Genomic DNA, 57,671 nt, shown 5'->3' with positions numbered 1-57,671 from the left:
GCACATAAACCTCAAAAAAGAATTATTAACTTTGCTTTAAGTAATTCATTTGGATTTGGAGGAACTAATGGGAGTCTTTTATTTAAAAAAGTTTAATTTTTCTTTAAATTTTTATTTAAAAAATAAAATAGATAAAAAATTATATATTTGTTACTTTATAAAAGTAAGATTATGAAAAATAATTGTGGATATTTTATTGTTATAGAAGGATTGGAGGGATCTGGAAAATCTACTATATTACGTTTAATTAAAAAATATTTAATTTTAAAAAATTTTATATTTAGAATTTTAACCGTAAGAGATCCAGGTGGAACTTTTTTAGGAGAAAGTATAAGAAAAATTATAACAAATAAAAATATAAATTTTTTAAGTTTTAAAGCAGAATTACTTTTATTTTATGCTGCAAGAGTTCAATTATTTGAACAAGTAATTCAACCAGCATTAAAAAAAAATATTTGTGTATTAAGTGATAGATTTGAATTATCAACATTTGCATATCAATATGGTGGAAGAAAAATAAATAAAGAGTTTATTATTAAACTTTCTGATTTTTGTTTAAATAAATTTAAACCAGATTTAACATTTTTCCTAGATATTAGTCCAAGAGAATGTTTTAATAGAATATTAAAAAGAAATAAGATTGATAGGTTTGAAAAAGAATCATTTCATTTTTTTCAATGTGTATACGATACTTATCATGAATTCATTAACTCTATAAAAGATATAATCTGTATTAATGTTTATAAAAAATCTTTGAGTGAAATATTAAACGTAATTATATTAAAATTAAATAACTTAATTTTTAATGATAAATCTAAATAATTTAAACATTCCTTATTATAATAAGGATATTTGGAACAATTTTAGGACCTTATTTTTTAAAAAAAAAATACCAAATACAATACTATTTATTAGCATATCTAATATAGAAAAAATAAATTTTATTTATTGTTTAATATCTTTAATGCTTTGTTCTAACCATTCATTGCTATGTAATAATTGTTATAATTGTAAGTTAATAAAAAGAAAACAACATCCCGATATATATACATTAAATAATCATAAAGAATTAATTACTATTGATCATATTAGGATGTTACAAAAATTTGCTTTTATATATCCATATATAAATAAATATAAATTTATAGTAATAGAATACATTGAAACTATCAATATCTATGCAAAAAATGCTTTATTAAAATTACTTGAAGAACCTCCTAGTTATCTTTATATTATCTTGAGCTCAGAAATAGTAGGAATAATACCAAATACTATTTTAAGTAGATGCTATAAATACAGATTGAATTTTCCGATTTTATTGCGATATAACTATTTAGATTTAAATTTTTGGAATAATAATATTAGTTATGAAAAAAGAAATATATTAACTAAAGTTAATATATTTATTGACGACTTACAAAACTTGATTAAAAATAAATTATATATTTGTAATTTTTTATCTAAATGGTCGAAATATAATTTTTATGATGTAATATGGATGATTTATCTTGTTAATGTACAAATGATATGTTACCATTTTAAAGGTATAAACGATAAAAAGTGGGATAAATTAATTAATTTATCAGAACAATTTTCCATTGATTTTTTATTTAAGCAACTTGATAGAATATATAATTTGATGATTAAGTACCATAATACTTATGGTGTAAATACTAATTTTTTTTTAGAGTATATTATATTAAGTTATGTTAATAATTACTGAATTAATTTATGTTAGTAGATTCTCATTGTCATCTTCATTTAATTGATTTTAATCATACAAATAAAGACATAGACTGTATTATAAATGATGCATATAAAAATAATGTGAAACACATACTATGTGTTTCTACAGATTTAAATGATTATATAACTTTAACTAAATTATCTGATTTATATAAAAATGTGAGTATTTCTACAGGTTTACATCCTAATAAAAATAAATATGACATATCTTCTTTAAAAGAATTTTCTTATGATTCTCGATGCATTGCTATAGGAGAAACTGGATTAGATTTTAACTCAAAAACACTAGATAACAATAAAATAAAACAAAAAGAATTATTTAAATGTCACATAAAAATTGCAAAAAGAGTTAAAAAACCTTTAATAATACATACTAGAAATGCAGCATTAGAAACATTAGAAATAATGAATAATGAAAATGCAGAAAATATAGGTGGTGTAATACATTGTTTTAATGAAAGCTATCAAATAGCAAAATATTTTCTAGACATGAATTTTTATCTTTCTTTTTCTGGAATTATTACTTTTAAAAATGCTGAATATTTAAGAGAGGTAGTAAAAAAAATACCTATTAATAGAATTTTAATTGAAACAGATTCTCCATATCTTGCCCCAGAACCATATAGAGGAAAACAAAATTATCCTGCTTTTTTAAAGTATATTGCTATAGTTTTAGGAGAAATTAAAAATAAAAATTTTAAAGAAATTTCAAAAAAAACTACAGAAAATTTTCTTAATTGTTTTAATTCTATTAACAAAGATATATAAAAATTTTATTTTTATTTAATCTTTAAATGTGTATAAATATTGAAATAATTCAGAATCTATAGTTTAAATTAAATTTTATAAAAGAATAATTACATAATAAATGTATCTTAATTCAATTAAATTAACGTTTAATATATAAAATAATAATAAATTTTGCAGTATTTACGGAGAGACAGGGATTCGAACCCTGGAAAAAGTGTTAAAATTCTTTTTGACGATTTTCAAGACCGTTGCTTTAATCCACTCAGCCATCTCTCCAAAAAATAAAATTAATCGTTTAACATATAAGAAATTATGTATTATAATGTAAAAAAAATAATAATTCTAGTTGCCATATTATATAATATCAATATTTTTCTTATTTATACTATTAAAATATAAAGTAAAAATTATTCTTAAAATATTATTTTACATATAAATATATTTATTAAAACAAAAATGATTTTTATCATTATATTAAAACTCAATTGTTAAATTACATATTTAATATGGTATTGATATTTTTAAAATATAAATTTATAAAAACAAATTTTTAACTAAAGTTTTATAGTTTAAATAAATATTTGCTGCCATAATTAGCAACATACTTTTATATATAAAAAGAATTTATTTTGAGATAAAATATAATATTAATTAAATAACATTAATTAATAGAAATTAATTTAATATAATTAATAACTAAAAATAACTAATTATTTTTATGAGGAATTTAATGAAAAATAAATGTTTAACTGGTTTAAAAGATATCAAAGTTGGAAAATCTGCGATTTCCAATATTGATACTGAAAATTGTGATTTATGTTATAGAAGTTATTCCATCAAGGAAATGGTAAAATATGCTAATTTTGAAGAAATTGCTTATCTTTTATTATATAATCATTTACCTAATGAAATAGAATTAAAAGAATATAATTTTAAATTAATAAAGTTTAGAATATTACCAAACGTATTAAAAAATATTTTAGAAAAAATACCAATAAATACTAACCCTATGGATGTATTACATATAGGTTGTATGTTTATGTCTGTTTTAGAGCCAGAAACAGATTTTATACAACAAAATGATATTATTGATAGATTATTAGCTATATTCCCTAGTATTTTATGCTATTGGTATAATTTTCATTATAAAAGAAAAAAAATATCTGAAAATATTAATAAATTCACTTTAAGTGAATATTTTTTATCATCACTGTTTGATAGTGAATCTGATCCTTTGATATATAAAGCTTTTGATATATCTTTAATTTTATATGCAGAACATGAATTTAATGCTTCTACTTTTGCATCTCGTGTTACAGCATCAACTTTATCTGATATTTATTCTGCTATTTCAACTGGAATAGGTACTTTACGTGGAATCTTACATGGAGGAGCTAATGAAATGGCAATAAAACTATTGTTACATTTGAAAAATGTAAAAGACATTAAAAAAGAATTAAAAATTATGCTTTCTAAAAAAATGAAAATTATGGGATTTGGTCATCGTGTATATAAAACATATGATCCAAGATCTAATATTATAAAAAAATGGGCGTATAAATTATGTAATTTTAGAAATAATGAACAATTATTTGATATAGCTGAAACAGTTGAAAATATAATGATAAATGAGAAAAAACTATTTCCTAATGTAGATTTTTATAGTGCATTATTATATTATTTCTGCAATATTCCTATATTTTTGTTTACTCCTATTTTTGTAATGTCGAGAATATCAGGATGGGGCGCTCATATTTTTGAACAAAGAAAAAATAATAATTTAATAAGACCAAAAGCAGAATATATTGGTCCTAAACTAAAAAAATTTATTAAAATAAATGAACGATAATAAATAAAATAAATAAATTTATAATTTATTACATTAAAAATTGTAATTTTTAATACTATTGATTTTTAATCAATATTTAATTTATATAGGAAAATCATGATATCTCTTGCAAAAGAAATAACCCTAATTAATATAGAAGACGAATTAAAAAAATCCTATCTAGATTACGCAATGAGTGTAATTATAGGAAGAGCTTTGCCTAATATATATGATGGTTTGAAACCTGTCCATAGAAGAATTCTTTTTGCCATGAAAGAATTAAATAATGACTGGGATAAACCATATAAAAAATCAGCAAGAATTGTCGGAGATGTTATTGGAAAATATCATCCACACGGAGATATGGCAGTATATGATGCAATTGTTCGCATGGCTCAACCATTTTCTATGAGATATATGCTTATTGATGGACAAGGAAATTTTGGTTCAGTTGATGGAGATCTTGCCGCTGCTATGAGATACACTGAAATAAGAATGTCAAAATTCTCCCATTATTTATTAAATGATTTAGAAAAAGATACAGTAGATTTTGTACCTAATTATGATGAATCAGAATTTGTTCCATCGGTTTTACCAACAAAAATTCCTAATCTATTAGTTAATGGTTCATCTGGAATTGCAGTAGGAATGGCTACCAATATACCACCGCATAATTTAATAGAAGTAGTAAATGGATGTATAGCAGTGATCAACAATCCTGAAATCAGTATTGACAATCTTATTAAGATTATACCAGGACCTGATTTTCCTACATCAGCTATTATCAATGGGAAAGAAGGTATATTGAATGCTTACCGTACAGGAAGAGGAAAAATTTTAATCAGAGCTAGAACAGAAATAGAAATCAATAATCAAGGAAATAAATCAATTATTGTTACAGAATTACCTTATCAGGTTAACAAATCTAAAATCATTGAAAAAATTTCTGAACTTATTAAGGAAAAACGTATTGATGGAATTTCTGGATTAAGAGATGAATCTAATAAACAAGGTATGAGAATAGTTATAGAATTAAAAAAAGGTGAAAAACCTGAGATTATATTAAATAATTTATATTCTTATACTCAAATGCAAAATGTTTTTGGAATCAATATGGTTGCATTAGTAAATAATCGACCTTGTCTAGTGAATTTAAAACAAATTATTGAAGAATTTCTTAAACATAGAAAAGAAATTATAATAAGAAGAACTATTTTTGATTTAAATAAAACAAAATATAGAGCTCATATTTTAACAGGATTAAGTGTTTCATTAGAAAATATTAATGATATTATTGATTTAATAAAAAAATCACAAACTTCTGAAGAAGCTAAAAAGAATTTATTAAACAGATCATGGAATGTAAAAATTTTAAATAATTTATTTAAAAAATCAAAAGAATATATTTTTGACATTAGTAATTTTAAAATAAACACAAATTCTTTATTAAATAATAATAAATACAAATTTTCTTCTAAACAAACAGAATCTATATTAAAATTAACTTTACAACGTTTAACAAAACTTGAACAAAAAAATATTATTAATGAACTTGAATCATTGTTAACAAAAATTAAAAATTTTTTATCTATATTGAATGATTCTGACTTAGTAAATAAAATTATTTATCAAGAATTAGTAGAAATAAAAAATGAATTTGGAGATTTAAGAAAAACAGAAATTATATCTTCTCAAGAAGAATTAAATTATGAAGATTTAATAACAAAAGAAGATATTGTGGTTACCTTATCACATCAAGGATATGTAAAATATCAACCATTATCTATATATCAATCTCAAAAAAGAGGTGGAAAAGGGAAATTAGCAACTAATGTAAAAGAAGAAGATTTTATAGAAAGGTTGTTAATAGCTAAGACTCATGATAATTTACTTTGTTTTTCTAATTATGGAAAATTATATTGGTTAAAAGCCTATCAATTACCATTATCAAGTAGAGTTTCTAGAGGAAAACCAATAAATAATATATTGCCATTAGATCAAAATGAAGTAATTAATGCTATATTACCAGTTCAAAAATATAAAAAAGGTTATTTCATTTTTATGGTTACTAAATTATCTATAGTTAAAAAAGTACCTATAGAGGCATTTAGTAGACCAAGATCATCTGGTATTATAGCGATTGATTTAAGTCATGGAGATCGTCTCGTTGGAGTAGATATCACTGATAATAATAGAGATATTATGCTATTTAGTGACGTAGGAAAAGTAGTACGTTTTAATGAAAATTTAATTAGACCAACTGGAAGAACAGCTAAAGGAGTAAAAGGAATAAAATTAAAAGAAAAACAATCTGTCATTTCTTTAGTTGTTCTTAAAAAAGAAGGTACAATACTTACAGCCACTGAAAATGGATATGGAAAGCGTACTAATATAGAAGAATACCCAAAATCAGGAAGAAGTAGTCAAGGAGTAATTTCTATTAGAGTTAATCAGCGAAATGGAAAAGTTGTAAGATCTCTTCAAGTTAAAGAAAATGATGAAATTATGCTAATTACTAATAAGGGAACTCTTGTAAGATTTAAAGTTAATGAAATTTCAATCATAGGAAGAAATACTCAAGGTGTAAGATTAATAAATCTTAGTTCAGGGGAATATCTGGTAGGGATGCAACGTATAGAAGAAATTCAATAATATTAATAATTATTATAACTTTAATATGATTAATAATAGTATTAGATATTATAATTTTGGTGCTGGACCGTCTATGATTCCTTTATCTATTCTGAAAGAAGTTAAAAAAGAATTTTTAAATTGGAAAGGATTAGGAATTTCAATTATAGAAATTGGGCATAAAACTTATGAATATATTAAGTTGATGGAAGAAAATCAAAAAATTTTACGATTAATTTTAAATATTCCAGATAATTATCATATTTTATTTTTAAGTGGAAATGCAAGAACACATTTTGCCATGATACCAATAAATTTTTTATCAGAAAACGAAAAAGCTGGATATTGGATATCTGGATTATGGTCTTTATTAGCTTATAAAGAAGCTTATAAAATAAAAAAAGCTTACTGTATTGCAAATAATAGTAAAACAGGTTTTTTTTATAATTTACCTTATGAAAAATGGAATATTAAAAAAGATACAAAATATTTATATTTTACTAGTAATGAAACTATAAATGGAATACGTTTTTATCCAGATATAAATAAAATTCCATATAAAATACCTTTAATTTCTGATATGACCTCAAGCTTATTAACAGAACCTATTGATATTAAAAATTATGATTTAATTTTTGCAGGAGGTCAAAAAAACATATCTAATTCTGGATTAGTTATTGTTATTTTAAATAAAAAAATCCTTAATATTATCTCAAATAAGTTTATACCGACTATGTTAGATTATAGGATTCATGTTAAAGAAAATTCTATTTATTCCACTCCTCCAATTTTTAATTGTTATTTAGCTTTAAAAACATTTAAATGGATACAAAAACGAGGAGGAATTTCTAATTTATATAGAATTAATAAAAAAAAATCAAAAAAACTTTATGAATTTATAGACTCTTCTGATTTTTATTATTGTAAAATAAAAAAAAATGTTCGTTCTTTAGTCAATATATGTTTTTATTTACGTAATACAAATCTTGAAAAAACTTTTATTGAAGAAGCAAAAAAAAATGGTTTTTTATATATAAAAGGACATTATACGGTTGGAGGTATACGTGTAAGTTTATACAATTCTATGCCATTAAGTGGCGTAAAAAAACTAATTGAATTTATGCAAAAATTTTCTAAACAATATAAAACATAATAAATATTATCAAATTTAAATAATTAAGTACAAAATAATTTTATTAAAAACTTAATTATTAAATTTAGTTTTTTTAATTTTGTAAATTTTATCTTATAAAATACATAAAACAAATATTTTATATATTTAACAAAATGATACCTATTATCACGTTAGATGGACCCAGTAGTACTGGTAAAGGAACTATATGTAATAAATTAGCTAATTATTTGAAATGGAATAAATTAGAAAGTGGAAATTTCTATAGATTTCTAGTCTACTTTGCCAAAAAAAAAAATATTAATTTAGACAATACAAATGAATTAATAAAATTTTCACTTTATACAATAGAAAAAATTCAAAAAAAATCTTACAATTTTTGGAAAATTTTGTTTAAAAATAAAAATATTTTAAATATTATAAAAGAGGAACAATATGCAAAGTATGCTTCTAAATTAGGATCTAATATATTTATCAGAAAAGCTTTAATTAATAGTCAAAGAGCTTTTGCTATTAATCCTGGATTAGTAACAGATGGACGTGATATGGGAACAGTTATTTTCCCCAAAGCAATTTTAAAAATATATTTATATGCTTCTATTGAAGTTAGAAGCTACCGTAGATTTTTACAATTAAAAAATCAAAATAAAAAAGTTAATTTTTACAAAATATTTTATGATTTAAAAATACGTGATCTAAGAGATACTTACAGATTATTTTCACCAATGAAACCAGCAAAAGATGCAATATTAATTGATACAACAGAACTAACTGTTGTACAAGTATTTAAAAATATATTAAAATTAATTAATAACATTAAATTACATGATTATTTTTTTTAAAAAATAATTATTTTACTAAAGGTTTAATATAATATGGAAGAAACTTTTAAAGAATTATTTGAAAAATGTATAAATAAAATAAAATTTTCTCCTGGATCAATTATTCCTGCTAAAGTTATTAATATTAACAATAATTATGTTACATTAAATGCTGGTTTAAAATCTGAAGGAATTATTTCGATAGAAGAATTTAAAGATAAAGAAGGAAAATTAGAAATAAATATAGGAGATACTGTTGAAGTATCATTAGATTCAATAGAAGACGGATATGGAGAAACTCTATTATCTAGAGAAAAAGCAAAAAGAAAAAGAGATTGGGAAAAACTATCTACATGTTACGAAAAAAATGAAAATGTAATTGGTTTAATATCCAATAAAGTAAAAGGTGGTTTTACCGTGGAAATTGGTAATATAAAAGCATTTTTACCTGGATCTTTAGTAGATATAAGACCAATTCGTGATTCTTCTCATCTAGAAGGAACAGAAGTTAAGTTCAAAGTTATAAAAATGGATTTTAAACGTAATAATATTGTTGTTTCTAGAAAAGCAGTAATAGAAGAAGAAAATAATATTGATAAAAAAGTTTTTCTCAATTCCTTACATGAAGGTCAAATATTAAATGGAGTAGTTAAAAATCTAACTGATTATGGAGCATTTATTGATTTAGGTGGAATTGATGGTTTACTCCATATAACAGATATATCTTGGAAACGTATTAAAAGTCCTAATGAATTATTAACTATAGGGCAAGAGATTAAAGTAATAATATTACATTTCGATAATAAAAAAAATAGAGTTTCTTTAGGAATGAAACAATTAACAAAAGATCCATGGATAAATTTAATTAATCGTTATCCAATTGGGAAAAAAGTCCAAGGAAAAGTAACGAATATAACTGATTATGGTTGTTTCGTAGAAATTGAAGAAGGAATAGAAGGATTAGTACATATGTCAGAAATGGATTGGACCAATAAAAATATACATCCAAATAAAATATTATCTTTGGGTGATAATATAAATATTATGATATTAGAAATTGATCAAAAAAGAAGAAGAATTTCATTAGGAATGAAACAATGTACAAAAAATCCTTGGAAAGAATTTTCTAAATCTAATAAAAAAGGTGATAAAGTAAGTGGAAAAATTCGTTCTATTACCGAATTTGGTATATTTGTTGGATTACAAGGAGGAATAGATGGTCTAATTCATTTATCTGATATTACTTCAAATACTGATGTCGAAGAAGAAATAAAAAAATTTAAAAAAGGTCAAAACATTGAAGCATTAATTTTGTCAATTGATATTGATCGTGAAAGAATTTCATTAGGATTAAAACAATTAACCAATAATTGTTTTTCAAAATACATAGAAGAACATCCTAAAGGGTGTATAGTTAGTGGAAAATTATTGGATATAAATGACAAAAAAATACTGATTAAATTAACTGATAATGTTAGAGGTATTGTTGATACATCAGATTTTATTGATTTATATAAAGATTTAAATATTGAAAATTTAATAAAAAATAAAAATGAATTTTTAAAAAAAATTCAAAAACTAGAATTACAAATTATAAATTTTGATAAAAAAAACCTTTATGTAATACTTTCTACAAAAATAGATAAAAAAAATCATCATAAAAAAATAGAATCTACAAAGAAATATTCATGTAATTCTAATGTTTCTCCTGTAACCTTAGGAGATTTAATAAAAGAAAAATTATATATAAAAAATAATAATAAAAAACAAGATTAAAAAATCTTAATTAACACTTATATATTATTAATTAAATAAAAATTTTTAATTATTAAAGTTTTTTATTTTTTTTAAAATATTTATTTAATTAACGTTAAAATATGTTAGAAAAAAAATTGTATGAACTAAATAAAAAAATTTCTTCATGTACAAATTGTTTATTACATAAAACCCGTTTTAAAACAGTATTTTATAGAGGTAATATTAAAGCAAAATTAATGATAATAGGAGAAGCACCAGGATATTATGAAGACAAAAAAGGAATACCATTTATAGGTAAATCTGGACAATTATTGGATAAAATCCTATTTAACATTGGATTAAAGAATATATATATAACTAATGTTATAAAATGTAGACCTCCTAATAATAGAGAACCTACATTTGAAGAATTAATAAAATGTAGTTCTTATTTAGAAGAACAAATTAAATTAATAAATCCTATATTTATGGTAGCATTAGGAAGAATTTCCGGAAAATTTTTACTCAAACAAACATCAATAGTTTTAAATAGAAATAGAAATAAAATTTTTTTTTATAAAAAAATTCCTTTTATGATTACTTACCATCCATCTTATTTATTACGACATCCTAGTAATATAAAATTCTTTTATAGTGATTTTTATCATGTCAAATCTTATTTAAAGAAATATAAATATTAATTTTATTAATTTGAATAATATAACAAATGGAAAAATTTTTTAACTATTTAAGATTAATGAGATTTCAGTATCCTACAGGATTTTTTTTACTTTGGTGGCCAGTATTATGGTCTTTATGGATTGCAAATAAAGGAAATCCAAAAAATATACTGATATTAATTTTATTTATAGAAACAATTATAATACGTTCTGTAGGATGTGTTATAAATGATATCATTGATAAAGAAATTGATTTAAAAACGTATCGTACACGAAATAGAATATTGGCATCTAATAAAATTCACACAAGAGAAGCTTTAATTTTAGTATGTATTTTATTATTAATATCTTTTTTTATTCTTTTAATTTTTTTAAAAAACTGTCTGTATTATGCATTAATATCATTAATACTCATAATTATATATCCATTCTGTAAACGATTTATAAATTTTCCACAAATAATCCTAGGGTTAACTTTTTCAATGAGTATACCAATAACTTTTGTTGCATCAAAAGTGTCAATTCTTAATATTCAAGTATTAATATTATTTATATTAACATTCTTATGGATTATATCTTGTGATATACAATATGCATTATCTGACTATGAAGATGATGTACTTAACAATACAAAATCGATCACAATTTTGTTAAAAAAAAATTATAAAATATATATAATTTTTGTTCAAATTATATTTCACACCATGTGGTTATTATTTTTAAAAAAAATAACATATACATCTATTTTTTTATTATTTTGGAGTATTTCTACTTATATTTTGATATATCAAAAAAAGCTTCTTAACCATAAAGACAAAAAATCTTGTTTAAAAACTTTTTCATTAAATTCTTGGTATGGATTTTTTATATGGTTGTCCTTTTATTTAAATAAATTTACTTAAAAATAATCAATAGATTTCTTTTCAAAAATCTCAGATGAAGCCATAATTGTTTCTGACAGTGTAGGATGAGGATGTATAGTTAAAGATATATCAGAGACATCACATCCCATTTCAATAGCTAATGTTATTTCTGAAATTAATTCTTCTGAATTATATCCTATAATTCCTCCTCCTAAAATACGATTAGTTTTAGTACAAAATATTAATTTTGTTAATCCTTCTGTTTTATTAAGAGTTAATGCTCTTCCATTAACTTTCCATGGAAAGTTAGCAACTTCATAAGAAATATTTTCTTTCTTTGCCTGTTTTTCAGTTAATCCAACCCATGAAATTTCTGGATTAGTATATGCAACACTTGGAATACAATATGGATCAAAATAATGCTTAAGACCTGAAATAACCTCTGCAGCAATTTTTCCCTCAGCAATTGCTTTATGCGCAAGCATTGGCTTTCCAACAACATCTCCTATAGCAAAAATATTAGAAACATTAGTTCTCATTTGGTTATCTGTTATGATAAATCCATCATCATCTGTTTGAATATTAATCTTTTCAATTTTTAAAGTATTAGTATTAGGCTTTCTTCCAACAGCAATTAATATTTGATCAAAATATAAAATATTTTCTTCGTTAGAAGTTTTGTTTTGTAAAAAAACACATATACCTTCTTTTTTGGGTTCTATAGAGATTATATTAGAATTTAATATAAATTTTATTTTTCTATTTTTTACCATATCATTCTGTAAAATAGATGACAAATCAACATCAGACTCCGGAATTATACAATTTGAACAATCAACAATTGTTACTTCAACTCCGAAAGATGAATAAATAGTCGCCATTTCTAAACCAATAACTCCTCCTCCCACAATAAGTAAATTTCCACATATGTTAGGCAAATTCAAGGATTGCGTTGAATTAAATATGCGAGAATCTTTAGGAATATTAGATAAATTTAATGGATAACTTCCTGTTGCGATAACTGCATATTGAAATTCAATAGCTACATTTTCATTATTATATTTATTTTGAACAATTATATTATTAGGTGTAACAAATTCTGCTAATCCATTAAATATCTGGATATTTCTTTTTTTTGCTAAAGATTTTATTCCATTTCTCAATTTATTTATGACATCATTTTTATGAGACAAAATTTGTTCTATATTTATTTTGGGTTTTTCAAAAACAATTCCCATTTTTCTTGTGTTATTTGCTTGAAAAATAATATTAGATATATTTAATAATATTTTTGATGGAATACAACCAACATTTAAACAAGTACCTCCCAAATCAGAAAATTTTTCTACTAAAATAACTTTTTTACCAAGATCTGCTGATCTAAATGCAGAAGTATAACCACCAGGCCCTCCACCAATAACTACCACTTCTGTATTAACTACATTCATTTTATTCCTCTTATAAACTATTTTATTATTTTAATTTAAAATCACAACAATATATTTCTTATATCTTTTAAAGATTTTATTATAAAATTAGAAAATTTTGCTGCCTCTACACCATCAATTACTCTATGATCATAAGAAAAAGATAATGGTAACATTAATTTTGGAACTAAAACACCATTTTCGTAAATAGGTATTAATTGTGCTTTAGATATTCCCAATATAGCTACCTCAGGACTATTAATAATAGGAGTAAAAAATCCTTCACTTTCAATTCCTAAATTAGAAACAGTAAAACACCCACCTTCCATATCTTTTGGTAACAATTTTTTACTATGTGCCTTTTTACTCAAGTTATTTATTTTTAATGCTATTTCTGTAATAGAAAGTTTATTTACATTTTTAATTACAGGAACTACCAATCCATTTTTAGTATTAATTACTATACCAATATTATAATAATATTTATATATTATTTTTTTATCTACATTATTAAATGAACTGTTAAATTGTGGATAAATTTTTAAAGCTATTGAAAGAATTTTGATTACAAAAGAAAGAATGGTAATTCTTTTTGACACTGTTTCTTCAACATTAATATACTTATTTTTTCTAAAAAAATCTAATTCAGTAACATCAGCTTTTTCAAAATGGGTAACATGAGGAATATTTTTCCAAGATTCATTTAATTTATTTCCAGATAGTTGTTTAATTTTATTTAAACTTTTTATTTCTAATTTTCCAAATTTATCAAAGGTTATATTTCTAGAATTTTTATCAGAAGAAAAATTATTTTTGTTTATTAATAAACTATGTGTTTTAAACATATCCAAATAATTATCAATATCTTTCTTTATAATTCTTCTTTTTCTTCCAGTTCCTTTTATTTTTTTTAAATCAATATTTAATTTCCTAGCAATTCGCCTAATATAAGGAGTAGCAAAAATAGTATTATTATAAAATGAATTAAAGTATTTTTTATGATTATAAATAATTTTTTCTGATACAAAATTTTCAGATTTTTTATCAGAAAATCTTATTTTATTGATAACAGATTCATCTATTTGTTCATTTTTTAAAGAATCTTTGATTATTTGCACTGAAAGTATTAATAACAATGAATTTTTTGATATTTGATCTCCAATATTAACTAAAATTTTTTTTACAACTCCAGAATATGGAGAAGGAATTTCTATAATAGTCTTATCACTTTCTACAGAAAGTAAAGTTTGTTCTTTAACTATATTTTGACCGATTGATACCATGATTTCATTAACATTTAATGTTCTTGATCCTTTAACATCAGGCATATACACTTTTATATCTTTGTTTTCTGATATTATCTTTTCGTCAAAAAAATTCTTTTTATAAAGCATTTGTATTATACTTATTAATAGTTATAACTATCTTTTATAGTTATTAATTTAATAATCAAAATTTATTTTTTATATAATTAGCAATTATTGAATAATATTATTTTATATTATATATAAAAATTATATTTAATGTAATATTAATATAATTTTTAATCTAAACTTATTTAAGTTTAATTTAAAACAGAATTTTTTTAAAATTATTTAATAAATAAGTATTAACTGCAAATTAATATATAACATTAATTTTTATTAGCCAAAAAATGGATTTGTTTTATGTATATCTATTTTATACATATATATAGCTTTTTCTATTTCAGATGAATCTACAATTTTATCTTTATTTAAAGCACTTAATGCTGATAAAACTATAAATTTTGAATTTATTTCAAAAAAATAACGTAAATTTACACGAGTATCACTACGACCATATCCATCTGTGCCTAATGAAACAAATGTTTTAGAAATAAATTTACTAATTTGATCAGCATATATATGCATATAATCAGTAACTGCAACTATAGGTCCTTTTCTATTGCTTAATTTTTTTTCAATAAATGTTAATTTAGGTTTTTTTAATTTTGGATTTAAACGATTAAAACGTTCAATTAATAAACCATCTTTTCTTAATTCATTAAAGCTAGTTACACTCCATAAATCAGAAGTTATTAAAAAATCATTTTTTAACAATATAGATGCATTTATAACCTCTTGCATTATAGATCCACTACCTAAAAGTTGAACATGTCTTTCATCATTAGGAATAGATTCTTTTAACAAATACATTCCCTTGATAATATCATCTTGAACTCCAATTGGCATAGAAGGATGTGTATAAGATTCATTCATAATTGTTATGTAATAAAAAACATCTTCCTGATTTTCATACATACGAAATAATCCATTCTGAATAATCACAGCTAATTCATAAGAATATGCAGGATTATAAGAAATACAATTTGGAATTGTAGAAAATAAAACATGACTATGACCGTCTTGATGCTGCAAACCTTCACCAGCTAACGTTGTTTTTCCTGAAGTTCCTCCAATAAGAAAACCACGAGATCTCATATCACCAGCAGCCCATATTAGATCGCCAATTCTCTGAAATCCAAACATAGAATAATATATATAAAAAGGAATCATAGGTAACTTATTAGAGCTATATGAAGTAGCAGCTGCTATCCAAGAACAAAATGCTCCTGCTTCATTAATACCTTCTTCTAATATTTGACCATTTTGTGTTTCTTTATAAAAAATTACTTGTTTTTTGTCAATAGAATCATATAATTGCCCACAATATGAATAAATACCAATTTTTTTGAATAATCCTTCTATACCAAATGTACGACATTCATCTGGTATAATTGGAACAATATGATTATTTATCGATTTATCATTTAGTAGTGCAAATAAAATTTTTAAAAATGTTAGAGTAGTAGAAAATTTATTTTCATTTGATCCAGAAATTAATGATGAAAAAAATGATAAATTTGGAATTTTTAATTTACAAGATACATTATTTCTATATGGTAAATAACCACCTAAAGCATTACGTTGTTTTTTTAAAAAAGTGATTTCAGGACTATCATCATCTGGTCGATAAAAAGATAATTTTTTCAGTTGTTTATCAGTAATCGGTATATTAAAACGTTTTTTAAATATTTTTAACTGATCTATAGAAATTTCTTTCTGTTGATGAGCTATATTTTGACTTTCAATACCTAGTCCAATCCCATATCCCTTAACTGTTTTAGCTAATATTACTGTAGGTGATCCTTTATGATTAACTGCTTCAAAATATGCAGCATAAACTTTTTGTTTGTCATGCCCACCACGATTTAAACATTCAATATCGTAATCAGACATATGTTCAACCATTTTTAATAATCCTAAATATTTACCAAAAAAATGTTTACGAATATAACTTCCACTATTAGCTTTATAGTTTTGGTAATCTCCATCCAAACATTCTTCCATTCTTCTTTGTAACAATCCTTCTTTATCAGAATTGATTAAATCATCCCATTTACTTCCCCAAATTACTTTTATTACATTCCATCCAAATCCATGAAATATACTTTCTAATTCTTGGATAATCTTTCCATTTCCTCTAACTAATCCATCTAATCGTTGTAAATTACAATTGATTACAAAAATTAAATTATCTAATTTTTCACGAGAAGCTATAGATAATGCTCCAATTGATTCTGGCTCGTCCATTTCTCCATCACCCAAAAATGCCCAAACTTTTCGATTTTCACTATCTTTTAATAACCCTCTATTCTTTAAATATTTTAAAAATCTAGCTTGATAAATAGCTTGAATACTGCTTAATCCCATAGAAACAGTAGGAAATTGCCAAAAATTAGGCATTAACCAAGGATGAGGATATGAAGATAATCCATTAGAATTAATTTCTTGTCTAAAATTATTTAATTGATATTCAGATAATCTACCTTCTAAATAAGCTCTAGCATAAATTCCAGGAGCAGAATGTCCTTGTATATATAATAGATCTCCACCACAACTGTTAGAATTTGGTCCTTTAAAAAAATAGTTAAACCCAACTTCATATAAAGTTAATGCAGATGCATATGAAGAAATATGTCCACCCAATTCTGGAAATTTTTTTGACACACGTAACACCATTATTAATGCGTTCCATCTAATTAAAGCATTAATACGTTCTTGCATTCCATAATCTTCTGGCATTATTTTTTCTTTATCAAAAGGTATCGTATTTTTATATGGGGTATTAAATATTGATTTAATATTAATCCCTTGAAATTTTGCTTCTTTTAATAATTTTCGTAAAATAAATTTAGCACGTTTATTTCCGTCATTGATTAAAATATTTCGTAAAGCCTCTATCCATTCATTAGTTTCTTCTGGATCAATATCATTTGTGTAAATATTTTTCATATACTTTTAACCATTATATGTGATAAATATTATCAATATTTTAAAAAAATATTATTTGTTTTAATTTTTTAAAATTAATATTTATTAATTAATAAATTATATAATTTATAAAAAAAATTAAAAGTTTTTATAAAAATTTTTAACTATCAAAATTTTTAAATAAAAACTAAAACTGGTAGTTTTATACTAATAATTCAAATTAAAATATTTTATTTTAAAATAAGAATATAAAAATGAAAATAATTTATAAATTATTTTCATTTGATTAATTGTTAATTTATAATAACAATTTAGAAATTGGAGTTTTAAAATAAATGAAAAATAAACAATCTAATAAAAAGAAATTGATAATTATCATTCCTAAATCTTTACGATCATCAATAACTTTTTACATAATTTGGGGATTAAGCTGTATATTTTACTTTTATGAGTCTTTATTACAAGTAGCTCCAAGTGTTATGACAAATGAATTAACACATGATTTTTTAATTAATGGAAATACATTAGGAATATTATCTGGAATTTACTTTTATTCTTATGCTTTTATGCAATTACCTATAGGATTATTAATGGACTATTTTATGCCACAATATCTTTTGATACTTGCATCTATTTTTTGCTCTTCAAGTGCAATTATATTTAGTATTACAAATAATTTTATTATGGCTTGTATATCCAGATTAATTCTGGGATGTAGTTCTGCTTTTGCAATAATTGGATCAATGAAATTAATTAATCACTATTTTTCTTCTAAATATTTTTCTTTTTTAACTGGAATTATGGTTACATTTGGGATGTTAGGATCAATTATTGGAGAAGCTCCTTTATCTATACTTATTAAATATTATGGATGGAGAAAAAGTATTTTTTTTATTGGAATTTTTGGATTAATACTACCATTTTTAATGACTATTTTTTTGAATGGAAAAACAAAAAAGAATAATTTATCTGAAGATACTAAATCATTAATTAATAAAAATATTATAAAAAATATATATACAATGTTAAAAAATCCTCAACTTTGGTTAATTGCTTTATACGGTGGTTTTATGTATATGCCAACTCCAATTTTCTGTGGATTATGGGGAGTTCCATTTCTTATGGAAAAAATCAATTTGAATAAAACCATTGCAGCAAATTATGTATCTTTAATTTTTGTAGGATGGGCAATAGGTAGCCCACTATGGGGGTTATATTCTAACTGGATTAAAAAATGTAAACCAGTAATGTATATAAGTAGTTTTGGAGCATTATTTACTAATTCTTTATTTATTTATTGCAATATCCATTTACATTGGATATTGCAATTATTATTATTTAGTTTTGGTTTTTTTTCTTCAGGTTTTTTTTCTTCATTTACTTTAGGAAAAACACTTTATAGCAAAAAAAATTTTGCAACTGGGTTAAGCTTTATAAACACAATAAATATGTTAGGAATTGCTTTAATTCAACCTATCATTGGTTTAATTTTAGATAAAATATGTTATAAACATAATATTATTTATAATAATATTATTATATATCCTATAAAAGCTTATTATATAGCGCTAACACTACTACCCATTAGTATAATAATTTCTTTAATAATTCTTACTAAGATAAAAGAAAATTATTAATTGTTTATAGATATATTAAGTACAATATACAATAAAAATTATTATGATAAAAACACTCTATATCAAAACATATGGTTGCCAAATGAATCAATATGACTCGGATAAAATATTTGAAATACTATATAAATCTCATAAAATTACATTAGTAAAAAATATTTTAAAAGCAGACATTATAATATTAAATACCTGCTCTGTAAGAGAAAAACCTCAAGAAAAAATATTTTCTGAGTTAGGAAAACTAAATAAAATACAAAAAAAAAAATCTAACACTATAATAGGTATTGGAGGATGTTTATCTGTTCAAGAAGGAATAAATTTAATAAAACGTGCTCCATGTATTAATATTATTTTCGGTCCACAAACAATCCATAAATTACCAAATTTATTAGATAAATATCTAAATACCAAAAAAACTGTTATAGATATCAATTTTTCGGAGACAGAAAAATTTAAATATCTTCCTAAATCTAAACATAAAAATCCTACTGCTTTAATTCCAATTATGGAAGGATGTAATAAATATTGTAGTTATTGTATTGTTCCATATACTAGAGGAGAAGAAATACACCGTTCTTTTGACGAAATTTTAAAGGAATGTTATGAACTATCATTAAACGGAATTAAAGAAATTATTTTACTAGGACAAAACGTTAATAGTTATAAAGGTGTAACAAAAAATGGAAATAACGCTGATTTAGCATTACTTATTAAGTATATAGCGTCAATTGATAAAATTGGTAGAATTCGTTTTTTAACATCACATCCATTAGAATTTTCTCATACATTAATCAATGTCTATCAATATACTAATAAATTAGTTAGCCATATTCATTTACCTGTACAAAGTGGATCAGATAAAATATTGAAATTAATGAAAAGAGATTATTCTATAAAAGAATTTAAAAAAATTATAAAAAAAATTAAAAAAATAAGATCTAAAATTAGAATATCAACTGATATTATTGTAGGATTTCCAGGTGAATCAGATGAAGATTTTCAAAAAACTATTGACCTAGTAAAAGAAATAAAATTTGATACTTCATTTTATTTTATTTTTAGTCCTAGACCAGGAACAATCGCTTCTGAATTTCAAGATAATATTTCAATAAAAACCAAAAAACAAAGACTAAAAACATTACAAAATTTACTTTTACATTATTCTAACAAATATAGTCAATCCTTAGTCAATACCATACAAATCATTTTAGTTACAAATATATCTAAAAAAAATTCTCAACAATTATGTGGAAGAACAGAATGCAATAGAATAGTGAATTTTGATGGACCTATAACTTTAATCGGACATTTTGTTAAAGTATATATAACAGAGTCTCTACCAAATTCTTTAAGAGGACGATTTTTAAAAATATGTAATATTTAATTATTATTTTTTATATGAATTTTCAAAAAAACATATTAAAAAAAATTATAATTCCAAAAAAATATTCTGGTAAGAGAATTGATATTACATTATCTTATATGTTTCCAAATTATTCTAGATCTCAACTAAACTATTTTTTAAAAAAAGGAGAAATTACAATAAATAATTGCAATTCAAAACCAAGTTATAAAGTTTTAGGAGGAGAAATTGTATATATAAAATTAAATAATATAAACAAAGATATAAATGATATTCATCCAGAAAATATAGCATTAAATATTATTTATGAAGACAATGAAATATTGATTATTAATAAACCTAACAATCTTGTTGTACATCCAGGTGCTGGAAACAAAAAACATACACTATTAAATGCACTTCTGTATTACAATAAAAATTTTCAATTATTACCAAGATTTGGTTTATTAAATCGATTAGATAAAAATACTACGGGATTAATAATTATTGCTAAAAAAATAAAATCTTATTTTCATTTGTTAAACCAAATGAAAAATCATAATATAAAAAAATATTATCTTGCATTAGTACATGGAACATTATTATCCAATGGAATAATCAATACTTTTTATGGAAGAAATCCTAAAAATCGTTTAAAAATGTCTGTACTAAATAATGGAAAAATTGCAACTACATTATTTTCTGTTCAAAAAAAATACCGTTATTTAACTTTAGTTAAAATTAAACTTATAACTGGAAGGACTCATCAAATTAGAGTTCATATGTCATATATTAATCATCCTATTATAGGTGACCAATTATATGGAAAAAAAATATGTTTCTCTAAAAAAATTAATCAAAAATTAATGAATGTCTTAAAAAATTTTAAAAGACAAGCCTTACATGCTTATAAATTATCATTCATTCATCCAAGTACACAAAAAATACTAAAATTCATATCACCACTGCCAGAAGATTTTAAATTTATTTTATCTGAATTAAATAAAGATATTATTTTAAAATAAAATTAATATATATTAATATTAATAGATAAAACTCATTATTAATAAAATATATTATGTATTTAAAAATACATGCCAAAAATTTAAAATACTTATTTTTTAAATTAAATTTTCAGAATAAAATATGCATATATTTAATATTTTTTTAAAAAAAACGTTATTAATATTATTAATATTTTTTAAAACATTTGTTTCATTATCATTTGCAACAAATAATATCTTACTAAATAAAGAAAATAATATATTTACTTTATCTACAATTTTAAAACAAGCAATGCCTTCTATTGTTAACATAATAGCTGTACAAAAAAATACCAATAATATTTACCTTTTAAATGAAAAAAAAACTAATAACCTTCAAAAAAAAAGTTCTTTTTACAAAAAACAAAAAATTCAAAACATTGGATCAGGTGTTATACTAGATTCAAAAAATGGTTTAGTTATTACAAATAATCATGTTATTAGCAATGCTAGTTTAATTTTAATTACGTTAAATAACGGAAAAAAAATAAATGCTAAGTTAATAGGTAGTGACTCAGAAACAGATATTGCAATTTTAAAAATTAATATTAAAAATCTTCCAAAAATTTCTATTGGTGATTCTGATAAAGCAGAAGTTGGCGATTTTGTTGTAGCTATTGGAAATCCATTTGGATTAAACGATTCAGGAAATAATCAAACAGTAACATTTGGAATTATTAGTGCTACTAAAAGAAATAATCTTAACATAGAAAAAATAGAAAATTTTATTCAAACAGATGCTGCAATTAATCCAGGAAATTCTGGTGGGGCTTTACTAAATATGAAAGGGGAATTAATAGGAATTAATACAGCTATTATTTCTCCTCATGGAGGTAACGTAGGAATAGGATTTGCTATACCAATTAATATGGCGAAAAAAATTGCCAGACAATTAATTAAATATGGTTTTATTCATAGAGGATTATTAGGAATTATTATGCAAAATCTTACTCCAGAATTAGCTAAAGCAATGGGTTATTCAGAAAATCTTCATGGAGTTATTATTACAAAAGTTGAAAAAGAATCTTCTGCTGAAAAATCTGGATTAAAACCTAAAGATATTATTTTACAAATAAATGAAACAATTGTTGACAAAATTGAACAAATTAAATTTATTATGGGATTATTAAGAGTTGGGGAACTGATACATCTAAAAATATTAAGAAATGGAAAAAAAATTTATTTAAAAAGTATCATTATGGATTCCAAAAAATATATAAATAAGTTACAATTAAAAAATCCTTTTTTATATGGATTAGCTTTAAAAAATTATGAAGAATATTCTTCATCATATGAACATATTATTGGAGTTCAAATTATCAATGTATCAAAAAATAGTATTGGATGGAAATCAGGATTGCAACCTAATGATATTATCATTTCAGCAAATAATAAAACAATACTAAATATGAACACTTTAAATTCTATATCAAAAAAAACAAAATCTAAATTAATATTACAAATACTAAGAGAGAAGAAAGTATTATACATTGTATTAACATCAAAATAATTATCAATATAAACTGAATTTTTTATAACATTTTGATAATTTTAATATTTTCATATATAAAAGGCTATGTAGCTCAGTCGGTAAAGAGCATGGCACTCATAACGCCAAGGTCAGTGGTTCAAATCCACTCATAGCCATAAATAAAATATGAATAATATATTATTTTATATAAATAAAATTATAGATTTCTTTTGTTAAAAACGCTTTCAGCGTTATAACTAGAACGAACTAATGGACCTGATTCTACTTTAAAAAAACCTTTATCTAATCCAATTTTTTTAAATTGATTAAATTCTTCAGGTTTAATATAACGTACAACTGGCAAATGATTTTTTGTTGGTTGCAAATATTGACCTAACGTTAATAAATCAACATTTTTCTTGCGTAAATCATTCATAGTTTCAATAACTTCTTCATAATTCTCACCAAGTCCTAACATTATACTAGATTTTGTTAAAATATTTGAATTGTATTTTTTAGCATAACTTAAAGCATTTAATGTATTAGTATAACTTGATCTATTATCTCTAACAATTTTAGTTAAACGCTTTACTGTTTCTATATTTTGTGAAAAAACATGAATACCACTGTTAACTAATATCTTTATATTTTTCATTGATTTACTAAAATCTGGTGATAAAACTTCTATTTTTATTTCAGGAGAATATATTTTTATAAATTTTATAGTTCTAATAAAATGTTTTAAGCCACCATCTCTTAGATCATCACGATTAACTGATGTTAATACTATATATTTCATATTTAAAAACGATATTACTTTAGCTACATTACGTGGCTCAAAAATATCTATAATTTTTCTTGGATTACCAGTATCTATAGAACAAAATGAACATGAACGAGTACATACAGATCCCATTAGCATAATAGTCATTGTACCATTAGACCAGCATTCATTAATGTTTGGACATTTTGCTTCTTCACATACAGTATTTAATTTATATTTCGATAAATAATTTTTTATTTTATAAAATAAAGTACTATTAACTTGTTTAATTCTTATCCAATACGGTTTTGGTAAAAATTTCAATTTTTTAGAATTATTTTCTTTAACACCATCCTTAATAGCACTTATTCCATTAAATGTTAAATATTTTTTTCCACTTTTAATATTCATAACATAAATTGAAATAAAACTTTTTAAAAAAATATTATATTTTTTCTCTAAAAATAATTCTACCTTTTGTTAAATCATATGGTGTAAGCTCAATTTTTACTTTATCTCCAGTCAAAATACGAATATAATTTTTTCTCATTCTTCCAGAAATATGGGCAATAATAATATGCCCGTTTTCTAATTTTACTCTAAACATAGTATTTGGCAAAGTATCTATAACTATTCCAGACATTTCAATATGATCTTCTTTTGACATAAATATTTATTTTCCATTATAAAAAATTTTATTTTTATTAAATAAAAATATATTAACTATATTAAAAAAATAATTTTAACTAACTTCCAGAAACCATCATTTCTTCAATTAATATTGAACCGCACTGTACATTAGAATTTTTATTAATATCATCACATACTGCTATTATAGATTTATACATATCTAATAAATTACCAGCAATCGTTATACCATCAATTGGAAATGTAATTTCACCTTTTTCTACCCAAAAACCAAATACACCCTGAGAATAATTTCCAGTTAAAATATTTATACCATTCCCCATCAATTCTGTAATTAATATTCCAAAATTTACTATTGACAACAAATTTTTCATTTTTTGTACATTTGGAACAACAATTAAATTATGAACTCCACCTTTGTTTCCTGTTGTTTTTAATCCAAGTTTTCTTGCATCATAACTACCTAATGCATATTGTTTTAATATACCATTTTCAACAAATACATTTTTTCTAGTATAAACTCCTTCACAATCAAATGGAGCACTTCCCAATCCTTTCATAATATAAGGATCTTCATAAATCTTAAAATATTTAGGAAAAATTTGTTTCCCAATAGAATCAATTAAAAATGAATTTTTACTATATATATTACTTCCGCTAATAGCGTAAATAAAACTTAATAATATTTCTTTAGAAACACGAGAAGAAAAAATAATTGGTAATCTCTGTGTTTTTATTTTTTTAGAACCTAATCTACTTATAGTATTTCTAATTGCTTTTTTAGTTAAATTTTTAAATGAAATAAGATCTAAATAATCCCTAGCTATACTATAATCATAATCTCTATGCATATTATTATTTTTCTGATCTTCTGCAATAAATGAACATCCTATACTATGACAGGTACTTTTAAAAATACCTGATCTATTATTTGTAGAAACAAAACTCTTATAATAAATATTATTAGATAAATAAAATCCGTCTGAATTTTTAATTCGCTTATCTAAATTAAGTGCTTGAGATTCATAATCTATAATTTTATTTGTCATGTCATTTAATGATATTATCCAAGGATGATATAGATTCAAATCTGGATATTCATTTTTCATCAACTCTTTATTTGGTAATTTATTACAATAATCTTCGTCACTTATCTTAGCTATATCAATTGCTTTTTTAATTAAACAATCAATATTATCAAAAGAAATATTTGTACAATCTACCTCACTTTTTTTATATCCATAAAAAATAATAACCTTTATCTTTATTTTTTTGTTAAAAAAAATTGATTCTAATTTTCTCATACGAACATTAATTAAAAAACCTAGATTATAACATGTAAAAACCATAGCATCTGTAGCTCCATTAAATAATGCTTTATCTAAAACATAATTCATTAATTTAAACGAATTATTTATTGAATTATCAATAATTTTATTTTTTAACAAATTTGAAAATATCTTCATATTTTATCTAATTAAAATTTTAAACTATTGTTTAGTTTGACATATATAATAATTAATGTAAATTAAATTTAAGACACTTTCTAAAAATAAATAATAACATAAACCATGTATTAATATTGTAATTAATATATCCATCATTTAAAATAATAATAACCACTTAAATTAGTATTATACAAGTACATAATTTAATTTATGAATTACTTAGAATTTAACATTAAAATATATAAACATGCTAGCTAATTTTAGCTTTAAAATTTTTATATTTTAAATATACATAAAATTATTATTAATTTAAAAGTTAATTTATGACTATAACAATTAATTTATAGATTAATCTCTATATATACTTAAATATAAGTTCTTTAATTACATTAATAAATTTATTAAAAATCAGAAAACACAACATTAATTTTATAACAATATACAACAATGCAATAATATAATTTTAATTAATATACTACTTATAAATAAACATATAACAATATTTTATGTACTTTACATAGGAGAAAAGATGTTAAAAGAAACTTCTTTGGATTTTAATCTAAACCATAAAAAAACATTGTCAATCCCAGAAAAAATAGAGAATATTATAAATAATTTACCCAAAAATCTAGACAATATTAATTATGATTTAATTAAAAAAGAAACATTACGAAACTTACATAAAAAAGCAACAATAGAAGATATTTACACTGTACTTATCATGGTTTCTAAAACTTTAATTGAAAAAGAACCTAATTATACTTATGTTTGTTCTAGATTGTTATTAAATAAACTTTACAACGAAGCTCTTGATGAACTGAATTTAAAAAATGAATTTTTTTTCAATCAAAATAAATTAAATTATATCAATTATTTTTATAAATATTTAAAAAAAGGAATAATACAAGGTGTTCTAGACCCAAAATTAAGTGATTTTAATTTAGAAAAAATAAGTAAGGCACTATCTCCAAACAAAGATAAAAAATTTACCTATATAAGTTTAAAAACTTTATATGATCGTTATTTATTACATGATCAAGAAATACGATATGAATTACCTCAAGCCTTCTTTATGCGAATTGCTATGGGACTATCTATTCATGAAACTAAAAAAAATGAAAAAGCTATAGATTTTTATAATATATTATCCTCATTTGATTATATGCCTTCCACACCAACTCTTTTTAATTCAGGCACTACAAGACCACAACTTTCAAGTTGTTACTTAACATCAATCTCTGATAATTTAGAAGATATTTTTAATTCTATAAAAGATAATGCATTGCTTTCTAAATTTGCAGGAGGAATAGGAAACGATTGGACTTCAGTTAGAGCGATGGGATCTCATATAAAAGGAACTAATGGAGTTTCTTTAGGGATAATACCATTTTTAAATGTAGCAAATGCAACTGCTATTGCTGTAAATCAAGGGGGAAAACGAAAAGGAGCAGTTTGTGCATATCTAGAATGTTGGCATCTTGATGTTGAAGAATTTATAGAATTGAGAAAAAACACAGGAGATGATAGAAGGCGTACTCATGATATGAATACTGCTTTATGGATACCCGATCTTTTTATGAAAAGAGTTTATGAAAAAGGAAAATGGACTCTTTTTTCTCCAAATAAAGTTCCAGATTTACACGAAAAATATGGCATAATTTTCGAAAATACATACATTGAATATGAAAAAAAAGCTAAAGAAAAACTCATAAAAGAAACCAAAACAGTATATGCAATTGATTTATGGAGAAAAATACTTTCTATGTTATTTGAAACTGGTCATCCATGGATAACGTTTAAAGATACATGTAACCTAAGATCCCCACAACAACATTGTGGAGTAATTCATAGTTCTAATCTTTGTACAGAAATTACATTAAATACATCTTATGATGAAATTGCAGTTTGTAATTTAGGAAGTATTAATTTATCCAATCATATTATAGATAAAGAACTAAATATTGATAAATTAAAAAATACAATAAATATTGCAATACGTATGCTTGATAACGTTATTGATATTAATTATTATGCCATTCTGAAAGCTCGTAACACTAATATAAGACATAGACCTATTGGTCTAGGAGTAATGGGGTTTCAAGATACTCTTTATAAACTTAATATAAATTATGCATCTAAAGAAGCTATAGAATTTTCAGATAATTCTATGGAGCTGATTAGTTATTATGCAATTGAAGCCTCATGTAATTTAGCAAAAGAACGAGGGTGTTACTCTAGTTATAAAGGATCTTTATGGAGTAAAGGTATATTACCTATAGAAAGTATTGATTTTGTAAAACAATCAAGACATAAAAAATATTTTTGTCAAAATCTTTCTCAACATCTTGATTGGAAAACATTAAAAATAAAAATAAAAAATCAAGGAATGCGTAATTCTAATATCATGGCAATTGCACCTACCGCAACAATTTCTAATATTTGTGGAGTATCACAATCCATAGAACCAATATACAAAAATCTTTATGTAAAATCAAATTTATCAGGAGAATTTACTATAATAAATTCTTATTTGGTTAAAGACTTAAAAGATTTAAATTTATGGGATGAAACTATGATAAATGATCTTAAACACTTCAATGGAAGTATTCAAAATATTAAACGTATTCCTGAATTTATAAAAAAACGTTATATGACTGCATTTGAAATTAATCCATTATGGTTAATAGAATCTGCCTCTAGAAGACAAAAATGGATAGATCAATCACAATCATTAAACATATATATTAATAAACCATCTGGAAAAGAAATGGACTTCATATATAAACAAGCATGGATAAAAGGATTAAAAACTACATACTATCTGAGAAGTTTAAGTGCTAGTAGTATTGAAAAATCTACACTTACTAACTACGAGCTAAATGCAGTTAAACCAAAAAAAATAAAAAAACACAAAATATCTTATGAACCTCTTGATTCTAATTGTGAAGTATGTCAATAGGAGAAAATAATGTTATTTATAAAAAATGACAATCAAAATATCAAAAAAAAGATACAAAAAAAATACAATACATCTAATAAAATTAATTTAAATAGAATTAATGTTGATGATAAAAAAATTATTAATTGTAGAGCTGATCTTAATCAATTAGTTCCATTAAAATACAATTGGGCATGGGAAAAATATTTATTATCTTGTGCAAATCATTGGATGCCTAATGAAATAAATATGAACAATGACATTGTTCTATGGAAAAACCCACGATCATTAAGTGATAACGAACGATTAATCATTAAAAGAAGTTTAGGTTTTTTTTCTACTGCTGATTCTTTAGTAGCTAATAATTTAGTACTAGCAATTTATAAACATATTACCAATCCAGAATGTAGACAATATTTACTTAGACAGGCTTTCGAAGAAGCTTTACACACACATGCATATCAATATATAGTCGAAAGTTTAGGGCTAGATGAATCTGAAATATTTAATATGTATAAAGAAATCCCTTCTGTTTCTAAAAAAGCTGCTTGGGCTTTACCTTTTACACAAAATTTAAGTGATCCTTATTTTAAAACAGGAACACTAAAAAATGATCAAAAATTATTATATGATCTTATTGCATTCTATATAATTTTTGAAGGAATATTTTTTTATGTAGGGTTTGTTCAAATTCTTTCAATGGGTCGACAAAATAAAATGATTGGTACTTCTGAACAATTTCAATACATTTTAAGAGATGAATCTATGCATATGAATTTTGGAATTGATTTAATTAATCAAATTAAAAATGAAAATCCTCATTTATGGACAGAAAATTTTAAAAAACAAATTATTTCATTAATAAAAGAAGGAGTAAATCTCGAATATCAATATGCTGTTGATACCATAAAAAATGGAATTTTAGGAATGAACATAGAAATGTTTAAAGAATATTTATACTTTATAGCTAATAGAAGACTTAATCAAATTGGATTACCTATGATATATTCAAATATAAATAATCCATTTCCATGGATGAGCGAAATGACAGATTTAAAAAAAGAAAAAAATTTTTTTGAGACAAGAGTTACAGAATATCAAAGTGGAGGTGTTTTAAACTGGGATGATGATTATTAATATTTAATATTTAATTTCTTTTTTAATTTTAATATTTAAATTATATAATAACAAATTTAATCAACAAAAATTAATCAAGTAACAAAAATTAAAATCAACACTATTTATTCCAAATAAAAAAATCATTTTATAAAAATATAATTAATTATTACTAGAAAATATAATAAAATTATTTTCTATAATATATGAAGGAAATATTTATTTATGTATAAAACATACTCAATTAAAGATTGCTTCGATAAAAAAAATAAAATAAATCAAATTATTAAAATTAATGGGTGGGTTAAAACAAAACGTGATTCTCAAAAAAAATTATCATTTATTGATTTAAATGATGGATCATGTATGCAATCAATACAGATTATTGCATCTAACGTTTTACAAAATTATGAAAAAGAAATTTTAAAGTTAACATCTGGTTGCTCAATCAATGTTATAGGTCTTTTAACCTTGTCAAGAGGAAAAAAACAAAATATTGAAATCCATGCTAAAACTATAAAAGTTATAGGATGGATTAAAAACATAAAATATTACCCTATTCAAGCAAAATACCATACATTACAATTTTTAAGAAATATACCTCATCTTAGACCAAGAACTAAAATTATAAGTGCAATCACCAGAATAAGGCATTCATTGTCTTTAATTATTCATAATTATTTTCATAAAAAAGGATATTTTTGGATTAATGCACCAATTATAACAACTAATGATTGTGAAGGATCTAGTAAAATGTTTAGGGTAAGTAATTTAGATTTACTTAAAATACCAAAAACAACAGATGGAAAAATAAATTTTAAAAAAGATTTCTTTAAAAAAGAAACATTTTTAACGGTTTCAACTCAATTAAATGCAGAAGCTTATTGTATGTCAATGTCTAAAGTATATACTTTCGGTCCAACTTTTAGAGCAGAAAATTCTAATACTAGTAAACATTTATCAGAATTCTGGATGATTGAACCCGAGATAGCATTTGCTTCATTAAAAGATATTTGCAAAATAAGTAAAAATATTATTTTATATTTATGCAAAAAAATATTAGATGAAAGAGAAGATGAATTAAAATTTCTTAATGACTTTATTGATACAAAATTAATTAATAAACTAGAAAATATTATTAAATTTGGATTTGAAATTATTTCATATACTAATTGTATAAAAATATTAGATAAATCTAAAATCTCATTTAAATATCCCATAAAATGGGGAATCGATTTACAAACAGAACATGAACGTTACCTTACAGAAAAAATATTTAAAAAACCTATAATAATTACAGATTATCCAAAGCAAATTAAAAGTTTTTATATGCGACTTAATAACGATAATAATACAGTAGCAGCGATGGATATGATTGTCCCTAACATTGGAGAAATTATTGGTGGAGGACAAAGAGAAGAACGTATAGAAGTACTAGACAATAGAATTCAAGAATGTGGCTTAAACAAAGAAAATTATCAATGGTACAGAGATCTTAGAATTTATGGAACAGTACCTCATGCAGGATTTGGTTTAGGTTTTGAAAGATTAATTAGTTTTATTACTGGAATTTATAATGTCCGTGATGTCATACCATTTCCTAGAACTCCAGGGAATGCATATTATTAAACTTAATTTAATTTTTTATTTTCTTAATAAAAAAAATTTTAAATTTAATCAATTAAATTGTATTTAATTATTTATTTATAAAACAAAGTTATTAATATTAATAGTTTTAATAATATTTTGAATATTTTTATCCAAAGGAAATTTTCTACCAACAAACCAATCAAATAAAACTTGATCATCGTAATTAATTAACATTTCAAAAAAAAATAATTGTTTTTTAGATAAAAGAAAAATTTTATTATTAATAAATTTTCTCAAAATTAAATCTAACTCAAGTATACCTCTTCTGCAACGCCATTTAATTTTTCTATATCTTTTTTCTAGAATATAATTAACCATAAAGATTTAAAATTTGCTTTTATTTTAAAAGTTTTATAAAAATAATATATATTATAATATATCTATATTACTATGAAATCTTATAAAATAGGAAATCGAATTTTCACATTATATAATTCTTCCCTACAAAAAGAATTTAAATATGAAAAAAACAAAAATTATCTTTTTTATTTATCTAACTTATCTATATTATCTATATATGGTAAACAATCTTTAAATATGTTGCAGAGCCAATTAACTTGTAATTTAAATAAAATTAGTTTAAATTTAATGCAAAAAGGAACTATTTGTAATGAAAAAGGACAAATTTTCAGCTTACTAGATATAATTTTTTGGAAAAATTTTCACTTAATTTTACCCAATGATGTATTAAAAGAAATTAATATGCTTTTAAAAATACCCGCACTTTTATCTAATGTAAAAATAAAAAATCAAAACAAATATTATATTTATGGTTTTTATTTTATAAATAAACAAGATTTACTTCCTTTTCATCCATCATTACTATTAAAAATAAAACAAAATAAAGTAATTAAAACCAAAAAATTTTTTTGTTACTCTATAAATAAAAAATTATTTATATTAATAATATATAAAAAAAACAAAAATACACTTATTAATAATTTTAAACAACTTAATCAAATTAAAGGTTCTTTATCTTGGCATAAATTACAAATAGAAAACAAGATTTTTTCAATCTGTCAAGAAACACAAAAAATGTTTACGCCTAATAAACTTACTTTATTACCATCAGAATATATATCTTTGAATAAAGGATGCTATAAAGGACAAGAAATTATTAATAAATTATTTTATAAATCTAAAAAAAAATATTTTTTAAAACATTTTGTTATTGAAAAAAAAGATAAACCATTTCCCGGAAAAAAAATTTTTGATTTAAAAAATATAGAACTAGGAAGATTTATTGATATATGTCCGATATCTCATTATAAATATTTAACTCTAGTTAGTATAAATACAAATAAAAAAATACATTCTATAAAATTAGAAAAATAATATTTTTTTACACATTTAAAATAAATATCTCCTTAATACTATATTAATATAAGTAAATACTTATATAAAAATGTTTACAAAAAATATTAATATTTCTATTAAATTTTTTTTAAAAAAATATCAGTTAATGTAAATAATTTACGAATAAACATAAAAATCATATTAAAATCATATACAGAATTGATCTTAAATTTTGACAAGATACCTTTCCAATTATTTATTAAATCACTATTACTATTAATCCATTGATTTAAAGAAGTAGTTAAATCTTTTTTATTTTTTTTATAAAAATAAATAAATTGTATTACTATCTTTCTTTGTTGTAATTGAATATCTTTTAAAAATTCTTCTCTAATCAAATAATCTAGATAATTATTTATTGAATATGAAAGAATTTTATTTCTTAACCAATTAAATTTTAAAAATTTCTCTATATATAAATAAATATCAATAATTTCACCAATATTAATATTAGTTATATCTTCCACATAAATAATATCTATAAAAGACACTAAACATTCTAACAATATACAATCATTTAATAATGATTGTGAAATTCCTAAACTAATATAATTTTGAATAAAAAAAATAGAATTTAATAACTCCTTATATAATAAGGAATTTAACAAAATCATTTTTATTAATGATAATTTATATCTATAATGTTCAATAATTAAATCTATGTTTATATTATTTTTATTTTTATGATTTTCTAAAATCCACCGTATAACTCTATATAACAATCTTACTTGCAAGATATATAAATTATATTTCACGCCAAAATTTAATTTACTATCTAATGTTTCAATTTTTTTCCATAATTTTTCAAAATTCAAAATATTTTTCGATATTAAATAAGCATAGATTATAGAATCTATGGAAGATCCTGTATCATTTTTTATTTGATAAATAAAAGAAAATCCTAAATCATTTATAATTAAGTTACTGAGTTTTGTTGAAATAATTTCACGTCTTAATGGATGATATTCTATAATATATTTAGAATATTTTTTTTGCAAAATAGATGGAAAATAATTTAATAAAATTTTATTAAAAAATAAATCATTATTAATATTTAGTTCTAAAATTGCCTTTTTTAAAAGTATTTTACTATAACTTATTAAAATCGATATCTCTGGTTTCAATAAACCTTTTTTATAAATTTTACGTTTTAATAAACATTTTTTATCAGGTAAAAAATACAAATTCCGTTCAAATTTTTCATGAATTTCCAAAAAATCAATATAATCACTATGTAAATCTATTAATAAACTAGATTGCATATAAAGAATATTAATAATTTTCAGTTGATTATTATGATTCTTTAATATTGATAAAACAACTTCATTTTCAATACTTGATAATAAATCATTACGTTCATTGTTAGCCACTCTACAATTAATATTATCTAATAAAATTTTAATATTAACTTCTTTATCTGAACAATGAACTCCAGCAACGTTATCTATAAAATCCGTATATATCAATCCACCATTTAATGCATATTCTATTCTAGCTAACTGAGTTAATCCTAAATTACCTCCTTCACCAACAATTTTACATTTTAAATCTTTTCCATCAATACGAATTAAATCGTTTATTTTATCATTTACATCAGTATGATCTTCATAACTTGACTTTACAAATGTACCAATACCAGCGCTCCATAAAAAATCAACTTTAGATTTTAACAAAATTTTTATCAAATCATTAGGTTCAATAACACTATTATTAATATTAAAAACTTTTTTCATTTCTTTACTTACAGTAATAAATTTTTCAGAACGATCAAAAACCCCACCACCTTTGGATATTAAATTAATATTATAATCTTTCCATGTAGAATGAGGTAAATAAAATAACCTCTTACGCTCTTCAAAGCTTATTTCTGCATTAGGATTTGGATCTATAAAAATATGAATATGATTAAACGCTCCCAATAAATGAATTTTATTAGATAATAACATTCCGTTTCCAAATACATCTCCGGACATATCTCCTATTCCAACAACTGTAAAATAATCATTATTTATATTCAAATTTATTTCATAAAAATTTGATTTAATCGATTCCCATGCGCCTTTAGCGGTGATACCAATTTTCTTATGATTATATCCATTCGAACCACCAGATGCAAAAGCATCTCCTAACCAAAAACTATATTTATAAGAAATCTCATTAGCAACGTCTGAAAAATTTGACGTTCCTTTGTCTGCTGCCACAACTAAATAAGGATCATATTCATCAAAACAAACAACATTAACAGGATGAACGATATTTCCATCTTTATAATTATCAGTAATATCCAACATTCCTTTTATAAAAGACTTATAACAATCAATCACTCCACATTGAATCTCTTTTATTATAAAGCCTCCTTTTGCTCCACTAGGAATAATTAATGAATTTTTTATTTGTTGAGTTTTCATTAATCCTAATATTTCTGTTCTAAAATCTTTTTTTCTATCTGACCAACGTATACCTCCTCTAGAAATTTTTCCACCTCTTAAATGAATACCTTCAAATTGAACCGAATAAACAAAAATTTCACAAAAAGGATATGGCTTTGGAATATATGGAATATTTTTACTATCTAATTTAATTGATATATAATTTTTATGTGATTTTTTATTGAAACTATCGTATTGATAGTAATTAGTTCTTAAAGTATAAATAATAGCTTGTACATATTGTCTAATTACTCTATCCTCTGTTAAATCAGTTACTTTAGATAAATACTTATGTATATCATTTAATAATAATTTATAATAATACTTTCTATTATTAATATTTGGTTTAAAACGTATCCTAAATAATTTAATTAAATATTTAGTTAAAAAAATATTATGATTCAATATATGTTTTATAGTTTGTTCATTAAAAATAAATTTTGTTTGTTTAAAATATTTTGCATACATTCTCAAAATAGATATTTTTCTCCAAGATAAATTGGCAGAAAGGATTAATTTATTTAAACTATCATTTTCTACATATCCTAAATAAATATTTCTGAAAGCATCTTGAATTAATCTTTTTGCATAATACATGTTAACTTTAACATTTTTATTATTATTTAATAATATTAAATGACTTATCCATATATTTTTATTTTCTCCAAAATTAAAAAGATAAGATTGTCCACTAAAGATTTGTAATCCAAAATTCTTAATAATATATAAAATATTTGATAATATAACTGAATCATTAAACTTATAAAGTTTAAAGTAAAAATATTCTTTTTTTTTATTTAAAAATTTATTAAAATTAACTAATAATAAGTTTTTTTTTGATAACAATTCAATAAATTGTATATCTTCAACTGCCGATTTTGGTAAAACATTTTTAATGTACGATAAAGGAAATACACACCTGTATTTTTTATAAAAAAAGTTTACTTTTTCTTTATTAAATTTTTTATCTAAAAAATATTTAAAACGATTGATCCAAATCTTTTTTAAATCAATAAATTCTTTCTCAATTTTTGTTAAATTCCATTTCATAAATAAGTATATGTAATAAATAATATTATATTTAAAATAAATTTTAACTAATTCTAGATCATAAATCTAGATAAAACAAATTTAATTTATCTCTATCTTAATAAAATATATTTATTTACTTGCTTAATAAAAAATATTAATTTTAACTAAGTTAAACTGAAACATAATTCATCAAATTAACTCTACTAAAAACTGATATAATTTATTATAATTAATAATATAAATTTTTTATAAAATTAAAATTTCTTCATCGATTATTTTAATGATATTTAATGATTAAACATAAATTTATATTATTTATTCTAAATATTTTATTAACTTTTGTATCTAATGCACAAACTATATTTCCAAATGGATGTAAAAAAAATGGGTATTATTTTAATAATAAAAATTTATTTATAAATATTTCTGGAAAACAATCATTGTATTTATTTTATAATTATAGTAAATTTCCTATTAAAATCACCCAAAATAAAGAACAAAAAAAAATAATAAATTTTTTTTTAACGATCTCAACAATTCTTGACCCTATGAACTGGTCCGCTTTTTCTCTAGATACAAAAAATTTTTGTTTTGAATGTTTTAGTAAAAAAAATAATACTTTCCATAAAATAAAATGTATAAATGTTCTGTATATATGTCAATATACAAATGCAAAATTTACTTCCAGCAATTACGGAACTTATTGGGCTGCATCCAATAAAAAATTAAAAAACATCATTAAAGAAACAGTAAGCAAGGGTATTTACTTGCATTGGTAATAATTGAGATACTATTCAATCTACATCAAATAAAAATAAATATTCCTTTTAAAGATATATATATTATAAGATTAAAAATAATTATTTTCTCTTTATTTTTTATTTTTTTTTTGTAAAATATTATTTTCATAATAATAAATTACTTAACAAATATATGGTACAAACCGCTTCCAGCATGATACAGTTAGGAACTAAAGCATATTCATTTTCATTAATAGATGTTATAAGTGGAAATATTGTATCATTTCCACCAAAAAATATAAGAATTAATGCAATGGTTTTAATGTTTATATGTAACCATTGTCCATATGTTCAACATATCAATAAAAAGTTATCAGAAATATCTTTATTTTATAAAAATAAAAATGTAAACTTTTATGGAATCAATTCGAATGATATAAAACAATACCCAGAAGATTCCCCAGAAAATATGAAAAAAATAGCTATCAAAAATAATTATTCTTTTCCTTATCTTTATGATGAAACACAAGAAGTAGCTAAACTTTATAAAGCAACTTGTACGCCAGATTTTTATATTTTTAATAAAAAATTACTTTTAGTATATAGAGGTCAATTTGATGATTCTAGACCAAAAAATAATATAAAAGTTACTGGTAAATCTATTAAAGATACTATTGACAATTTAATTAACGGAATTCCAATAAATACAAACCAAAAACCAAGTATAGGATGTAATATAAAATGGAAAACTTAATATATAAAATAATTACATATATCCCAAAAAATAGTGTAGAAAAAGTAAAACAAGCACTTTTTTCTTCTGGTGCTGGAAAATTAGGAAATTATACAGAAGTGTGTTGGCAATGTTTAGGTATTGGTCAATTTAAACCATTAAAAAATGCAAATCCTACAATCGGAAAAATAAATTCTCTTACTTATGTTAAAGAATATAAAGTAGAAATGATTTGTAAAGCTAAATATATTCATAACGCAATAAAAACACTGAAATTAGTTCATCCATATGAAGAACCAGCATATGAAATAATAAAACTAGAAAAATTTATAAAATAAACAAAAATAGCAAATTATTATATCAATAATGTAAAATTATTTATAATGATCAACCTATTAAAGCTTTTATTCAGAAACAATATTCAGAGATATTTCTGTATATATATTTTTAAAAAACATTATCTTTATTTTGTAATTTCCTATACAACGAATTTGTTTTAAAGGTAAAATAATTTCTCGTTTTTTTACATATAACATTTGCTTTTTTAGTTGTTTCTGTATATCTAATGCTCGTATAGAACCATATAATTCTGTTTTATTTTTGGTTTTAACTGGTATAGTCAATATTACATTTTTAAAATGTAATGCACGTTGATTTGCATTATCTATAACTTCTTGCTTTCTCTGCTCAAGAAAAGCTCGTCGTTTTTTAAAAAATTCAATATTACTTTTTGTACAATATACAGCTATTTTTTTAGGAATTAAATAATTTCTAGCATATCCAGATGATACATTTATCTTATCCCCTGTATTTCCAAGATTCTTTACAGTTTTTAACAAAACTATATCCACAATTTATACTCTCCATATTTTAAACAAATTTTAATAATGTAGCTAAAAATTAGAAACAAAATTTCTCTTTTATTAAAAATAAATCAAAAAATGTGATAACATAAATTATATATTATATAAAACATATGTATTCATTATTTTGGTAAATTATTTTTAATTTGTTAAAGTAATGAAAAAAATTTTTAAAAGTTTTAAATTAATTAATATACAAACCCACAAAAACAAAAATTTAAACAAAAACAATACTTTATCTAAAAGTAAATATTTTCTATGGTAAAAAACCATTATTTTTCTTATATATTAAATCATCTATGATTATCACAATAAGGTAATAAAGCAAGAAATCTAGCATGTTTAATAGAATTAGCTATTTTTCTTTGAATTCGTATAGGAGTACCGCTTATCCTACTAGGAATAATTTTTCCAGTTTCTGTAATAAAATTCTTTAAAATATTAATATCTTTAAAAGTTAAATTTTCAAACTCTTTATTATTTTTAAATTTATATATTCTCTTTTTTCTATAAGAATTTATTATCATAATAATTTATTACCTTTTTAATAAATTAAATACATTACATGTTATAATTATCTTTCTTAGATAAAAAAGAAGGTTTTTTTATTATCTTGTTCTTTTTTATAATTAAGAATCTAATTACATTCTCATCAAACTTTAAAATATTATTTACATTATTAATAATTTTCCTATCACATTTAATATATAATAAATAATAATTAGCTTTATATACATTTCTAATAGTATATGCTAATTGTCGCCTTCCACAATCTTCCTTATAACAAATTTCACCATCTGATTCTAAAACTATTTTTTCATATTTATCTATTATTTGAATCAAATGATCACTTTTATCTGGATGAATTAAAATGACTAACTCATAGTATCTCATATTATTTTATATATTCTATATCATTTATGGCTAATATAATATTATATAAATAACAAATATTATTTTTATTAAAAATAAAAATTATTTATTATAATATCAATAATAATTAATTTACACAATCTATTTATTCAAAAACTAACTAAATTTTAGTAAAATCACTTACTAATATCAAATTTCAATAAAAATTATAATTTTTTTAACGCATCAACAATTTTTTTAATTCCCTCACCAGTTGAAGCTGAAATTAAAAAAAATTTATCTCTCCATTGTATTTTGTTTATTATATTATTTACTGTGTGTTTCACATTGTTTTTATCTAAAAACAAATCAATTTTATTAAAAATTAACCAACGTAATTTACTATATAAATCTATATTATATTTTTTTATTTCATTATCTATAATATTTATAGATTCTATTACCTTATCTTCTCCATAATCATTATATAAACTAATATCTACCATATGGAAAAGTATTCGTGTTCTCGATAAATGCTTTAAAAAATTAAATCCAAGTCCATATCCGCTAGATGATTCTTTAACTAAACCAGGAATATCCGCTATTATAAATTTCTTATTGGAAGATACAAAAAATACTCCTAATATTGGATATAATGTAGTAAATGGATAATCTGCTATTTTAGATTTAGTATTTGAAACAGAATTTATCAAGGTTGATTTACCAGAATTTGGCAAACCTAATAATCCAATATCTGCTAACACTCTCAATTCTAAACGTAAATAATATTTTTTTCCCAAACAACCTAATGTTCTTTGTATTGGATATTGATTAGTACTTGTTTTAAAATGAATATTTCCTATTCCATTTTTTCCTCCTTTAGCTATTAACAATAAATCACTTACAGTTTTTATATCTCCAATGAGATTATTAGTAGTTCCATTAAATACCATAGTTCCAATAGGAACATAAATGACAAGATTTTTTCCAGATTTTCCTGTTTTTCCATTACTCATTCCAGAACAACCATCTTGAGCTTTATAATATTTTTTATTTCTAAAACTTAACAAATTATTTAAATTTTTATTTCCTTTTAAATAAATACTACCACCTTTTCCTCCATCTCCACCATTAGGTCCTCCACGAGGAATATATTTTTCCCTTCTAAAACTCAAACAACCATCTCCACCCTTTCCAGATTCAACAGTTATAAAAGCTTCATCAACAAATTTCATATTTGTCTATTATTCATTAGAAAATAATAATATATATAATATAAATTAATCTTATAATTAAATTATGATAAATTCAGTTGTTATTGTACAATAGATACATAAATACGCTTTTTTCTTTTACACCTATAGAAAGATACCATTCCAAAAGTAGTAGAATATAAAGTATGATCTCTTCCACACTTAACGTATTTTCCACAATGAAATTTAGTTCCACGTTGTCTTAAAATAATATTACCTGGTTTTACCAATTGACCACCATATATTTTTATTCCAAGATACTTTGGTTTTGAATCTCTACCATTTCTAGTACTACCTGCAGCTTTCTTATGTGCCATAAACTTATAATTCCCTAACTATTATTATAGTTAATATCCAATACTTGTATTTTAGTACAACATTGTCTATGTCCAAAGCGCTTTATATAATGTTTCCTACGCTTAAATTTTAATACCGTAATTTTATCATGTTTCAAATGTTCTAAAATCTTTATTTTAACAAAAGAATTCTGTACAAATGGGTTACCAATTAAACATTTATTATTATCAAAAATTAATAATACATCTTTGATATTTAATTCCTTTTTAATCTTAACTGACAATAATTCTACAATTAACAAATCTCCTATTTTTATAGAATATTGTTTTCCTCCTAATAAAATTACAGCATTCATATATAATCCCCAAGATCTAAAAATCTTAACTTTTTCTAAATAAAAATTTAACAGTTACCAAAGATATTTTAATAAAAAACAAAATTTATCAAAAACCAGTATTTTATAAAAATTTTTTAATAATTTCAACTTATTTTAAGTTAAAATATATCATTAAAACTTCTTATTCTATTTAAGAAAAATAAAAATTAAAATATATTTAATTGGAGATAATATGCTAGATATTATTTTAGAAGCAAAACTAAGAAAAAAATTAGGAAAAAGAAATAGTCGTCGTATGCGTAATTTAGAAAAAAAAATACCAGCAGTTTTATATGAAAAAAATAAAAAAACCATACATCTTTATTTTTCAGAAAATAAAATATACAAACTTTTAAATAATAAAAATATTAATTTAAATATTTTTAAATTAAACATAGAAAATAAATTCTACAATGTAATTATTAAACATATACAATATCATCCTTATAAACCAATTATCTTGCATATAGATTTACAAAATCTATCTGAAAAAAGTATAATTACTACACGAATTCCAATAAAATTCATCAATAAAGAAAAATCAATCGGAGTAAAATTAGGAGGAATCATAACATACTCTATTCACTATGTAGAAATTAAATGTCAAGCTCAATATTTACCAAATTTTATTACTGTAGATTTAGCTAACATAAAATTAGGAGAAACTATTCATTTATTTGACTTAAAATTACCAGAAAAAATTAAATTAACAATTGATACTTCTAATCCAAACTATAATACATCTGTAGTCGGAATAAATATCGTTAAACATTCTAAAACAGAAGAACCTACTACTGATAAAGAAAGCAATAACGATATTAATTTACAAAAAAAATCATGACAATAAAACTTATTATAGGATTAAGAAATCCTGGTAAACAGTATTCAAAAACTAGACATAATGTCGGTGAATGGTTTATTAAAAAATTAGTAAAAAAATATAATACTGATTATAAATATAAAAAAAAATTTGGTAGTGAACTATATACTTTAAATATTAATAACTATACATGTAAAGCATTACTACCTCTAAATTTTATGAATCTAAATGGATTATCAATAAAAAAAATAACAGATTTCTATAAAATTCATCCAAACAATATATTAATTTCTCATGACGATATCAAATTACCTGTCGGAAAAATTAAATTACAATTTGGAGGCAGTCATGAAGGGCATAATGGAGTAAAAAATGTAATAAATACCTTAGGTAACAAAGAATTTTATAGAATACGTTTAGGAATTAAATCATTTATATATAAACGTGAAATATTACAATACTATGTTTTAAGTGAACCAACATTATTTGAAAAAAAACTTATTTTAAAAGCTATCTTAAAAGGAATAAATATATTTCTATCTATTATAAACAAACCCAAAACACCAACTTAAAAATAAATATAAATTTAAAAGTAATAAATATAATAACATTAAAAAAAATTTTAATTTTAAATTAACATATTATTTTAAATAAAATAAATAAATTATTTTTTATATACAAAAATTAATTATGAATTATAAATGTGGAATAATTGGATTGCCTAACGTAGGAAAATCAACATTATTTAATTTAATTACACAATCTAATGTTAATGCTGATAATTATTTATTCTGTACAATAAAACCCAACATTGCTACTGCTGAAATATTTGATTTAAGATTATTAAAAATAAAAAAAATAATAAAACCTAAAAAAATAAAATTTTCAAATTTAACATTTATCGATATTGCAGGATTAATCAAAGGAGCTTCAAAAGGAGATGGATTAGGAAATCAATTTTTATCTAACATAAGAAACGTACATATTATTATACATGTTGTACGTTGTTTCATCAATGAAAAAATTATTCATTATAACAATATTATTAATCCAATAAACGATATCGAAACCATTGATATGGAATTAATTTTTTCTGACATAAATACTATTGATAATGCATTAAGTAAAATAAAAAACATTAAAAATAAAGAAACTTATTTTCAAAAAAATACATTAGAAAAAATAAAAAAATATTTAAATACTGGATTTCCAGCAAGAAATTTAAAATTAAATTCTCAAGAAAAAAAAATTATTCATAACTTATATTTATTAACTTACAAACCTATTATTTATATAGCTAATATTTCTAATAAAAATTCTTATAAAAATAAAAAAAACTATCTATTAAATCAAATAATAGAATTTGCAAAAACAAAAAATATAATATGTATTCCTATAGATATAAAAACTCAATTTACATTGAAAAAATTAAATAAAAATAGTAAAAATGAAATTATTATAGACAATCAAAAAAATTCTATACTAGATATAAACAATATTATATATACAGTATATAAAACACTTGAACTTTGTACTTACTATACAATTAATAAAAAAGAAGCTCATGCTTGGATTATAGAGAAACAAAATATTGCTATTCAAGCTGCAAAGAATATTCACAGTGATTTTAAAAAAGGTTTTATTCGAGTAGAAATTATATCTTATGAAGATTTTATAACTTATAAAGATTGTAAAATAATTAAATCTATTGGAAAATTAAAAATTGAAGGAAAACATTATACCATTCAAGATGGAGATATTGTGTACTTTCGCTACAACATTTAATAAAAATTAAATGACAATTACTTATATAAAAACATTAGTCCATAAAGATCTAAATAAAGTCAATGAATTAATATTAAATAAATTACATTCTAAAATTAAACTAATCAATAGTCTAACAAATTATATAATTAAAAACGGAGGAAAACGTTTAAGACCACTGTTAGTTTTATTATCTAGTCATTCTTGCGGGTATAAAGGATCAAATCATATAAGATTAGCAGCAATGATTGAATTTTTTCATACAGCTACATTATTACATGATGACGTAATTGATGAATCTTCATTGAGAAGAGGACATGAAACAGCAAATCAAATCTGGGGAAGTAAAGCTAGTATTTTAGTAGGCGATTATTTATTTACACAAACTATACAAATTATGGTAGATATAAATCATCCTGAAATACTAAAATTACTATCAGATACTTCATATCAAATAAGTTGTGGAGAAATCAAACAATTAACTAATCAATACAATATTTCATTATCAATTACAGAATATTTTGATATTATTAAAAAAAAAACAGCTTTATTATTTGCAACATCAGCAGCAATTGGAGCATTTATTAGTAATTCTCATAAAAAAATTATAACAAATTTATACAATTACGGATTACATTTAGGAAATGCCTTTCAATTAATTGATGATGCATTAGATTATTCTTTGGAAACAAAAATGGTAGGAAAAAATATTGGAAAAGATTTTTTTAATGGAAAAATTACCTTTCCATTGCTATATGCATTAAAATCTGGAACAAAAGAACAAAAAAAGGTAATATTTCAAAATATTAAAGAAAGAAATTTAAATAATTTCAATAAAATATTAATTATAATCAAAGAAACAAAAGCTATAGAAGCAACAAAAAAATATGCAAGAATTGAAATATTACGAGCTATTTCATATCTAAAATATATACCAGAAAGTATTTATAAAAACGCTTTGAAAAAGCTTGCATATTTTTCTTTAAATCGAAATTATTAAACTTACATATTTACTATTTCTTAAATAAACAATATTGAAATAAAACTTTTATTTTTATAAAATAAAAAGGCAAAAATACTTTACATATATTAACTATTATTATTACTAAATAAAATTTCTTTCTTATAAAATGATTTATTACTTGTCAAATATATATTTCAAAAAAATATTTTTTATAAATATTATCGAAATATTACTTATTGTATGGATAATAAACTATCAATTTAAACAAAAACTTTTTATAAAAAAAAATTTAAACGAACTCAAAATAAATATTGAAAATCAAAACAAAAATATTGAAATTAATTTACAAACTATTTGTTACAAAATACAAAAAGATATAAATGATATTGAAGCAGAAAAAAAAATAAATATATTAAATAATATTAATAACATAATCAAACAAGAAATCAAAAACGTTTACGATCAAGTAAATTATAATTTTACTCAATGTATAAATTTATTATCATCTAATTTTCATTTTATTAACCAAGAAATACATTTAAATTTTAAAAATTTAATACAACAAATAGATCATAAATTTACTAATGAATTAAATAAAAATACTCCAATGTTTACTAACATAATGCAACAACTCACTATTATTGATGAAGCACAAAAAAAAATATCACAATTATCAATGAATATCATTAGCATACAAGATATTTTAACAGATAAAAAATCTAGAGGACTTTTTGGAGAGATTCAACTAAACACCCTTATAGCTAATGCAATTCCAAAAAACCATTATCAAACTCAATACACTTTAAGTAATCAAAAAAGAGCTGATTGTATATTGTTTATGCCAGAACCTAATGGGCATATAGTCATTGATGCTAAATTTCCATTAGAAACTTATAAAAAATTAATGAACAATAATATTTCTGAAATAGAAAAAAAAAATCTTAGGCAACAATTTAAACAAGATGTACAAAAACATATTAAAGATATTGCGGAAAAATATATTGTACTAAATGAAACAACAGATAGCGCTATAATGTTTATACCATCAGAATCAATATTTTCTGAAATCCATGCAAATTATCCAGAAATCATTAACTTATCACATAGTTTACGCGTTTGGATTACTTCTCCTACAACTTTAATGGCTATTTTAACAACAGCAAGAACAATTTTAAAAGATATCGATACAAAAAAACAAACACATATCATTAAAAAACATTTAGAAATTCTTTCTTACGATTTTCAACGATTTGAACAACGAATGGACAAACTTTCTAAACACATTAATTTAGCATATCAAGACACTAATGAAATACACATATCATCTAAAAAAATTAGCAAAAGATTTAAAAAAATTGAATCAGTAGAAATAGAATTAACAAAGAAATAAAAATCTTTTTTCATATCATAAAATATCTAAATATTATTTCCCGACTATTCTAAAAAATCAACAGAATATACATATATTATATTTAAAATAATAAGATAAATGTTTTACAAAAAAACATTAAATTTATAAAATTTCTTTTTTATAAAAAAATTTTATATTTATAATATAATTTATATATAATTATTTAATTTAAAATTACATAAATTAAAAAAACAATGAATCAATAATTTATTTATAACTGCCACAAAAATTATTTATTATATTAAAATGACAATGATTCCACTAATAAAAATTAAACATCTTTCAAAAACTTATGAAAAAAAAATTATTATAAATAATCTCAATTTATCTGTATTTCATGGTGAATTTTTAACCTTATTAGGACCATCCGGGTGCGGAAAAACAACTTTATTACGTTTAATTTCTGGATTTGAAAATCCATCTTCCGGGGATATTTTTATAAATGAAAAAAAAATTAACACTATACCACCTCAAAAACGTGAAATACACACAGTATTTCAAAATTATGCTTTATTTAATCATTTATCCGTTCAAGATAACATAGCCTTTGCCCTACACTGCAAAAATATAAAAAAAAAAGAAATTATTAACCGTGTTAATAAAATACTACAACTAGTAGAACTAGAAAATTTTGCAAAAAATAACATAAAAAACTTAAGCGGTGGTCAAAAACAAAGAGTAGCTATTGCCAGAGCAATTATTGACCATCCAAAAGTATTACTATTAGACGAACCATTAAGTTCACTTGACTATCATCTTAGAAAAAATATGCAATATGAATTAAAAAAATTACAAAAAAAACTAAAAATAACTTTTATATTTGTTACACATGACCAAGAAGAAGCACTATCTATTTCCGATCGAATTGCCATTCTTAATTGTGGAAAAATTGAACAAATAGGCACTCCAAAAGAAATTTATAAATCACCTATTAATATTTATGTTGCAAAATTTATAGGAGATACAAATATCTTTTATATAAAAGTCCTAAAAATTAATAAAAATATTTTTATGGCAAAAATAGAATCTATAATATTATCTTTTATAAATATAAATAATTATAAACTTAATGATTATCTCTACCTTATAATAAGACCAGAAAATATATATTTATCAAAATCTAAAACAATACAAAAGAAAAATATCACAAATATAAATATTTTACCTGGTAAAATTATAGACATAATATATAAAGGATCGACAATAAACTTTAAAATTTTATTAAATTCAGGAAAAATTATAAATACTATCAAAATTTTTAATGAAAACAATGAATCATCAAAATATTGTATAAACCAAAAAATTTGGATTTATTGGTTTTTAGGAAACGAAATTTTACTTCCATATGAAAAAAAATTTTAAATTTATACCAATATACTTCATTTATATTTGGCTCATTTTTTTTGCTATTCTTCCACTAAGCTTAATGTTTATTATTAGTTTCTTTACCAAGAATAGTATAAGTTTATTTTCTTTACCGTTAACTTTAAATAATTATAAAGAATTATTTCTCCCAATGTTTGCAAAAATTTTTTTTAAATCATTATTTATTGCTTTACTAACTACAACATTATGTTTGATCATTGCTTATCCATTTAGCTATGTACTAGTAAGATCAAAATATCAGTCTTTATTAATAATATTTATTATTATACCATTTTGGACTAATTCATTAATACGCACTTATTCATTAGTAACAATACTCAAATTTAAAGGAATTATTAATAAAATACTTTTCTATTTGCATATAATTAAAACACCTTTACATATATTATATTCTAATTTTGCAGTATTAATAGGACTAGTTTATAATCTATTTCCATTTATGGTTTTGCCATTATTTACAAATATGAAATATTTTAATTTTGAACTTATCGATGCAGCAAAAGATTTAGGCGCAAATAAATGGATTATATTTTATTATATTTTTCTTCCAAATACAGTTCCTGGAATTATATCTGGATGCTTATTAGTTTTTTTACCATCTATGACCCTGTTTTATATTCCAAATATTCTTGGAGGAGCAAAATCAATGCTATTAGGAAATTTTATTCAAAACCAATTTTTATCATTAGAAAATTGGCCAAAAGGGTCAGCAACAAACATAATATTAAGTATTTTTTCTTTAATAATATTTATATTTTATCATTATAAAAGCAATAAAAAATAAAATGAAATTCGTTATACAAAAAATATATATTATAACTATTTATTTTTTTTTATATTTTCCAATATTAATATTAATAATTTATTCAATAAATGATTCCAAATTTTCTTTACAATGGCATGGATTTACTTTTAAATGGTATAAAAAACTTTTTCACGATCATATTTTATGGATATCTTTCATAAATTCTATAGAACTAGGATTAAGTTCTTCTATTATTGCTACCTTAATAGCTTTTTTTACATGTATTTATTTATTTTTCTATACAAATTATCACCATTATGGTATACATTTAACACTAATTTTACTAATTGTCATTCCTGACTTAATATTTGGAATTTCTTTATTATTATTTTTTCGTACTATCTTTATCCCTCTTGGTTTTATTAGTTTACTAATAGCACATATTACTTTTTGTCTACCTCCTTCTATTTTAATAATAAACAATTATCTTAATAGTATTGATTCCAATATATATTTTGGAGCTATTGATCTAGGAGCTACACAACTAATTGTGATAAAAAAAATATTATTTCCAACATTATGGCCATCAATATTAATTTCTATATTATTATGTTTTACAATTTCTATTGATGATGTTATTATTAGTTATTTTTTAACTGGACCAAATTTTAATTTGTTATCATTAACAATTTATTCTTTAGCTAGAACAGGAATTACTCCGGAAATTAATGCATTATGTTCCATTACTATTGGAATATCAATAATAATAGCATTTATAATTTTCTACTTATTTTCTAATCAATTTAAATGAAAAACATTATTATATTGCTATTACTAATTATTATTAATAATAGCGTTTTTGCAAAGAAATCGATAATCAATATTTATATCTGGGGAGGAGAAATACCTGAATCTATAATACAAAAATTTGAAAAAGAAACCGGTATTCAAGTTAATTTCTCTACTTACGACAATAATGAAACTATGTATACAAAACTAAAAACAAGTAAAACAAATATATATGATATTATTTTACCATCTTCTTATTTTGTAGAAAGAATGAAAGTACAAGGTATGTTACAACATATAAATCATCAACAATTACCAAATCTTAAAAATCTTGATTATCATTTTTTACATCATTATTACGATTTTAACAATCAATATAGTGTGCCTATTACATGGGGAGTCACTGGAATTTTTTATAATAATACAAAAATTAATTCACCACCTAATTCTTGGAAAAATTTTTGGAATAAAATCTGGAAAAATCAATTAATGTTACTTGATGATTCTCGTGAAATATTTTCTATATCATTAATTAGCTTAGGATATAATCCGAACGATAAAAACCCTAATCATATAAAACAAGCTTTTAAACATCTATTAAAACTTATACCAAATATAAAGTTATTTGCAAGTGATAATGTACAATCTATTATTGTGGATGAAGATGCCATTATAGGTGCCGTTTGGAACTCTGATATTCTGAAATCTGAAAAAGAAAATAAACATATCAAATTTTATTATCCAAAAGAAGGATTCATTGTATGGATAGATTGCTTAGCAATTCCAAAGAATCCTCCTCATATAAAAGAAGCATATAAATTCATTAATTTTATACTCCAACCAAATATTAGCAAACAAATTACTTTAAATGAAGGTTTAGCTATTACAAATTACAAAGGCTTTATGTCTTTACCAAAATCTATTAAAATAAATCCAATTATTTATCCATCTGGTAATATATTAAATCGAGCTTACTTTCAACGTGATTTAGGAGAAAAAATTTTAAAATTATATAATGAATATTGGCAAGAACTAAAAATGTCATTTTAATAATAATTAAATTTTAAATTATTAATTTGATTATTTAAAATTCAAAATTAATGTTTATTTTGATGATAAAAACGAGCTGCAAGAATAAAATTTTTAAAAATTGGATGACTATTCCTAGGAGTAGAAAGAAATTCTGGATGAAACTGACATCCAATAAACCAAGGATGATTGGGTATCTCAATAACTTCAACTAAATTATCTATAGCTGAATATCCAGATATTAATAATCCATTTTTCTTTAAATCCATAATATATTTATCGTTGATTTCATATTTATGCCTATGTCTCTCAATAATTTCTAATTTATTATAAATTTTATATATAAGAGAATTCTTTTTTAATTTACATACCTGGGCACCCAATCGCATTTTACCATTCAAAATATTATTATTACTATCTATATTAACATGATTAAAAATTTTATCATGTTTACAACAAAAATGTTTTTCTTCTATCAACACAATTACTGGATAAAGTGTATTTTTATCAAATTCTGTTGAATTAGCCTTATATAATCCTACTACATTTCTAGCAAATTCAATTACAGCTATTTGCATTCCTAAACAAATTCCTAAAAATGGAATTTTAAATTCCCTAGCATAACGAACTGATACAATTTTACCATTTATTCCTCTATCTCCAAACCCACCTGGAACTAAAATCCCATCTAACATTGAAAAAAATAATTCACATTGATCATCCTTTATTAGATTAGCATCAATATAAACAATATCAATCTTAGTTTTTGTATGAATTCCAGCATGCAATAAGGCCTCATTAATAGATTTATATGCATCATTTAACTTTATATATTTTCCAACTATACCAATTTTTACAGTCATCGTTTGACATGCTTGAGCTTTTACAACATCTCTCCAATCTTTTAAATCAGTTTGTTTTAATTTTAACTTTAATTTTTTTTCTACTATCTTATCTAAACCTTGTTTATGCAACAACAATGGTATTTGATAAATATTACTAACATCCTTTAAAGAAAAAACACTATTTTTCTCAATATTAGCAAATAAAGCAATTTTCTGTTTTTCATAAAATGATAATGATTTTCTGGATCTAGCAATTAATATATCAGGTTGTATACCAATAGAACGTAATTCTTTAACTGAATGTTGAGTTGGCTTTGTTTTTATTTCACCAGATGAAATAATATATGGAACAAGAGTTAAGTGTATAAATAATGATTTTTCTACTCCTAATTCCATTCTCATTTGACGAATTGCTTCTAAAAAAGGCAATGATTCTATATCTCCAACTGTACCACCTATTTCAACTATAACTATTTCAAATCCTTGAGAGCCTTTTCTAATAAGATATTTAATTTCATCAGTAACATGAGGTATTACCTGAACTGTATCACCTAAATAATCTCCCCTTCGCTCTTTTTTAATAACAGATTCATAAATCTTACCAGAAGTAAAATTATTAAGTTTAGTCATGGTAGTTTTAACGAATCTTTCGTAATGACCTAAATCTAAATCTGTTTCTGCCCCATCATGAGTTACAAAAACCTCTCCATGTTGAAAAGGATTCATAGTTCCAGGGTCAACATTGATATAGGGATCTAATTTAATTAATGTAATAGAAGCACCTCTAGCTTCAAGAATAGCTGAAAGGGAAGCAGAAGTAATTCCTTTCCCTAAAGAAGAAACAACTCCCCCTGTAACAAATATATAATTTGTCATACAAAATTTATTTTATAAAAAACAAATACATTGATAGTTAATTTTATATCTCAAACAAAATATGTTAAAAACAACACTAATTTTATTTGTAGAAATTTATTTAAAATCAAATCTTAACTTAAAACTTAAAATAAAAAGTTTTGTTAAGCTTAATATTTTTAAATGATCATTTATTTTATTCTTAATAAATGTCCTAATTTTTTTTGTTTTGTTTTTAAATAAATCCTATTATCATCCGTTGCATTAATAACCAATGGTAAACGTTCAACAATATTAATGCCATATTTCTCTAATGCTATAACTTTCTCAGGATTATTAGTTAATAATCTTATTTTATTAAAATTTAAATATTTTAATATTTGAAAAGCAACAGAATAATCACGATTATCTGCCGGTAAACCTAATTTTAAATTAGCCTCTACTGTATCATATCCCTTTTCTTGAAGAGCATATGCTTTTAATTTATTAGATAAACCAATTCCTCTTCCTTCTTGTCTTAAATAAATTAAAATCCCTCCCTTACAATTGATTTCATATAAAGCTTTATGTAATTGCATTCCACAATCACATTTACATGATCCAAATACATCTCCAGTAATACATTCAGAATGAATACGAACCAATGGAATTTCATCATGTAATTCCGATAATTTTGTTAATATAAAATGTTCATTATTATCTATAACATTAGAATATACTGTCATAAAAAATTCTCCATAATTTTTTAATGGCAAACGAATCGTTTCTATTTCAGAAATCAATTTTTCATTTTTAATTCTATAATCAATAAGATCACGAATATTTACAAGATTTATATCATATTTTTTTGAAAAAAGAATTAAATCATTAAGTCTACTCATTGTTCCATTTTCATTAATAATTTCACAAATAACAGAAGCAGGTCTTAATCCAGCCAATTTTACTAAATCTATACTAGCTTCAGTTTGTCCAGCTCTATCCAATACACCATTTTCTTTAGCCAACAAAGGAAAAACATGTCCTGGAGAAATAATATCATCCGATTTACTCAATGCAGATACCGCTACTTTAATAGTATGAGCTCTATCATAAGCTGATATACCAGTAGATACTCCATGTGCTGCTTCTATAGAAACAGTAAAAGCAGTTCCATATGGAGATTTATTATTATTTACCATCATTGGTAATTTAAATTTATTTACTAATGAACGATCCATAGGCATGCAAATTAATCCTCTTCCAAATTTACTCATAAAATTAATTATTTCAGGAGTAACAAATTCAGCAGCAACAACTAAATCTCCCTCATTTTCTCTATTTTCATCATCCATTAAAACAATCATTTTTCCAGATTTTAAAACCATTAAAGCCTTATCTATACTTATAAAAGGATTTTTCATACTATAACTACTCCTAAATCTCTATAAAATTTCTTAATTTAACATAAAACATAATAAACACTTATGATTAAAATATTTTATGACATGTTAAATAATAAAAGTATTTACTTATTTACAAGATACAATATATTTTTTATATAAAAAACATACTTCATTTCAATTCAAATCTTCTTACCTTTTTAGCCACATTATTCAATACACCATTTACATAACGATAACCTTCATTAGATCCAAATTCTTTATTTAATAATATAGACTCACTCAAAATAACCTTATAAGGTATATAAACACAGTAAATTAATTCAAATGTTCCTATTCTTAATGTTGTTAATTCAATTGGAGTTAAACTTTTAATAGTTCTGTCAAGAAACATTATTAAATAACCCTCTATAATTTTTAATGAATTTACTATTCCAAATAATAAATACCTAAAATACAATATATCTATTTTCCCCGAATCATAAAGAACACGAAATTGTAATTCAATATCTCTAATATCATATTCAGACATTAACCATTGATAAAGAGCCTGTAATACTAACCTTCTTGCTTGTCTTCTTTTAAAAAAAATTATTTTTTTCAATATTCTATTCTAAAACATAAACATATTTTCTATGTATAATTATTATTATTAACATATATTCACCAACAAACATCACACATATAATAATATGTATTAATTAATATCACTTATATAATATATATTTAACAATTTTTAAAAAATATACAAATATTAAAAGTACTTAAAAAAAAATATAATTAATGGTTAACTTTATAAGTATTTAAAATTTATTAAAAATACTTGTTTAAAATATTAAACATAGATAAAGCACAATCTACCACTTCTCTTCCTTTACATCCAAATTTTCCGTTAATACGTTCTAAAGCCTGCTTTTCATTGTCAGTAGTTAAAATACCAAAAATTACTGGAATATTAAAAGTAATAGCTACTTTTTGACAACCATAACTAACTTGCTGACAAACATAATTGTAATGATCTGTATTTCCTTTAATAACTGAACCTAAAGTAATAATAACTTTTACTTTGTTACTAATTGCTAATCTCTTTACAATTAATGGAATTTCAATTGCTCCAGGAACTTCAATTAAGATTATATCCTTTTGAAGGAAACCTAACTCACCCATATAAGATAATGTACTATTTTTTAATAATGATGTAATGTCATAATTAAAATAACTCACTACTATACCTATAGGAAAAGATTTAATTAAACTAACATTTGTTTTTTGATTACTCATTTTATCATTACCCATATTAGATCGATACATAAAACATATATATTTATATTTTTTCTACTAAACTATCTTTACATAATAAACTTAATATATAAAAACTAATTATACTTCAATTGATTCATTTTTATAACATTTAAAGTTTTTAATTGATGTAGTACTACTCTAGTTAAATAATCAAATTCAACATTTAAACGTTGGCCTAACTTAAAATAATTAATTGTAGTAATTTTTAATGTATGAGGAATTAACATTAATTTAATATTTCCATCTATAATATTATTAATAGTCAAGCTTACCCCATCTAAAGCAATACTACCTTTTATAAAAACATAAGGCAAAAAAGAATTAGAAAAATCTCCAACTACTAATTCTACACAATTTTCAAAAATATTTTTTTCCTTTACTATAGCAATAGAATCTATATGCCCTGTTAAATAATGGCCACCAAATCTTCCATATGCTGGCATAGCTCTCTCAAGATTAACAATATCTCCAACCTTTAATTTTTTTAACGTAGTACAAAGCAATGTTTCTGGAGAAACATCAAACATTAAAAAACCCTCTTTTTTTTTAGCAAATAATGTTAAACATACTCCATTAACAGATATACTTTCTCCTATACATAAATCATTAAATTTCGATTTAATAATTAAACGTCTTGTATATTTCTTAATAATATTACAAACTATTCTTCCCCTATCTTCAATTATACCAGTGAACATACTATTATTTTCCTTATATTATAAAACAATATTAATATTTTACTATATTTTAATATATAAACTTGCAAATTATTTTTAAATAACATTTGAAATACCAAATAATATTATATAAATATCATGTATCAAAAAATAAAATTTTTTTGAAAAATATTATATACTTATAGCTCATATCTAAAAATATAACTCAAATATATAAAATATATTTTTTAAAAAATACTACAAATAAAGCTGCAAAAAGATCATCCATCATTATTCCTAACCCATTTTTAATATTATAATCAATAAAACAAATTGGAATAGGCTTTAATATATCAAATAACCTAAATAAAAATAAACTAATTATTATATCACATGCTTCATTTGTAAAACTTACTGACATTGCTATAAAATAACCAACAATTTCATCAAAAACAATTCTTTTATCATCACATAATCCAGTAATATTAGAAGTATTATTAACAATAAAAATACCAATAAAAAAAAAATATGCATAGAAAAACATACAATTTTAAAGAACAAAATGAAACTAAAAATAAATATATAGGAATTGAAACCACAGTAGCAAAACTACCTGGTGCTTTAGGAATAAAACCACTCCCAAAGCCAAATCCAAAAAAATAAATTAAAACATTAAAAATTTTTTTCACCATAAAAATATTTTTTAAAAATTAAATTAGTTATACATCCATCTAAAACCTTTTTAAAAATAAATATCTTAAAAATATTCTTTAATTCCATTCTATACAAAGAATAGCATTATCTTTTTTTATTTTCCAATATATTTTTTTTGATCTACAAAAATCAATTTGTCTTTGAAAAGCTGAAATAGCTTTCCCTAATAATAATCTAGGAGCTATATATACGTATGTGCATTGTACTAAATTATAATAATGTAAATTAGAAAATAATTTTCCACCTGCTTCTACCCAAACATCATGATACCCCATATTTCCTAAATGACTAATAATAGTTTTTATATCTAAAAAATTAGCACTACTTCTAACTGGATAATAATAACAATTATTAATGATATTTTTAATATCATACTTAGAATCATAATATATATAACAAGATTTCGCACTATAAAAAACTCTCATATCTTTATTCAAAGATAAAGAACGATCTAATATGGCTATAGGCTTTTTAATACTTTTATTTCTTAATCTAACATTTAACAATGGATTATCTCGTTCTATAGTCTTTGATGTAGTTAATATCACATCACTATACAAACGTTGTTTATGAGTAAATTCTGAACATAACTTATTAGAAATTAAACATCGTTCTTTATTTTTTAAAAATGAAATTTTTCCATTTAATGACTGTGCTATTTTTGCTGTGATCCATGGTTTTTTATTTTTAACCCAATAATCATAACTTTTATAGAAAGAATTAACTTCTTCTAAAGGAAAATATATAACTTTAATTCCAGCATTTTGTAGAATTTTAGATGTATTATTTTTCTTTACAATAAAATTTGGATCAGGAAAACCATATACAACTTTGTATACACCATAAGCTATAATAGCATTAACACATGGTGGAGTTTTTCCCCAATGATTACAAGGCTCTAATGTAACATACATGATCAAATGTTTTATATTTGTAGGTATTTTTTTTAATACAGAAACTTCTGCATGTTCAGATCCAAATCCACGATGATAAGATTTAGCTATAATTTTATTATCTTTCACCACTACTGCTCCTACACTTGGATTTGGAGAACAAAAACCTTTTCCTAACCAAGCTTGTTTAAGAGCTAATCGCATAAAAATCTTATGAATATTCAT

General features: G+C 22.2%; 53 protein-coding genes and 2 tRNA genes (1 of these 55 running past the window's edge). 33 read left to right on the top strand and 22 right to left on the bottom strand.

Annotated features, from left to right (window positions below; translation table 11 throughout):
* From fabF to RQL38_RS00260, 4 genes are all read left to right on the top strand, one after another.
* Positions 1–96, top strand: the end of a protein-coding gene (gene fabF, locus RQL38_RS00275; RefSeq protein ID WP_338521668.1) for a beta-ketoacyl-ACP synthase II. It extends 1,143 nt beyond the left edge of the window; only the last 96 of its 1,239 coding nucleotides appear in the window; its start codon lies off the left edge, out of view; the stop codon is at positions 94–96.
* A gap of 75 nt (positions 97–171) precedes the next feature.
* Positions 172–822 (top strand): dTMP kinase, encoded by a 651-nt coding sequence (tmk, locus tag RQL38_RS00270; RefSeq protein ID WP_338521666.1) that lies wholly within the window; start codon positions 172–174, stop codon positions 820–822.
* Positions 806–1,723, top strand: a complete 918-nt coding sequence (locus RQL38_RS00265) for a hypothetical protein (RefSeq protein WP_338521664.1) — start codon at positions 806–808, stop codon at positions 1,721–1,723. Before tmk ends, RQL38_RS00265 begins: the two co-directional genes overlap by 17 nt.
* An 8-nt stretch (positions 1,724–1,731) precedes the next feature.
* On the top strand, positions 1,732–2,514 hold the full coding sequence (locus RQL38_RS00260) for a TatD family hydrolase (protein WP_338521662.1): 783 nt from the start codon (positions 1,732–1,734) through the stop codon (positions 2,512–2,514).
* Between the two features lie 165 nt (positions 2,515–2,679).
* On the opposite strand, the gene RQL38_RS00255 is transcribed toward RQL38_RS00260, so the two are convergent.
* A tRNA-Ser gene (locus RQL38_RS00255) sits at positions 2,680–2,772 on the bottom strand.
* A gap of 454 nt (positions 2,773–3,226) precedes the next feature.
* On the opposite strand from RQL38_RS00255, the gene RQL38_RS00250 reads away from it, so the two are divergent.
* The 7 genes from RQL38_RS00250 to RQL38_RS00220 all read left to right on the top strand — a co-directional run bounded on the left by RQL38_RS00250 (position 3,227) and on the right by RQL38_RS00220 (position 12,227).
* On the top strand, positions 3,227–4,345 hold the full coding sequence (locus tag RQL38_RS00250) for a citrate/2-methylcitrate synthase (protein ID WP_338521660.1): 1,119 nt from the start codon (positions 3,227–3,229) through the stop codon (positions 4,343–4,345).
* Positions 4,346–4,441: 96 nt separating this feature from the next.
* Entirely contained in the window at positions 4,442–6,976 is a 2,535-nt protein-coding gene (gene gyrA, locus RQL38_RS00245; RefSeq protein ID WP_338521657.1) for a DNA gyrase subunit A, read from the top strand.
* Between the two features lie 25 nt (positions 6,977–7,001).
* Entirely contained in the window at positions 7,002–8,108 is a 1,107-nt protein-coding gene (serC, locus tag RQL38_RS00240) for a 3-phosphoserine/phosphohydroxythreonine transaminase (protein WP_338521656.1), read from the top strand.
* Between the two features lie 134 nt (positions 8,109–8,242).
* On the top strand, positions 8,243–8,929 hold the full coding sequence (cmk, locus tag RQL38_RS00235; RefSeq protein ID WP_338521654.1) for a (d)CMP kinase: 687 nt from the start codon (positions 8,243–8,245) through the stop codon (positions 8,927–8,929).
* A gap of 33 nt (positions 8,930–8,962) precedes the next feature.
* On the top strand, positions 8,963–10,684 hold the full coding sequence (gene rpsA / locus RQL38_RS00230; RefSeq protein ID WP_338521651.1) for a 30S ribosomal protein S1: 1,722 nt from the start codon (positions 8,963–8,965) through the stop codon (positions 10,682–10,684).
* A gap of 101 nt (positions 10,685–10,785) precedes the next feature.
* Positions 10,786–11,346 carry a uracil-DNA glycosylase gene (locus RQL38_RS00225; protein ID WP_338521649.1) on the top strand — a complete coding sequence of 187 codons (561 nt, stop codon included), beginning with the start codon at positions 10,786–10,788 and terminating at the stop codon, positions 11,344–11,346.
* A 56-nt stretch (positions 11,347–11,402) separates the two neighbouring features.
* Complete coding sequence (locus RQL38_RS00220) at positions 11,403–12,227, top strand: 4-hydroxybenzoate octaprenyltransferase (RefSeq protein ID WP_338521647.1); 825 nt, start codon at positions 11,403–11,405, stop codon at positions 12,225–12,227.
* Here the strand turns inward: RQL38_RS00220 and lpdA are convergent.
* From lpdA to aceE, 3 genes are all read right to left on the bottom strand, one after another.
* Positions 12,224–13,636 carry a dihydrolipoyl dehydrogenase gene (gene lpdA, locus RQL38_RS00215; RefSeq protein WP_338521645.1) on the bottom strand — a complete coding sequence of 471 codons (1,413 nt, stop codon included), beginning with the start codon at positions 13,634–13,636 and terminating at the stop codon, positions 12,224–12,226. The two genes, RQL38_RS00220 and lpdA, sit on opposite strands and share 4 nt — an antisense overlap.
* A gap of 41 nt (positions 13,637–13,677) precedes the next feature.
* Positions 13,678–15,009 (bottom strand): 2-oxo acid dehydrogenase subunit E2, encoded by a 1,332-nt coding sequence (locus RQL38_RS00210; protein ID WP_338521643.1) that lies wholly within the window; start codon positions 15,007–15,009, stop codon positions 13,678–13,680.
* A gap of 249 nt (positions 15,010–15,258) precedes the next feature.
* Positions 15,259–17,931: a pyruvate dehydrogenase (acetyl-transferring), homodimeric type gene (gene aceE, locus RQL38_RS00205; RefSeq protein ID WP_338521641.1), complete on the bottom strand. Its 2,673-nt coding sequence runs from the start codon at positions 17,929–17,931 to the stop codon at positions 15,259–15,261.
* 314 nt (positions 17,932–18,245) lie between these two features.
* Here aceE and RQL38_RS00200 point away from each other — a divergent pair, with 314 nt between their 5' ends.
* The 5 genes from RQL38_RS00200 (at position 18,246) to RQL38_RS00180 (ending at position 23,576) form a co-directional block, all read left to right on the top strand.
* Positions 18,246–19,547, top strand: coding sequence for an MFS transporter (locus RQL38_RS00200; RefSeq protein WP_338521639.1), 1,302 nt, complete (start codon positions 18,246–18,248; stop codon positions 19,545–19,547).
* Positions 19,548–19,590: 43 nt separating this feature from the next.
* Complete coding sequence (gene miaB / locus RQL38_RS00195) at positions 19,591–20,928, top strand: tRNA (N6-isopentenyl adenosine(37)-C2)-methylthiotransferase MiaB (RefSeq protein WP_338521638.1); 1,338 nt, start codon at positions 19,591–19,593, stop codon at positions 20,926–20,928.
* A gap of 14 nt (positions 20,929–20,942) precedes the next feature.
* Positions 20,943–21,911, top strand: a complete 969-nt coding sequence (locus tag RQL38_RS00190) for an RluA family pseudouridine synthase (RefSeq protein WP_338521637.1) — start codon at positions 20,943–20,945, stop codon at positions 21,909–21,911.
* 121 nt (positions 21,912–22,032) lie between these two features.
* Entirely contained in the window at positions 22,033–23,439 is a 1,407-nt protein-coding gene (locus tag RQL38_RS00185; RefSeq protein ID WP_338521635.1) for a trypsin-like peptidase domain-containing protein, read from the top strand.
* A 62-nt stretch (positions 23,440–23,501) separates the two neighbouring features.
* Positions 23,502–23,576, top strand: a tRNA-Met gene (locus tag RQL38_RS00180).
* 41 nt (positions 23,577–23,617) lie between these two features.
* Here RQL38_RS00180 and lipA read toward each other — a convergent pair.
* The 3 genes from lipA to RQL38_RS00165 all read right to left on the bottom strand — a co-directional run bounded on the left by lipA (position 23,618) and on the right by RQL38_RS00165 (position 26,277).
* On the bottom strand, positions 23,618–24,574 hold the full coding sequence (gene lipA / locus RQL38_RS00175; protein ID WP_338521632.1) for a lipoyl synthase: 957 nt from the start codon (positions 24,572–24,574) through the stop codon (positions 23,618–23,620).
* A 34-nt stretch (positions 24,575–24,608) separates the two neighbouring features.
* Positions 24,609–24,830 (bottom strand): translation initiation factor IF-1, encoded by a 222-nt coding sequence (gene infA, locus RQL38_RS00170; protein WP_338521630.1) that lies wholly within the window; start codon positions 24,828–24,830, stop codon positions 24,609–24,611.
* A 79-nt stretch (positions 24,831–24,909) separates the two neighbouring features.
* Positions 24,910–26,277 carry a metallopeptidase TldD-related protein gene (locus tag RQL38_RS00165; protein WP_338521628.1) on the bottom strand — a complete coding sequence of 456 codons (1,368 nt, stop codon included), beginning with the start codon at positions 26,275–26,277 and terminating at the stop codon, positions 24,910–24,912.
* 511 nt (positions 26,278–26,788) lie between these two features.
* On the opposite strand from RQL38_RS00165, the gene RQL38_RS00160 reads away from it, so the two are divergent.
* From RQL38_RS00160 to asnS, 3 genes are all read left to right on the top strand, one after another.
* Positions 26,789–29,218: a ribonucleoside-diphosphate reductase subunit alpha gene (locus RQL38_RS00160; protein WP_338521626.1), complete on the top strand. Its 2,430-nt coding sequence runs from the start codon at positions 26,789–26,791 to the stop codon at positions 29,216–29,218.
* Positions 29,219–29,227: 9 nt separating this feature from the next.
* Positions 29,228–30,334, top strand: a complete 1,107-nt coding sequence (locus RQL38_RS00155; RefSeq protein WP_338521624.1) for a ribonucleotide-diphosphate reductase subunit beta — start codon at positions 29,228–29,230, stop codon at positions 30,332–30,334.
* A 204-nt stretch (positions 30,335–30,538) separates the two neighbouring features.
* Positions 30,539–31,942 (top strand): asparagine--tRNA ligase, encoded by a 1,404-nt coding sequence (asnS, locus tag RQL38_RS00150; RefSeq protein WP_338521622.1) that lies wholly within the window; start codon positions 30,539–30,541, stop codon positions 31,940–31,942.
* A 75-nt stretch (positions 31,943–32,017) separates the two neighbouring features.
* On the opposite strand, the gene RQL38_RS00145 is transcribed toward asnS, so the two are convergent.
* The gene (locus RQL38_RS00145; protein WP_338521620.1) at positions 32,018–32,281 is read right to left on the bottom strand and encodes a succinate dehydrogenase assembly factor 2; all 264 of its coding nucleotides are present in this window, start codon (positions 32,279–32,281) and stop codon (positions 32,018–32,020) included.
* Positions 32,282–32,353: 72 nt separating this feature from the next.
* Between RQL38_RS00145 and RQL38_RS00140 the strand changes: the two genes are divergently transcribed.
* Positions 32,354–33,298, top strand: coding sequence for a hypothetical protein (locus tag RQL38_RS00140; RefSeq protein WP_338521618.1), 945 nt, complete (start codon positions 32,354–32,356; stop codon positions 33,296–33,298).
* Positions 33,299–33,396: 98 nt separating this feature from the next.
* On the opposite strand, the gene RQL38_RS00135 is transcribed toward RQL38_RS00140, so the two are convergent.
* Positions 33,397–36,798: an NAD-glutamate dehydrogenase domain-containing protein gene (locus tag RQL38_RS00135; RefSeq protein ID WP_338521616.1), complete on the bottom strand. Its 3,402-nt coding sequence runs from the start codon at positions 36,796–36,798 to the stop codon at positions 33,397–33,399.
* A gap of 272 nt (positions 36,799–37,070) precedes the next feature.
* On the opposite strand from RQL38_RS00135, the gene RQL38_RS00130 reads away from it, so the two are divergent.
* From RQL38_RS00130 to RQL38_RS00120, 3 genes are all read left to right on the top strand, one after another.
* A complete protein-coding gene (locus RQL38_RS00130; protein ID WP_338521614.1) occupies positions 37,071–37,559 on the top strand; it encodes a hypothetical protein in 489 nt (162 codons plus the stop codon).
* A 154-nt stretch (positions 37,560–37,713) separates the two neighbouring features.
* The gene (locus tag RQL38_RS00125) at positions 37,714–38,274 is read left to right on the top strand and encodes a thioredoxin family protein (RefSeq protein ID WP_338521613.1); all 561 of its coding nucleotides are present in this window, start codon (positions 37,714–37,716) and stop codon (positions 38,272–38,274) included.
* Positions 38,262–38,591, top strand: coding sequence for an NGG1p interacting factor NIF3 (locus tag RQL38_RS00120; RefSeq protein WP_338521611.1), 330 nt, complete (start codon positions 38,262–38,264; stop codon positions 38,589–38,591). Before RQL38_RS00125 ends, RQL38_RS00120 begins: the two co-directional genes overlap by 13 nt.
* A 66-nt stretch (positions 38,592–38,657) precedes the next feature.
* Here RQL38_RS00120 and rplI read toward each other — a convergent pair whose 3' ends face one another.
* The 6 genes from rplI to rplU all read right to left on the bottom strand — a co-directional run bounded on the left by rplI (position 38,658) and on the right by rplU (position 41,873).
* A complete protein-coding gene (gene rplI, locus RQL38_RS00115) occupies positions 38,658–39,104 on the bottom strand; it encodes a 50S ribosomal protein L9 (protein ID WP_338521609.1) in 447 nt (148 codons plus the stop codon).
* Between the two features lie 305 nt (positions 39,105–39,409).
* Entirely contained in the window at positions 39,410–39,640 is a 231-nt protein-coding gene (rpsR, locus tag RQL38_RS00110; RefSeq protein ID WP_422388211.1) for a 30S ribosomal protein S18, read from the bottom strand.
* Positions 39,641–39,677: 37 nt separating this feature from the next.
* The gene (rpsF, locus tag RQL38_RS00105; protein WP_338521607.1) at positions 39,678–40,010 is read right to left on the bottom strand and encodes a 30S ribosomal protein S6; all 333 of its coding nucleotides are present in this window, start codon (positions 40,008–40,010) and stop codon (positions 39,678–39,680) included.
* A gap of 185 nt (positions 40,011–40,195) precedes the next feature.
* Entirely contained in the window at positions 40,196–41,203 is a 1,008-nt protein-coding gene (obgE, locus tag RQL38_RS00100; RefSeq protein WP_338521605.1) for a GTPase ObgE, read from the bottom strand.
* A gap of 80 nt (positions 41,204–41,283) precedes the next feature.
* Positions 41,284–41,538 carry a 50S ribosomal protein L27 gene (gene rpmA / locus RQL38_RS00095; protein WP_338521603.1) on the bottom strand — a complete coding sequence of 85 codons (255 nt, stop codon included), beginning with the start codon at positions 41,536–41,538 and terminating at the stop codon, positions 41,284–41,286.
* A 14-nt stretch (positions 41,539–41,552) separates the two neighbouring features.
* Positions 41,553–41,873, bottom strand: a complete 321-nt coding sequence (gene rplU / locus RQL38_RS00090; RefSeq protein WP_338521601.1) for a 50S ribosomal protein L21 — start codon at positions 41,871–41,873, stop codon at positions 41,553–41,555.
* A gap of 214 nt (positions 41,874–42,087) precedes the next feature.
* On the opposite strand from rplU, the gene RQL38_RS00085 reads away from it, so the two are divergent.
* From RQL38_RS00085 to RQL38_RS00045, 9 genes are all read left to right on the top strand, one after another.
* Positions 42,088–42,735 (top strand): 50S ribosomal protein L25, encoded by a 648-nt coding sequence (locus tag RQL38_RS00085; RefSeq protein ID WP_338521599.1) that lies wholly within the window; start codon positions 42,088–42,090, stop codon positions 42,733–42,735.
* Positions 42,732–43,286: an aminoacyl-tRNA hydrolase gene (pth, locus tag RQL38_RS00080; protein ID WP_338521597.1), complete on the top strand. Its 555-nt coding sequence runs from the start codon at positions 42,732–42,734 to the stop codon at positions 43,284–43,286. The genes RQL38_RS00085 and pth overlap by 4 nt, the downstream gene beginning before the upstream one ends.
* A 118-nt stretch (positions 43,287–43,404) precedes the next feature.
* Positions 43,405–44,499: a redox-regulated ATPase YchF gene (gene ychF, locus RQL38_RS00075; RefSeq protein WP_338521595.1), complete on the top strand. Its 1,095-nt coding sequence runs from the start codon at positions 43,405–43,407 to the stop codon at positions 44,497–44,499.
* Between the two features lie 10 nt (positions 44,500–44,509).
* On the top strand, positions 44,510–45,478 hold the full coding sequence (locus tag RQL38_RS00070; RefSeq protein ID WP_338521593.1) for a polyprenyl synthetase family protein: 969 nt from the start codon (positions 44,510–44,512) through the stop codon (positions 45,476–45,478).
* Between the two features lie 130 nt (positions 45,479–45,608).
* Positions 45,609–46,832: a DNA recombination protein RmuC gene (locus tag RQL38_RS00065; protein WP_338521591.1), complete on the top strand. Its 1,224-nt coding sequence runs from the start codon at positions 45,609–45,611 to the stop codon at positions 46,830–46,832.
* A 273-nt stretch (positions 46,833–47,105) separates the two neighbouring features.
* Entirely contained in the window at positions 47,106–48,215 is a 1,110-nt protein-coding gene (gene potA / locus RQL38_RS00060) for a polyamine ABC transporter ATP-binding protein (protein ID WP_338521589.1), read from the top strand.
* Positions 48,199–49,023, top strand: a complete 825-nt coding sequence (locus RQL38_RS00055) for an ABC transporter permease (protein ID WP_338521587.1) — start codon at positions 48,199–48,201, stop codon at positions 49,021–49,023. The genes potA and RQL38_RS00055 overlap by 17 nt, the downstream gene beginning before the upstream one ends.
* 1 nt (position 49,024) lies before the next feature.
* Positions 49,025–49,795, top strand: coding sequence for an ABC transporter permease subunit (locus RQL38_RS00050; protein ID WP_338521585.1), 771 nt, complete (start codon positions 49,025–49,027; stop codon positions 49,793–49,795).
* Positions 49,792–50,823 carry a spermidine/putrescine ABC transporter substrate-binding protein gene (locus RQL38_RS00045; RefSeq protein WP_338521584.1) on the top strand — a complete coding sequence of 344 codons (1,032 nt, stop codon included), beginning with the start codon at positions 49,792–49,794 and terminating at the stop codon, positions 50,821–50,823. Before RQL38_RS00050 ends, RQL38_RS00045 begins: the two co-directional genes overlap by 4 nt.
* Positions 50,824–50,870: 47 nt before the next feature.
* Here the strand turns inward: RQL38_RS00045 and RQL38_RS00040 are convergent, their stop codons facing one another.
* From RQL38_RS00040 to RQL38_RS00015, 6 genes are all read right to left on the bottom strand, one after another.
* Positions 50,871–52,523: a CTP synthase gene (locus tag RQL38_RS00040; RefSeq protein ID WP_338521582.1), complete on the bottom strand. Its 1,653-nt coding sequence runs from the start codon at positions 52,521–52,523 to the stop codon at positions 50,871–50,873.
* A 170-nt stretch (positions 52,524–52,693) separates the two neighbouring features.
* Positions 52,694–53,902, bottom strand: coding sequence for a 3,4-dihydroxy-2-butanone-4-phosphate synthase (gene ribB, locus RQL38_RS00035; protein ID WP_338521580.1), 1,209 nt, complete (start codon positions 53,900–53,902; stop codon positions 52,694–52,696).
* 151 nt (positions 53,903–54,053) lie between these two features.
* The gene (gene nusB, locus RQL38_RS00030; RefSeq protein WP_338521578.1) at positions 54,054–54,485 is read right to left on the bottom strand and encodes a transcription antitermination factor NusB; all 432 of its coding nucleotides are present in this window, start codon (positions 54,483–54,485) and stop codon (positions 54,054–54,056) included.
* A 209-nt stretch (positions 54,486–54,694) separates the two neighbouring features.
* Positions 54,695–55,192: a 6,7-dimethyl-8-ribityllumazine synthase gene (gene ribH / locus RQL38_RS00025; protein ID WP_338521576.1), complete on the bottom strand. Its 498-nt coding sequence runs from the start codon at positions 55,190–55,192 to the stop codon at positions 54,695–54,697.
* A 65-nt stretch (positions 55,193–55,257) separates the two neighbouring features.
* Entirely contained in the window at positions 55,258–55,881 is a 624-nt protein-coding gene (locus RQL38_RS00020; RefSeq protein WP_338521574.1) for a riboflavin synthase, read from the bottom strand.
* Between the two features lie 184 nt (positions 55,882–56,065).
* A complete protein-coding gene (locus tag RQL38_RS00015; RefSeq protein WP_338521572.1) occupies positions 56,066–56,383 on the bottom strand; it encodes a phosphatidylglycerophosphatase A in 318 nt (105 codons plus the stop codon).
* On the opposite strand from RQL38_RS00015, the gene RQL38_RS00010 reads away from it, so the two are divergent.
* A complete protein-coding gene (locus tag RQL38_RS00010) occupies positions 56,368–56,502 on the top strand; it encodes a hypothetical protein (RefSeq protein ID WP_338521571.1) in 135 nt (44 codons plus the stop codon). The two genes, RQL38_RS00015 and RQL38_RS00010, sit on opposite strands and share 16 nt — an antisense overlap.
* Positions 56,503–56,609: 107 nt before the next feature.
* Here the strand turns inward: RQL38_RS00010 and ribD are convergent, their stop codons facing one another.
* Positions 56,610–57,671, bottom strand: a complete 1,062-nt coding sequence (gene ribD, locus RQL38_RS00005) for a bifunctional diaminohydroxyphosphoribosylaminopyrimidine deaminase/5-amino-6-(5-phosphoribosylamino)uracil reductase RibD (protein WP_338521569.1) — start codon at positions 57,669–57,671, stop codon at positions 56,610–56,612.

The organism is Candidatus Legionella polyplacis (genome assembly GCF_037013735.1).
Lineage (GTDB): Bacteria > Pseudomonadota > Gammaproteobacteria > Legionellales > Legionellaceae > Legionella_E > Legionella_E polyplacis_A.
This window is presented reverse-complemented; position numbering and strand designations above follow the sequence as displayed.

Bases quoted from the DNA above. Each gene is read 5' to 3' on its own strand.
- rplU (WP_338521601.1), bottom strand. From the start codon at position 41,873: ATGAATGCTGTAATTTTATTAGGAGGAAAACAATATTCTATAAAAATA.
- RQL38_RS00050 (WP_338521585.1), top strand. From the start codon at position 49,025: ATGAAATTCGTTATACAAAAAATATATATTATAACTATTTATTTTTTT.
- RQL38_RS00070 (WP_338521593.1), top strand. From the start codon at position 44,510: ATGACAATTACTTATATAAAAACATTAGTCCATAAAGATCTAAATAAA.
- potA (WP_338521589.1), top strand. From the start codon at position 47,106: ATGATTCCACTAATAAAAATTAAACATCTTTCAAAAACTTATGAAAAA.
- RQL38_RS00265 (WP_338521664.1), top strand. From the start codon at position 806: ATGATAAATCTAAATAATTTAAACATTCCTTATTATAATAAGGATATT.
- obgE (WP_338521605.1), bottom strand. From the start codon at position 41,203: ATGAAATTTGTTGATGAAGCTTTTATAACTGTTGAATCTGGAAAGGGT.
- RQL38_RS00225 (WP_338521649.1), top strand. From the start codon at position 10,786: ATGTTAGAAAAAAAATTGTATGAACTAAATAAAAAAATTTCTTCATGT.
- tmk (WP_338521666.1), top strand. From the start codon at position 172: ATGAAAAATAATTGTGGATATTTTATTGTTATAGAAGGATTGGAGGGA.
- serC (WP_338521656.1), top strand. From the start codon at position 7,002: ATGATTAATAATAGTATTAGATATTATAATTTTGGTGCTGGACCGTCT.
- RQL38_RS00020 (WP_338521574.1), bottom strand. From the start codon at position 55,881: ATGTTCACTGGTATAATTGAAGATAGGGGAAGAATAGTTTGTAATATT.
- RQL38_RS00190 (WP_338521637.1), top strand. From the start codon at position 20,943: ATGAATTTTCAAAAAAACATATTAAAAAAAATTATAATTCCAAAAAAA.
- RQL38_RS00040 (WP_338521582.1), bottom strand. From the start codon at position 52,523: ATGACAAATTATATATTTGTTACAGGGGGAGTTGTTTCTTCTTTAGGG.
- RQL38_RS00165 (WP_338521628.1), bottom strand. From the start codon at position 26,277: ATGAAGATATTTTCAAATTTGTTAAAAAATAAAATTATTGATAATTCA.
- ribD (WP_338521569.1), bottom strand. From the start codon at position 57,671: ATGAATATTCATAAGATTTTTATGCGATTAGCTCTTAAACAAGCTTGG.
- RQL38_RS00260 (WP_338521662.1), top strand. From the start codon at position 1,732: ATGTTAGTAGATTCTCATTGTCATCTTCATTTAATTGATTTTAATCAT.
- rpmA (WP_338521603.1), bottom strand. From the start codon at position 41,538: ATGGCACATAAGAAAGCTGCAGGTAGTACTAGAAATGGTAGAGATTCA.
- RQL38_RS00135 (WP_338521616.1), bottom strand. From the start codon at position 36,798: ATGAAATGGAATTTAACAAAAATTGAGAAAGAATTTATTGATTTAAAA.
- RQL38_RS00065 (WP_338521591.1), top strand. From the start codon at position 45,609: ATGATTTATTACTTGTCAAATATATATTTCAAAAAAATATTTTTTATA.
- RQL38_RS00145 (WP_338521620.1), bottom strand. From the start codon at position 32,281: ATGGTTAATTATATTCTAGAAAAAAGATATAGAAAAATTAAATGGCGT.
- RQL38_RS00160 (WP_338521626.1), top strand. From the start codon at position 26,789: ATGTTAAAAGAAACTTCTTTGGATTTTAATCTAAACCATAAAAAAACA.
- RQL38_RS00045 (WP_338521584.1), top strand. From the start codon at position 49,792: ATGAAAAACATTATTATATTGCTATTACTAATTATTATTAATAATAGC.
- RQL38_RS00155 (WP_338521624.1), top strand. From the start codon at position 29,228: ATGTTATTTATAAAAAATGACAATCAAAATATCAAAAAAAAGATACAA.
- RQL38_RS00010 (WP_338521571.1), top strand. From the start codon at position 56,368: ATGCATAGAAAAACATACAATTTTAAAGAACAAAATGAAACTAAAAAT.
- RQL38_RS00125 (WP_338521613.1), top strand. From the start codon at position 37,714: ATGGTACAAACCGCTTCCAGCATGATACAGTTAGGAACTAAAGCATAT.
- aceE (WP_338521641.1), bottom strand. From the start codon at position 17,931: ATGAAAAATATTTACACAAATGATATTGATCCAGAAGAAACTAATGAA.
- RQL38_RS00130 (WP_338521614.1), top strand. From the start codon at position 37,071: ATGATTAAACATAAATTTATATTATTTATTCTAAATATTTTATTAACT.
- pth (WP_338521597.1), top strand. From the start codon at position 42,732: ATGACAATAAAACTTATTATAGGATTAAGAAATCCTGGTAAACAGTAT.
- RQL38_RS00140 (WP_338521618.1), top strand. From the start codon at position 32,354: ATGAAATCTTATAAAATAGGAAATCGAATTTTCACATTATATAATTCT.
- RQL38_RS00210 (WP_338521643.1), bottom strand. From the start codon at position 15,009: ATGCTTTATAAAAAGAATTTTTTTGACGAAAAGATAATATCAGAAAAC.
- ychF (WP_338521595.1), top strand. From the start codon at position 43,405: ATGAATTATAAATGTGGAATAATTGGATTGCCTAACGTAGGAAAATCA.
- rpsA (WP_338521651.1), top strand. From the start codon at position 8,963: ATGGAAGAAACTTTTAAAGAATTATTTGAAAAATGTATAAATAAAATA.
- RQL38_RS00185 (WP_338521635.1), top strand. From the start codon at position 22,033: ATGCATATATTTAATATTTTTTTAAAAAAAACGTTATTAATATTATTA.
- asnS (WP_338521622.1), top strand. From the start codon at position 30,539: ATGTATAAAACATACTCAATTAAAGATTGCTTCGATAAAAAAAATAAA.
- RQL38_RS00200 (WP_338521639.1), top strand. From the start codon at position 18,246: ATGAAAAATAAACAATCTAATAAAAAGAAATTGATAATTATCATTCCT.
- infA (WP_338521630.1), bottom strand. From the start codon at position 24,830: ATGTCAAAAGAAGATCATATTGAAATGTCTGGAATAGTTATAGATACT.
- cmk (WP_338521654.1), top strand. From the start codon at position 8,243: ATGATACCTATTATCACGTTAGATGGACCCAGTAGTACTGGTAAAGGA.
- RQL38_RS00120 (WP_338521611.1), top strand. From the start codon at position 38,262: ATGGAAAACTTAATATATAAAATAATTACATATATCCCAAAAAATAGT.
- RQL38_RS00015 (WP_338521572.1), bottom strand. From the start codon at position 56,383: ATGTTTTTCTATGCATATTTTTTTTTTATTGGTATTTTTATTGTTAAT.
- miaB (WP_338521638.1), top strand. From the start codon at position 19,591: ATGATAAAAACACTCTATATCAAAACATATGGTTGCCAAATGAATCAA.
- RQL38_RS00055 (WP_338521587.1), top strand. From the start codon at position 48,199: ATGAAAAAAAATTTTAAATTTATACCAATATACTTCATTTATATTTGG.
- ribB (WP_338521580.1), bottom strand. From the start codon at position 53,902: ATGAAAAATCCTTTTATAAGTATAGATAAGGCTTTAATGGTTTTAAAA.
- RQL38_RS00250 (WP_338521660.1), top strand. From the start codon at position 3,227: ATGAAAAATAAATGTTTAACTGGTTTAAAAGATATCAAAGTTGGAAAA.
- gyrA (WP_338521657.1), top strand. From the start codon at position 4,442: ATGATATCTCTTGCAAAAGAAATAACCCTAATTAATATAGAAGACGAA.
- RQL38_RS00085 (WP_338521599.1), top strand. From the start codon at position 42,088: ATGCTAGATATTATTTTAGAAGCAAAACTAAGAAAAAAATTAGGAAAA.
- lpdA (WP_338521645.1), bottom strand. From the start codon at position 13,636: ATGAATGTAGTTAATACAGAAGTGGTAGTTATTGGTGGAGGGCCTGGT.
- lipA (WP_338521632.1), bottom strand. From the start codon at position 24,574: ATGAATATTAAAAGTGGAAAAAAATATTTAACATTTAATGGAATAAGT.
- ribH (WP_338521576.1), bottom strand. From the start codon at position 55,192: ATGTATCGATCTAATATGGGTAATGATAAAATGAGTAATCAAAAAACA.
- RQL38_RS00220 (WP_338521647.1), top strand. From the start codon at position 11,403: ATGAGATTTCAGTATCCTACAGGATTTTTTTTACTTTGGTGGCCAGTA.
- rpsF (WP_338521607.1), bottom strand. From the start codon at position 40,010: ATGAGATACTATGAGTTAGTCATTTTAATTCATCCAGATAAAAGTGAT.